This is a genomic window from Nocardia sp. SYP-A9097 (genome assembly GCF_009649815.1).
Lineage (GTDB): Bacteria > Actinomycetota > Actinomycetes > Mycobacteriales > Mycobacteriaceae > Nocardia.
The window spans coordinates 1-41,471 of the sequence record NZ_WJIC01000045.1 but is presented as its reverse complement, the minus strand read 5'-3'; the positions used below and the strand labels follow the sequence as shown (position 1 = coordinate 41,471).

Below are 41,471 nucleotides of genomic sequence, written 5' to 3'. Positions count from 1 at the left end.
TCCGAACCCGGAAGCTAAGGCCACCTGCGCCGATGGTACTGCACTCGACAGGGTGTGGGAGAGTAGGACACCGCCGGAACATCATTCGAGAAGACCCCCAGCCTCCGGCTGGGGGTCTTTTTCGTTTTCCACCACGTGAGAACCCTGACATTTTCGGCGTTTAACAGCATGTTCTCGAGGAACTCGTAGTCTGTAGTGAGCGGTGCCGTGGATCATGGAAGTAGGCACCGATGGACAGGAGAGCATTGTGGTGATCGTTGAACCGGCCGCGGCCACTCGTACGGGTTGGCGTCGCCTGTTCCTGCCGGTCACCTACGGGTATGCGGCCCTGCTGATTTCGGTGACGGTGCTGCTGTCGATTCTCAGCGAGGCCACCCAGACCAGGGTGGTGCTGCATGCCAGCACGAATCTGAGCAATCTGCTCGGTGGCCGTCTCGGCACCCTGTTCTCCAGTGCCCTTGTCATCGATGATCTGCAGAGCGCGGCGGTCATCATCCCGTTGCTGGCCTGTCTGCTCGCTCTCGCCGAGCTGAAGTTCGGTGCTTTGCGATTGCTTCGTATTTTCCTGGTCGGCCATATCGGTGCGACGGTGCTGGTGGCGCTCGGCCTGTGGGTGGCGGTCTCCGCGAATTGGTTGCCGGTGGAGGTGACCAAGGTCTCCGATGTCGGGGTCAGTTATGGCGCAATGGCTTTGATCGGTGCGTTCATCGCGCTGGTCCCGTCCCGTTGGAAGCCCACCTGGGCGATCACCTGGCTGGCCGTGGCGGTCGCCGGTGTGGCGATGGGTCGAACCTTCACCAATGTCGGTCACCTGCTCGCGTTTTCGATCGGTCTGCTGGCCGGTTATCGGGTGCTGCGTCGTGGCCGTACCGAATTGCCGAAGTTGAATACCTGGGAGGCCGGTTTGCTGGCCGCTGCCTCGGCGCTCGGCTACATCATGCTGGTCGGTTAATCCGCGAAACCGGCCGTCCCCTAGAGTGCTTGGGTGCGCCTTGTGATTGCTCGTTGCCAGGTCGATTACGTCGGTCGTCTGACTGCCCACCTCCCGATGGCCCGTCGCCTGCTCATGGTGAAGGCGGATGGTTCGGTGCTGGTGCACTCGGACGGCGGTTCCTACAAGCCGTTGAATTGGATGAGCCCGCCGTGCTGGCTGGAGGAGCGCGCGCCGGAATCCGAGACGGCGCAACAGCTTTGGGTGGTCACCAATAAGGCCGGTGAGGAATTGCGCATCACCGTCGAGGAGATCGAGCACGATTCCAAGCATGAGCTGGGCGTGGACCCGGGCCTGATCAAGGACGGCGTCGAAGCGCATCTGCAGGAGTTGCTGGCTGAGCACATCGAAACCCTCGGTGCCGGTTACTCACTCATTCGCCGCGAATATATGACCGCGATCGGCCCGGTGGACATTCTGTGCCGTGACGCCGACGGCACCACGGTGGCGGTGGAGATCAAGCGGCGCGGCGAAATCGACGGTGTGGAGCAGTTGACCCGTTACCTCGAACTCCTCAATCGCGACCCGCTGCTGGCTCCGGTCGCGGGTGTCTTCGCGGCGCAGCAGATCAAGCCGCAGGCGAAGGTTCTGGCGAACGACCGTGGAATTCGCTGCCTGACACTGGACTACAACGCCCTACGCGGCACCGACAGCGACGAATTCCGGCTGTTCTAGGGTTGAGGCATGCCCCGCCGGAAACCTCGCCCCAGGGACTCACAGGCGCGGTCCCAGCCGGACTCGCGCCCGCTCGGTGACGTCTTCGGCCGCACCGAGGACGGTCCCGGCGGCGATGAAACCTACACGGTCCGTGCCATTCCCGGCACTCGAGCCACCAAGTACTACCGCTGTCCCGGCTGCGATCACGAAATCCCGCCCGGCGTAGCACATATCGTCGCCTGGCCCGCCTATGGCGGCGAGGACGATCGCCGGCACTGGCATACCGGTTGCTGGAAGGGCCGTCATACCAGGGGGATAACGCGCCGTTGGTCATAGGAATACGCCCCGTCATCTCGGTGCGCTTTCGACCGGGATCCACTGACAGGGGTGGATCCCGGCCGAAAACATGCCGGGATGACGAGGCTGGGCAATAGGGAAGGCCGCTCCCGGATCGGGAGCGGCCTTCTGGTGTTCGGGTGTCGCCCGGGCGGGGGATGCTAGCCGGAGATGTCGGCGTTCTCGCGCTCTTCGTCGACGATGTCGTCTTCGCGGGTGTCGATGGCCTTGCGGTTGCTCTTGTTCAGCGAGCGCTGTTCGGGGGCGCCGTCCAGGAGTTCGCTTTCGCGGTTGACCGCGGCGAGCATGGCCGGGACCGAGTCGAGCTGGCCGCGGATGCCGAGCAGCTGCGCGAGGACGCGGCCGCGCAGGACGCGCATTTCCTCGGCGAGTTCCTTGGCGTGCGCGATCTTTCGATCGGCGGTGTTGGTCGCCGAGGAGATGAGGCGGTTGGCCTCGTCCGTGGCGTCCTTGATGCGCTGGGCGGCCTCGGCGCGCGAGGTGGCCTCCAGCTCCTCCATGGCGCGGGTGAGCTTGGTGCGGCGCTCGGCCATGGTGACCTCGAAGTCCTGCTGCGCGGCCTTGCGCTTGGCCTCGGACTCCTTGGTGAGGCGATCGGCTTCGGCGTTGGCGGCCTCGACGATCTTGTTGGCTTCGGAGCGGGCGTTGGCGAGGGTCTGCTCGAACTCGATTTCGAGCGCCTCGCGCTTCTCCTTGGTCTCGGAGAGAAGCGATTCGTACTTGCCACGCATCTCGGTCGCCTGCTGCTCGGCGATGGAGATCATCTCGGCGGCCTCGGCCTGGGCCTGCGCGCGCACCTCGGAAGCCTCGTCGGAGGCCAGGCGCAACATGCGGGAGATGCGGTCCGACATGCCTTCCGCGGTGGTCGGCGGCACTGAGAGGCGGTCGACCTCCTTACGGAGCTCGTCGATCTCGTCGCGGGCGTCCTCCAGCTGGGCCGCCAGGTTGCGCGCCTGGGCCGCGGCGGCATCGCGGTCGGTCGCGGTGACCCTTAGCTCGGCGTCGAAACGGTCGAAGTAGTTACGCACCTCGTCACGGTCATACCCCTTCCGCACGACGGTAAAGGGTAGTGCAACGAAGCGATTACGATCGGGCTCAGTGGACGACATGGCACACAAACTACAGCCTGTCGACCACTGATGGTGACCCGACCGCGAATGTTGTTACAGCCTCTTTAGGGTCGCTGATCTCGGTACTAGTGGGTAGTTTTCGCTGCCGGTTCGACGAGTTCGACCAGCACACCGCCAGCATCCTTCGGGTGGATGAAGTTGATGCGGGAATTGGCCGTGCCTGCGCGTGGAGCCTCGTACAGCAAACGCAAGCCCCGTGAAAGCAGATACGTGGAGACAGCCTCGAGGTCGGTGACTCGGAACGCGAGCTGCTGCAGGCCAGGACCGTTTCGGTCGATGAACTTGGCAATCGTGGAGTCCTCGTTGAGCGGTGCCAGCAACTGCAGAGCAACGGACCCGGCCGGCGCCGCCGCATACGACAGCATCGCCTCGTGCACGCCCTGCGCCGCATTGATCTCGCGATGCGTCTCCACCATGCCGAGATTGTCCCGGTACCAGGCGACGGCCGTATCGAGATCGGGCACCGCGATGCCGACATGGTCGACGGCGGTGACGTATTCGGCGGGGATGAATTCGGTGTTCTCGGTGTTGCTCACCCCTCGAACGGTAGCGCGCACCTGGGGAAGGCCGCCCGGGTCGGTCGGGTTACCCTCGGGTAGCGCTCCGATGGTTGGCGGGGCCATGACATTCGACGTAAGCGAGGCACATCGTGACCACCACCGTCATCGTTTCCGGCGCGCGCACCCCGATGGGGAAGCTGCTCGGTTCGCTGAAGGACTTCAGCGGCTCCGAGCTCGGCGGCATCGCCATCAAGGCGGCTCTGGAAAAGGGTGGAGTCGCCCCGGAACAGGTCGATTACGTGATCATGGGCCAGGTGCTCACCGCGGGTGCCGGTCAGATCCCAGCCCGGCAGGCCGCGGCGGCCGCGGGCATCCCGATGGATGTTCCGGCGCTCACCATCAACAAGGTGTGCTTGTCCGGCATCAACGCGATTGCCCTGGCGGATCAGCTGATTCGCGCCGGTGAGTACGAGATCGTGGTGGCCGGCGGCCAGGAATCCATGACCCGCGCCCCGCACATGCTCGAGAAGAGCCGCGAGGGCTTCAAGTACGGCGATGTCACCCTGCGTGACCACATGGCCTACGACGGTCTGCACGATGTCTTCACCGATCAGGCGATGGGCCTGCTCACCGAGCAGCAGAACGATGTCGAGCCGATCACCCGCGAGCAGCAGGACGCTTTCGCGGCCGCCTCGCATCAGCGCGCGGCCGCCGCGTGGAAGAACGGCCTCTTCGAGGATGAGGTTGTGCCCGTTGCCATTCCGCAGCGCAAGGGCGACCTGATCCAGTTCGCCACCGATGAGGGTATTCGCGCCGACACCACCGTGGAGTCGCTGAGCAAGCTGCGCCCCGCCTTCCGCAAGGACGGCACCATCACCGCCGGTTCCGCCTCGCCCATCTCCGACGGCGCGGCCGCCGTGGTGGTCATGAGCAAGGAGAAGGCGCAGTCGCTGGGCCTGTCCTGGATCGCCGAGATCGGCGCCGCCGGTGTCGTCGCCGGCCCGGACTCCACCCTGCAGGATCAGCCCGCCAACGCGATCGCCAAAGCCTGTGCCCGCGAAGGCATTTCGCCTGCCGATCTGGATCTGGTGGAGATCAACGAGGCCTTCGCCGCGGTGGGTATCGCCTCCACCCGCAAGCTCGGCATCGACCCGGAGAAGGTGAACGTCAACGGCGGCGCCATCGCCATCGGCCACCCGCTCGGCATGTCCGGTGCCCGCATCGTCCTGCACCTGGCCCTCGAGCTGAAGCGCCGCGGTGGCGGTGTCGGCGCGGCCGCGCTCTGCGGTGGTGGCGGCCAGGGCGACGCCCTGATCATCCGCGTCGCCTGATCACTCGAAAGATCGGGGCGTGCGGACTTCCCCCACGCCCCGTTTTTCATTCCCTGTCTCCCCTCGCGCCCTGAGGGCGCGTGTGACCAGCTCCACGACACTGTGTCGTAGACCATCCGGCAGAATGGTGGGCATGGGTGACTTCTTCGACCTGAGCACGGTCGCTAAGCGGGTTCGGTTCTTCGGTGTGCTGGAGGCCCCCAGTTGGGTGCTGTTGCTGCTGGGTTCGCTGCTCAAGCGCGCGGATGCGCTGGGTATCGCCGATCAGCCGATCAAGTGGCCGGTGATGGTGTTCGGCATGCTGCACGGCCTGATTTTCCTGGCGTACGCGTTCAGTGTGCTGCTGGCTTCGCGTGAGTTCGAGTGGCCCGCCAAGACCACGGTGCTCGGATTGTTGTCCACGGTAATCCCTTTCGCTTCGGTGTTCTTCGAGCGCTGGGCCATCCGCACCGGTCAACTCGGCGAATTGAGTGAGGCCGCGGCCCCCGCCGCCGCTCGTTCGTGACAGACTGGAAATCGTGACTCGACCCGCGCGACGCCCCTCAGCCGCCGCTGCCGCCGCAATGTCCGGCGCGGTGGACCTGTCCAGCTTGAAGCAGCAGCCGGTGACGGATGTGCCCGGCGGCCATGCCGTCTCCGAGGCCGATTTCGAGACCAAGGTGCTGCGCCGTTCCGCCGAGGTCCCGGTGGTGGTGGCGCTGTATTCGCAGCGCAGCCCGGGCAGTATCGAATTGGTGAAGCTGCTGGAGCAGTTGGCCGCCGACAATGGTGGTGACTGGGATCTGGCGACCATCGAGGCCGAGGCGAATATGCGTATCGCGCAGGCCTTCGGTGTGCAGGGTATTCCGACGGTGGTGGCGGTGGCCGCCGGTCAGCCGCTGGCGGATTTCACCGGTAATCAGCCCGAAGAGCAGGTGCGGCAGTGGTTGTCGGCGGTGGTGGATGCCGTGCGCGGCAAGCTGCCCGGTGTCGGCGCGGGTGACGTTGAGCCCGAGGCTCCGGAGGATCCGCGTTTCGTCGCGGCCGAAGAGGCTTTGGAGCGAGGCGATTTCGCCACCGCGGAGGCCGCGTACAAGGCGATTCTGAATGCCGAGCCCGCGAATGTGGAGGCGAAGGCGGCGCTGCGTCAGGTGCAGTTCATCGCCCGCGTGCAGAAGATCGATCCGTCGGCGATCGCGAAGGCCGAGGCCGATCCGTCGGATTTGGATGTCGCCCTGGCCGCCGCCGATCTGGAGATGTTCAATCAGGAGCCGCAGGCCGCCTTCGATCGCCTGATCGGGTTGATCAAGCGCACCGCCGGTGATGATCGCACCCGGGTGCGCACGCATCTGCTGGAGTTGTTCGAGCTGTTCGATCCGGCCGAGCCGATCATTATCGCCGCGCGCCGCAAGCTGGCCGCCGCCCTGTACTGATTCGCCGCACAGTAGATCAACGGACTGTGCCCCTGCCATATCGGCAGGGGCACAGTTGTTTTCACCCTAGTGCGGTATCCCCGGCCGTAGGGTCGCCGGGGAGCGGCGCGACTACTTGGCCGGGTCAGCCGGCGTGGTCTTGCCGAAGCTGCCGGTTAGGGTCTGCAGCAGCGCCGGCAGCTGCGAGGCCGAGCCGGTGCCGGTCGGGTCCGGCTCGCCGACGGCGACGACGGGGGCCGCGGTGGTGACGGGAACCTCAGCGGCGGCCATGCCCGCTCCGGTGGCGACGATGCCGGCGACGGCCGCACCGATGAACATGGCTGATCCGAGCTTCTTCATGCAGATTCATTCCTCTTCGATGAGATTCGGTTGGGTGGCGGCGCCGTCACGCCAAGTTCACTACACCGCAATATGATTCGGCAGCCCGAGAAGTTCGGGGCAGTCGAATCTGTAACAGCTCGAGTGACCCCGAATGTCGGGGGTTGATCTTTCGGATTGTCGAGATCGGGGTGGCGCGACGGCCAAAAATTAGTAAGCTCGTGCGTATGAATACGCGAACATACGACGAGCTGCTCACCGACGGACCGACGCTGATCTCCCTCGATGCGCGGGCGGTGCGCACCAGCATCGACCTGGTATCGCAACTGACTCCGGCCGACCTGGACGCCCCGACCCCCTGCGCCGGGTGGAGTCTGCGAGACCTGCTCGAGCACTTGATCATTCAGCATTACGGCTTCGCCGCGGCCTCCCGTGGCGTGGACTCGCTCGCACTCTGGAAGCAGAGTCCGCTGAGTCCCGATCCGATCGCCGAATACCGCGCCGCGGCCGAGCACGTGCTGGCGGCCTTCGCCCTGGACGGCGTATTGGAGCGGGACTTCCCGCTGCCGGAGATCCGCGACGGCATTGTCATCCCCGCGCCGTTCGCGATCAGCTTCCATTTCGTGGACTACGTGGTGCATTCCTGGGATGTGGCAAGGACTTTGGGCCTGCCGGTGCAATTCGATGACGAGGTGATCGGGGCGGCGCTACTGATCGCGCAGGCGGTGCCGGGTGGTGAGACTCGCACCCAGGCTGGGGCGGCCTTCGCCCCCGAGGTCATTCTCCCGGACGGTTCAGGGCTCGATCAGGTGCTCGCGCTGTTGGGCCGCTCGTCGAATTGGCCGCACTGATCGGGTGGGCGGTACCGCCGGGACCAGCCACAGTCCGCTGCTGGGCGGCAGTGTGACGAGTGCGGAGGCCGGTCGCCCATGCCAGGTTTCGGCGGTGGCGGTGACCGCGCCCAGATTTCCGATGCCATTGCCGCCGTAGGCGATCGCATCGGTATTGAGTACCTCTCGCCATTCGCCGGCGGCGGGTAGTCCGACGCGATAGTCGCGGTGTTCGGATCCGGAGAAGTTGTAGACGCAGGCCAGAATCGAGCCGTCCACGCCGTAGCGCAGGAAGGACAGCACATTATTGCCGCGGTCGTCGGCGTCGATCCAGGAGTAGCCGCCGGGTGAGGTGTCCTGGCTCCAGAGCGCGGGCGTGGCCCGATACTGCTGGTTCAGGTCCCGTACCAGGCGGTGAATCCCTTGGTGCAGTGGGTTTTCCAGTTCGTACCAGTCGAGTCCGCGATCGTGGTCCCATTCCCGGAACTGCCCGAACTCCTGCCCCATGAAGAGCAGTTGTTTGCCCGGATGCGCCCACATGTAGGCGAGTAGGGCGCGCACCCCGCTGGCTTTGGTGAAGTCGTCGCCGGGCATGCGGGTCCACAGTGTGCCCTTGCCGTGCACGACCTCGTCATGGCTGATGGGCAGGACGTAGTTCTCGCTCCACGCGTAGGTGAGCGAGAAGGTGATCTCATTGTGGTGCCAGCTGCGGTGCACGGGATCGTGGGCGAGATACCCGAGGGTGTCGTGCATCCAGCCCATATTCCATTTCATGGTGAAGCCGAGCCCGCCGACCTCGGTGGGCCGGGTGACTCCGGGCCAGGTGGTGGATTCCTCGGCCATGGTGACCACGCCCGGATGGTGTTTGTGCACGGTGGCGTTCATTTCCTGCAGGAACGCCACGGCTTCCAGATTCTCCCGGCCGCCATGGATATTGGGTTCCCAGTCGGGGCGGGAGTAGTCGAGGTAGAGCATGGAGGCGACGGCGTCCACGCGCAGGCCGTCGATATGGAATTCCTCGATCCAGTAGTGGGCATTGGCGACCAGGAAGTTGCGCACTTCGCGGCGGCCGAAGTCGAAAACGTAGGTGCCCCAGTCGAGTTGCTCGCCGCGGCGCGGGTCGGGATGCTCGTAGAGGGCGGTGCCGTCGAAGCGTGCCAGGGCCCATTCGTCGCGCGGGAAGTGCGCGGGTACCCAGTCCAGCAGGACGCCGATTCCCTTGCCGTGCAGGTGATCCACGAACCAGCGGAAGTCGTCGGGGCTGCCGAAGCGGGCGGTCGGGGCGTAGTAGGAGGTGACCTGATAACCCCAGGATCCGCCGAAGGGATGTTCGGCGATGGGTAGCAGTTCGATATGGGTGAAGCCTTGCGCGGCAACATATTCGGCGAGTTGTTCGGCGAGTTCGCGATAGCCGAGTCCGAGCCGCCAGGAGCCGAGGTGCACCTCGTAGATGCTCATGGGGGAGCGGGTGGGATCGTGTGCGTCGCGGGCGCGCAGCCACTCGGTGTCTTCCCAGTGGTGCGCGCTCTCGGCGACGACAGACGCTGTGGCGGGCGGGATTTCGGTCGCGAAGGCGAATGGATCGGCGTGATCCACCGTGCGCCCGTCGGCCCCGTGTACCCGGTACTTGTACTTGGCTCCCGCTTCGATGCCCGGCAGGAACACCTCCCACACCCCGGATCCGCCGAGCCGTCGCATGGGTGCGGTATTGCCGCTCCACCCGTCGAAATCTCCTATGACGGCGACCCCGCGCGCATTCGGTGCCCAGACCGCGAAGGCTGTCCCGGTCACTTCGCCGTCGAGGGTGGTGTAGCGCCGTGGATGCGCGCCCAGCACATCCCAGAGTCGTTCGTGCCGGCCCTCGCCGAGCAGGTGTAGGTCGAGTTCGCCGAGCGTGGGCAGGAACCGATATCCGTCGGCATCGACCACGGTGCGCCCGCCGGGATACGAGGTGACGATCCGGTAGTCCCACAGGTCCGGAAACGGCAGCACGCCTTCGAATATCCCGTGTTCGACGTGTTCGAGGGCGTGATCCTGCCCGCCGATGCGCGCCGATACCGTCTCCGCGTGCGGGCGCAGCACCCGCAGTACGGTCCCTTCCGGATGCGGGTGGGTACCGAGCACGGTGTGCGGATCGGGATGCGTGCCCGCCGCGAGCAGCAGCAGATCACGCCGGTGCATCAGAATGTGCTCCGATAGGAGAGTTCGGTGCGCGCGGCGGCGGGTACGGGCGGCAGGACGAGAATGTGCGCGACCGCGCGGGCGGGGTCCAGGCGCACGAAATTGTTTTGCCCCCAGTGGTATTCCTCGCCGCTGATCTCGTCGAACACCACCGGCCGGTCATGCCATTCGCGGCCGATGGCGGGTAGATCGAGGGAGATGTGCCCTTGCTCGGGGCCGTACGGATTGAGGTTCACCACCACCAGTACGGCATCCCCGGTGGTGGGGTCGATCTTCGAAAAGGCAAGCAGCGCATCACTGTCGGTGTGATGGAAGTGAATACAGCGCAGCTGCTGCAGTGCGGGGTGTGCGCGCCGGATCTCATTGAGCCGGGTGATCCACGGCTCCAGGGATTCTCCGCGTGCGGCGGCCTCGGCGTAGGGTCGCGGCCGCAACTCGTACTTCTCGGAGTTGAGGTACTCCTCGCTACCGGCTTGCACCGCTTGATGTTCGAAGAGCTCGAAGCCCGAGTACACGCCCCAGGTCGGCCCCAGGGTGGCGGCGAGTACCGCGCGAATGGCGAACATGCCCGGTCCACCGTGCTGCAGCGTCTCGTGCAGGATATCCGGGGTATTCACGAACAGATTCGGCCGCGCCTCATCGGCCTTGGCCGCCAATTCCCTGCCGAATTCCTCGAATTCGTGTTTATGCACCCTCCAGGTGAAGTACGTGTACGACTGTGTGAACCCGCGCCGCGCCAGCCCGTAGAGCCGTGCGGGCCGGGTGAACGCCTCGGACAGGAAGATGATCTCCGGATGCTCGCGCCGCACCTGCGTGATCAGCCACTCCCAGAAGTCGGCGGGTTTGGTGTGCGGATTGTCCACGCGAAATATGGTGACGCCCAATGAGATCCAGTGCCGCACCACGCGCAGCACCTCGGCGTACAGTCCGTCCGGATCATTGTCGAAATTGACCGGGTAGATGTCCTGGTACTTCTTGGGCGGGTTCTCCGCGAAAGCGATGGTGCCGTCCGGCAGGGTGGTGAACCACTCCGGATGCGCCGCCACCCACGGATGGTCGGGTGCGCACTGCAATGCCAGATCCAGGGCCACCTCCATGCCCAATCCCCGTGCGGTCTCGACGAATTCGGTGAAGTCGGCGGCGGTGCCCAGCGCCGGGTGGATGGCGTCATGTCCGCCGTCCGCCGAGCCGATGGCCCACGGTGATCCCACATCGCCGGGTTCGGCGGTCAGGGAGTTGTTGCGCCCCTTGCGATTCACCGTGCCGATCGGATGGATCGGCGGCAGGTACACGACATCGAATCCCATGGCGGCAATGCGCGGCAGATCCTTCGCGGCGGTGGTGAAGGTGCCGTGTACCGGCTTCCCGTCGGCATCCCGGCCGCCGGTGGATCGCGGAAAGAACTCGTACCACGCGCCGTACAGCGCGCGCTGCCGCTCCACCAGGACGGAGAACTGCGGCCCCTGCGTCACCATTTCGCGAAGCGGTGTGGCACGAAGGATTTCGCTCACCTCGGCGCTGAAGGCCGGACCCACTCGCGCGGGCAGTTGGGCGTCACCGCGCAATGCCGTTGCGGCCGTGCGCAATACCTCCCACTGCTGCTTCGGCACCGCCTGTGCGGCCCGGTCCAGCAGTCGCGCACCGATTTCCAGATCATTGGCCAGATCGGTCGCGCTCTGGCCGACCGAGAGCTTGGCCTCGACGGCGGACCGCCAACTGGCGAGCGGATCACTCCACCCTTCGATCCGATACGTCCATACCCCCGGCTTCCCGGGCGTGAAGGTGGCATTGAAGACATCGGGCTGATGGTCCGGCGTCATGCGAATCCGCTGGGTGCGCGCGGATCCAGGGGCCTTCACCGCGAGCGTGGCGGCGACGGTGTCATGTCCCTCCCGCCACACCACGGCGCGTACCGGGAAGACCTCTCCCACGACGGCCTTCGCAGGCCGGCCGCCGGGTATCGCGGGGGCGGTGTCATCGATGGCGATGCGGCCGGTCACCCGTCCGAACTTACCGGGTGCGCCCGCTCGCCGATGTCCCGCCGTGGCCGGAGCTCGTTCCGGTCGGGTTACTGCTGTCCCGGCTTGAGCATGAGGAACAGCCCGTGCGCCTCGCAGCAGAGGCGGTCGCCGTCGTGCAGGGTGGCGCGGACGAACACCTTGCGGCCCTCGACGCGTTCGACCCAGCCGTGCAGCTGCAATTCGGTGTTCAGTGGCGTGATGGACCGATAGTCGACGTGCAGGAACGCGGTGCGGGTGACCGCGCGCGTATTCACGGCCGCGGTCATACCGAGCAGATCGTCGAAGCCGAGCGCGATATGGCCGCCGTGTGCCGCGCCATTTCCGCCGAGATGGAAGGTGCGGAACGTGATTCGCGCGTGCACGCCCTCCGCGTCCGCCTGATCCACCTCGAAGGGCGGCAGGGTGATATTGCCGCGGGCGGGCAGGTCGTTGCGGTGCCAGCTGGGCGCGGACCACTCGTCGACGACCACCTCGTCCAGCCGGTCATTGAGCTTCTTCAGCTCGTCGATGGTTTCGAGCGCGACCTCATCGGTCGGATCGGCGAGTCGCACCCGGTCCATCAGGCTGCGCACCTGCTCGATGAACTCCCCGTAGTGCGGTCCACCCTTGGTGTTGTCCCGGCCGAGTTCGGCGATCGGTCGGAACCCGCCCTCGTGATGCTCCGGGGACGGAAGTGCCTCGACCTGCTGCTCGCTCATGCGAACACGTTATCGGTTGCCACCCGGATGCTCCCCCTTGGGTTGTGCGTGATGCATATCCGACTTATCGCGGCGCGCGAATAAGTGCCCCACCGCCGGAGGCGCGGCGCGGCGAAAACGGACCCAGTAGGGTTTTACGGGTGAAGGCATTGCGTCGTTTCACCGTCCGCGCTCATCTGCCCGAGCGGCTCTCCGCGCTGACCGAGCTGGCGACCAATCTGCGCTGGTCCTGGGACGGGCCGACGCAGGATGTGTTCGCCGAGCTCGATCCCGCCCTGTGGGTGGAGGTCGGGCGGGATCCGGTGCGCATGCTCGGGGAGGTGCCCGCCACACGGCTCGACGAGGTCGCCGCGGATGCGGCGTATACCCGGCGGGTGGATGCGGCCGCCGCGGATCTGGCCGACTATCTGGCCCGGCCGCGCTGGTTCCAACGGCAGGAGCAGGGGCCCAAGGGGATCGCGTACTTCTCGATGGAGTTCGGTGTCACCGAGGTGCTGCCGAATTACTCGGGCGGGCTGGGGATTCTGGCGGGCGATCATTTGAAGGCGGCCTCGGATCTGGGGTTGCCGCTCATCGGTGTCGGACTGCTGTACCGGTCCGGATACTTCCGGCAGTCGCTGACGGCGGACGGCTGGCAGTCCGAGCACTATCCGGCGCTGGACCCGCAGGGTCTGCCGCTGCGACTGCTCACCGATGGTGGCGCACCGGTGCTGATCCACGTGGCCATGCCCGAGGGGCGGGTGCTGCGGGCGCGGGTGTGGATCGCGCAGGTGGGCCGAATTCCCCTGCTGCTCTTGGACTCCGATATCGCCGAGAACGATCCCGAGCTGCGCGCGGTCACCGACCGGCTGTACGGCGGCGATCAGGATCACCGCATCAAACAGGAGATTCTTGCCGGTATCGGCGGGGTGCGAGCGGTGCGCGCCTACACCGGGGCGTACGGCCTGCCCGATCCCGATGTGTTCCATATGAACGAGGGCCACGCGGGCTTCCTGGGTATCGAGCGCATTCGCGAATTCATGGTCGCCGGAATGGATTTCGATGCCGCGCTGACCGCGGTGCGCGCCGGCACCGTCTTCACCACGCACACCCCCGTCCCCGCCGGTATCGATCGTTTCGCGGGCGCGCTGGTGCGCCGCTACTTCGGCGGCGCGCACGGTGAACGGGAATCGCTTGTGCTGCCGGGTGTTTCGGTGGATCGCATTCTGGCCATGGGGCGCGAGGCCGATCCGTCGGTATTCAATATGGCGCACCTGGGGCTGCGACTCGCACAGCGCGCCAATGGCGTATCGAAACTGCACGGCGAGGTCAGCCGGGATATGTTCGCCCCGCTCTGGCCGGGGTTCGATGCCTCCGAGGTGCCGATCGGTTCGGTCACCAATGGTGTGCACGCACCGACCTGGGCGGCGCGCGAATGGATCGACAAGGCCCGTGAACTCATCGGCGATGAGCTGGTCGAGGAGGCGCGCGGCTGGGAGCGGCTCTGCGATGTGGATCTGCGCGAACTGTGGTCGACCCGAAATGCCCTGCGCGGCATCCTCGTCGACGAGGTGCGCCGCCGCGTGCACGCCTCCTGGCTGGAGCGCGGGGCGGCCCCGGCCGAACTCGGCTGGATCGACGAGGTCTTCGATCCGCGGGTACTGACCGTCGGCTTCGCCCGCCGCGTACCGACCTACAAGCGCCTCACCCTCATGCTCCGCGATCCGGAACGCCTGCGCGCCTTGCTACTTGATCCCGAGCGCCCGGTGCAGCTGGTCGTGGCGGGCAAATCGCATCCGGCCGATGACGGCGGCAAGGCGCTCATCCAGCAGGTGGTGCGCTTCGCCGACGATCCGGAGGTCCGGCATCGCATCGTCTTCCTGCCCAACTACGACATGTCCATGGCCCGCTACCTGTACTGGGGTTGCGATGTGTGGCTGAACAATCCGCTGCGCCCCCTCGAAGCCTGCGGCACCTCCGGTATGAAGTCCGCGCTCAACGGCGGTTTGAATCTCTCCATCCGGGACGGCTGGTGGGATGAAATGTACGACGGTGAGAACGGCTGGGCCATCCCGACCGCCGACGGCGTGCGCGATGATCACCGGCGCGACGATCTGGAAGCCTCCGCGCTCTACGAATTGCTGGAACGTGCTGTGCTGCCGCGCTTCTACGACCGCGATCACGATGATCTGCCGGTGCGCTGGATGGAGATGGTTCGCCACACCCTGCGGACGCTGGGGCCGAAAGTATTGGCCTCCCGCATGGTTCGCGATTACGCGGTGGACTACTACGCGCCCGCCGCCGCAGCCTTCACGGCGGTATCGCAGCACGACTTCAAGGGCGCACGCGACCTCTCGGAGTACCGCCGCCGTATCGAATCCGCCTGGCCGACAGTGCGAGTCGTGCAGGTCGACAGTTCGGGCCTACCCGATACCCCGGTCATCGGCGCGAATCTGGCTCTGCGCGCCCGCATCGACCTCGGTGGTCTGAGCCCGGCCGATGTGAGTGTGCAAGCCGTACTCGGCCGCGTATCAACCGCCGACGATCTCTCGGATGTCCACACCACCCTCATGGCCCACACCGGAACCAACTCGGGCACAGAGGTTTTCACCGTCGAAACGCCCGTCCCCCTCTCGGGTGCGGTCGGCTACACCATCCGCGTCCTCCCGAGTCACCCGCTGCTCGCCTCCGAGTCCGAGTTCGGCTTGGTCGCGACCCCGAGTCCCTAACCCGCCTGTCCCAGTGTCCGTTTGAGGATCTTCCCGGTGGCATTGCGGGGCAGCGCGTCCAGGAATGTCACATCGCGGGGCACCGAGAACCGGCTCACCCGATGCCGGATGTAATTGCGCACCATCTCCGAGTCCAGCCCGGATCCGGGGCGCTTGACCACGAAAGCCGCCAGCCGCTGGCCGAATTCGTGATCCGGCACCCCCACCACGGCGACCTCGCACACCTGCGGCAGGTGGGAGAGCGCCTCCTCGACCGAGCGCGGGAAGACGTTCTCACCGCCGGAGATGATCATCTCGTCATCGCGTCCGGCCACGAACAGCTTCCCCGACGCGTCCAGGAAGCCGATATCGCCGGTGTCCAGCATGCCGTGCGCCTCCTCGGGCGGCGTGGCATCGGTATAGCCGTCGAAGAGCATGTGATTGCCGACGAAGATCCGCCCGGTCGCACCGACCGGCAGAATCCGCTGATCCGGGCCCAGCACACCGATTTTCGTACCGAGAGGCGGCCGCCCGGCGGTGGTGGGGGACATGCGCAGATCGGCGGGATCGGCAATGCTGGCCCAGGACACCTCGGTGGAGCCGTACACGTTGTAGAGGATGTCGCCGAAGGTGTCGAGAAACTGCAGTACGGTCGCGCCCGCGAGCGGAGCCCCGCAGCTGGCAACGATTTTCAGGCTGGACAGGTCGTAGCGTGCCCGCACCTCCTCGGGCAGATCGAGGATCCGGTTCACCATGATCGGCACCACGATCAGCGCGGTCACCTTGTGTTCGGCAATGCGCCGCAGGCAGTCCTCGGCATCGAAGCGGTCATTGAGCAGAATCGTGGCGCGAATGGCCGTCGAGATCTGTAGCGCCGCCAGTCCCCAGGTGTGGAACAGCGGTGACGGAATCATCATGGTCTCGTTGACACCGAACGGGATTCGCGACAGCAGTGCCGCGACCGTCCCGAAGCCCTTGGGGTGCGGTCGCCGTGCCCCCTTGGGCGTTCCGCTGGTTCCGGAGGTGAGCACGATCAAGCGCCCCGGTCGCGCCGCTTTCTTCGCGGTCGGCACGCGCATGGCGATGAGGTCCTCGATGGTGGTGCGCCCGGGCTCGGGCGGATGCTCATCGGTGGTGAAGCGTGGCAGGTCCGCGGGCAGATATCGCACCAGATGCTCGAATTCGCTGTCCACGAACAGCGCCGTGAGCGCATGCCGCTGCACGAGCTCCTCGATCTGCCGCGCGGGCAGCCCGGTATTGAGTAGTACCGCGTCCGCGCCCGTCTTGCCCGCGGCCACCATGGCCTCGACCATGCCGGCGTGATTGCGGCACAGCAGCCCGACCGCGGTACCCGTGCCGAAGCCGAGCGCGCCCATCGCTCCCGCCAAAGCGGTACTGCGCGAATGCAATTGCTCGAAGGTGCTGGCGGACCGGTCGTCCACCACCGCCAACCGGCCGGGGGAGTGGGCCGCGGCGGCGGCATACCCGCCCGCCAGGCTGAAGCCCCATTTGGCAAGGCTGCCAATCTGTTTCAGCCCCACATCGGGCCGGTAGGTGTGTACCACCCCGGAGGTGACCATCTGCCTGGCCACGCTCGCCCGCAGTTTCATCGGCGAGTCCTCGCCGTTGATGATGGTCGCGGTCGTTGCGCCGGTGATCATTTCGGCCGCGCGCTTCAGTCCGGCCAGCGTCCAGGCCGTGGCCGCCGAGTTGGGCAGTTGCGCGACCACCGGATGTACCAGTGCCGCTTTGAAGTACGTGACGCAGACACGGGTCTTGTCGCCGATCTCGCGCAGCCGCACGACGGCGAAACTGCCGGTGTCCGCGCAGTGCAGTTCCAGGCTCTCGTATTCGCGTCCGATCCGCAGTTGGAGCTCCAGCGTGCGGATTTCGATTCCGGCACCGCCGACACGCAGATTCAGCGTAGGGAATTCCTCGGCCGCGTCACGTTCTTCGCAGGCGCCGATTCCACGGAAGAGCCGCGGATAGGACTGTGGCTCGACGAGCACATCCCAGAGTGATTCGCGACTGATCGCGAACTCGGCGATCGCATCGATGACATCGGTAACCACGCGTATGCAATTCTCGTCTGCCGGTTCGAATCCTCCACCCCCGGATTACGTATTTGTAACGTCCCAGACAGCAAGGCGCAAGCCTTTTCGACTACCGGTGGGTAATAAGTTTATTTGCGCAGTAATTGCGCAACTGCTGCCGCGAACACAAGGTGTTGGCAGGTGCGATAGCTCACAATTCGCCGGGTCGGATGAACTTCCGGCGAACGCGACAAGTACGGTGCCCACGGCACCACTCTGACCTCCCCCGCCGACTGGAGACCACACTCATGAGCACCGACGTCCTGTCGCGCACCAAGGGGCGCGTCGACGCGTACTTCGGCATCAGCCAACATGGTTCGACCGTCAAGCGTGAGCTCATGGCCGGAACGATCACGTTCCTCGCCATGTCCTACGTCCTCGCGGTGAATCCGGCCATCCTCGGCGACCACGGCGTGCTCGGCGACAAGGGTATGCCGACGCAGGCGGTCTTCACCGCGACCGCCGTCGCCGCCGTAGTCGGTACGCTGGTGATGGGCATCTGGGCCAAGTACCCGGTGGCGCTCGCGCCCGGTATGGGCCTCAATGCCTTCTTCGCGTACACGGTCATCCTCAATATGGGTATCCCGTGGCAGGAGGCGCTCTCGGGCACCTTGCTCTCGGGCATCATCTTCTTCGTGCTGGCCGTCACCAAGGTCCGCGAGAAGATCATCGACGCCATCCCGCTGCAGATGAAGCTGGCGGTCGGCGCGGGCATCGGTATGTTCGTGGCCTTCCTCGGGCTCAAGAACGCGGGCATCGTGGTCGCCAGCGACGCGACCTTCGTGCATCTGGGCGACTTCCACAAGGGCACCACGCTGCTGGCGCTGTTCGGCCTGCTGGTGACGGTCATCTTCCTGGTGCTCGGCTGGCACGGCGCGGTGCTCTACGGCATCCTCGGCACCACCGTTCTCGGTATCGCCACCGGCCTGGTGAACCTGCCGAATTCGGTGGCTGCGCTACCGCACGGCCTCGACCAGACCTTCGGCCAGGCCGTCATCCATCTGCCGGACGCGTTCACCGGGCAGATGGTCATCGTGGTGCTCACCATGCTGTTCGTCGACTTCTTCGATGCCTCCGGCACTTTGATCGGGGTGGCCAATCAGGCCGGACTACTCACCAAGGAGGGCAAGCTGGAGCGCGCCGGACAGGCTCTGGCCGCCGACTCGGTCGGTACGGCGGCGGGCGCGATCATCGGCACCTCCACCACCACCGCGTATGTCGAATCCACCGCGGGTGTTTCGGCGGGCGGTCGCACCGGTCTGACCGCGGTCTCCACGGCCTGCTGGTTCCTCGCGGCCATGTTCTTCTTCCCGCTGTTCGCGGTGGTCGCGGATGTGCCCTCGGTAACGGCTCCGGCGCTCATCGTGGTCGGCGTGCTCATGTCGCGGTCGCTCGGTGATATCGATTGGAGCCGTTTGGAATACGCGGTTCCGGCGTTCATCACCGTGATCATGATGCCGCTGACGTACTCGATCGCGAACGGTATCGCCATGGGGTTGCTATTCTACCCGGTGGTCATGGTCGCGAAAAAGCGTGCGCGCGAGGTGCATCCGGTGATGTGGGTGCTGATGGCGGTCTTCCTGTCGTACTTCTGGTTCCTGGCCGAGTAACTCAGGTCACATATTCTTTCTTGGCGGGCGGCGGAATAGCCTGTCGCCCAGCCCGGTTAGCACCCACTGTCGATGCGATGCGGACCACGGTCCGTTTTCATAGGAAGAGGGACCATGACACCTGCCGCGCGAAATGCGCTGGACGCCACGGCTTCCGATATCGGCCTGCTGGTGGCCCGTGTCGGATTCGGCGGACTGCTCGCCGTGCACGGGACGCAGAAACTGTTCGGCTGGTTCAACGGCTACGGGCTGAGCGCCACGCAGGCGGGCTTCGAGGCCATGGGCTACAACCCCGGCAAGATCTTCGGCACCCTCGCGGGCCTGAGCGAACTGACCGGCGGGCTGCTGCTACTGCTCGGCCTCTTCACTCCGCTGGCCGCCGCGATTGCCTTGGGCACCATGCTGAATGCCGTCAATGCGACTTGGCACGGCGGGTTCTCGGCCTTCGAACCGGCGTTGCTGTTCGCGATCATCGCGGCGGGGCTGGCGTTCACCGGGCCGGGCCGGTTCTCCCTGGACTCCGGTCGGCCGTGGGCTCGGCAGGGTATCGCGTGGGGCGCCGCCGCGGTGGTGCTGGCGGTCGTGGCCGCACTGATTACTCTCGTATTCAAGTGGGCGCTTTAAGTTTCGGGTCCCCGCGCCGCGTGCAGGGCTTGGCGCGGGGACTATGACACATCCGATGTGGGAATTGGGGGGTCACCGGAGCATCGCAAGCCAATTTACTTCTGTTCGGAAGTAAGGACCACCCGTGTGAGTGTTCTCACACGGGTGTTTTGTTTTGCGAAACATTCTGTGTCAAACGCTCCAAAGCCTTTGTCACCACCTTCGGATCGGAAGTTTCCCAATAAGGAGGTAGTGACGCGCGCAAATATCCGCCATATCTGGCGGTTGCGAGACGTGAATCCAGAATAGCGATTACACCGCGATCATCCACACTGCGCAGCAGCCGGCCCGTACCCTGCGCCAGCAGCAGCGCCGCGTGATTCGCGGCCACCGACAGAAAACCATTGCCGCCCCGCGATTCCACCGCCCGCTGCCGTGCGATGAGCAGCGGATCGTCCGGGCGCGGGAACGGAATGCGGTCCAGAATAACCAGACTCAGCGACGGACCCGGCACATCCACGCCCTGCCACAGCGAAAGTGTCCCGAACAGTGAGGTTTCCGGATCCTCGGCGAATTTCTTGACCAGCGCGCCGGTGGCGTCATCGCCCTGGCACAGCACGGGTGTGTCCAGTCGCTCCCGCAGAATTTCGGTGGCGGCCTTGGCCGCTCGCATGGAGGAGAACAGGCCGAGGGTGCGGCCATTGGCGGCGGTGATCAGCCGTTCGATCTCATCCAGATACGCCGTCGGCAGGCCGTCGCGGCCGGGGGCGGGCAAATGCTTTGCCACATAGAGGATTCCGGATTTCGCGTGATCGAACGGGGAACCCACATCGACCGAATTCCAGCGCAGCTTGGCCTCATCCGACGGGGCTTCGATACCGCTGGCGAGCGCCGGATCGACCTTGGCGGAGGATTTCGGCGGCAGGCCCCAGGTCACCGCGAGATTGTCGAAGGAACCACCGACCTGCAGCGTCGCCGAGGTCAAAACCACTGTGGCGGTGGCGAACAGGCGACTGCGCAGCAGCCCGCCCACCGACAGCGGAGCCATGTGCAGGGTGCGGCGCGGGACGCCACGCATCTCGTCCACCGCCAGCCAGACGACATCGCGGTGCGCGGCCGGATCGGGCTCGTCGTAGGTGGTGAGCACGCGCACGGCGGCATCGTGCACCTCCTCGATGGCCGCCAGGGCCTGATTGCGCGCGGCCGCGCCCTCGGGATCGGCCTGTGCGTTGTTCGCGCCCTGCGGGGCCAATGCGGTGCGGGCATTCCACGCGGCATCGCGGATCAGCGCCAAAACCGGTGCGGCACCGTCGGGTAGACGATCCCAGCGGCCGGGGTTCAGCTCGTCGAGCAGCCCGTGCCAGGCTTCGGCGGCGCCTTCGAGGCGATCCACCTCCTGCTCGTCGATGAGTTTGGTGCAGCGTTTGGCGGCGGCGCTGATCGAGGCCGTCGACAGCTCCGCGGTGGCGACACCGGTGACCCGGTCGACCAGTTCATGCGCCTCGTCGATGACGACGACATCGTGTTCGGGCAGCACCTGGATTCCGCTGATGGCGTCGATGGCCAGCAGCGCGTGATTGGTGACCACCACATCCGCGCTCCCGGACTCCGCGCGCGCCTTCTCGGCGAAGCAGTCCTGGCCGAACGGGCAGCGCGACTTCCCCACGCACTCACGAGAACTCACGCTCACCTGTCGCCAGGCGCGATCGCTCACGCCCGGTGTCAACTCGTCCCGATCCCCGGTCTCGGTATCGGACACCCACTCGTGCAGCCGCTGCACCTCGCGCCCCAGCCGCGAGATGGCGAACGCGTCGAACAATTCCGCCTCGCCGGGCTCGTCCGGAATAGCGCTATTGATCTTGTTCAAACACAGATAGTTATTGCGCCCCTTGAGAATCGCGAACTGCGCCACCCGCCCCAGCGGCTCCGCCAGCGCCTGACTCAACCGCGGCAGATCCCGATCCACCAACTGTCGCTGCAACGCGATCGTCGCAGTGGATACCACCACGGTCCGCCCGGTCCGCACCGCATGCCGCAAACTCGGCACCAGATAAGCCAGCGACTTCCCCGTCCCGGTCCCCGCCTGCACCGCGAGATGCTCCCCGGTATCGATGGAGTGCGCGACAGCCGCGGACATGGTCTGCTGCCCCTTGCGCTCCTTACCTCCCAGCGCCTCGACGGCGGTGGCCAATAGCTTCGGGACTGGAGGGAGTTCAGGCACGGCGACCACGGTACTGCGCCCGCCCGACAACCCGCGCGCAAACCTCGGTGCGCCGACCATCCCCCGTCATCCCGGCATGTTTTCGGCCGGGATCCACGTAGCAGTCGATGACAGTGGTGCTCAGCTCTCCAAAGTGCCCGCGAGTTCGACGCCGGAGGCCCGAAGCTTGTCGAGGGCGGTTTCCAAGGTGACGGGGGAGACGGCGGCGGTGAGGCCGAGCAGGACGCGGGTGTCGAAGCCCGCCGCCCGGGCGTCCATTGCGGTGGCCCGGACGCAGTGGTCGGTGGCGATGCCACAAACGTCGACCGCGTCGATGGCATGCGCGCGCAGCCAGTCGGTGAGCGTGGTGGAACCATCCGAGGCGGTGCCTTCGAAACCGGAGTAGGCGGCGGTGTACGCGCCCTTGGAGAAGACCTCTTGGATCGGGGTGGTGTCCAGGCCGGGGTGGAAGTCCGCGCCGGGTGTCCCGACCCGGCAGTGCGGCGGCCAGGTGTCGACGTAGTCGGGGTGCTCGGAGAAGTGTGCGCCGGGGTCGATGTGGAAGTCGCGGGTGGCGACCACCGCGGTGTAGTCCGAGACGCCGAGGTATTCGGTGATCCGCTCGGCTACCGCGGCCCCGCCCGCGACAGCCAGCGATCCCCCTTCGCAGAAATCGTTCTGCACGTCGACGACGATCAGAGCTCGGCTCATGACGACCTCCCGGGGGCCAGGGCGAACCGCGACGGTTCGCGCTCGTATTGCATTGTGCCGCCCGACCTGCCCTGGTCGCCATCCAGTGGAGTCGTCCCCGTCGGCCGGTGGCTTCGGCCGCAGGTCCGGCTATTTGACGAAGGTGGTGGGGATGGCGGGGTCGCCGTCCGAGAGTTTGAGGCCCTCCCAGGGAAGGCTGATCAGCCCGCGTGCCACCAGTTCTCGGCTCTCGGTGAGGGTTGGCAGGCCGTCCAGCACCTCGCCGCCGCGGACCAGCGGGATTTGCAGGTCGCGGACGTCGTGGCCATTGGGTTCGGGGCGGGTGCCGGTCGCCGGGTAGACGATCTCCTCGACCAGGGTGCCGGTGCGCCGGGACAGGCGCACGGCCTTCTTGGTGCCGCCGCGAGACTCCTTGTGGGAGCTGCGTTTTGCCACCGGGACACCCTCGACCTCGACGAGCTTGAAGACCATGCCCGCGGTCGGCGCGCCCGATCCGATCACCAGTGCGGTGCCGACGCCGTAGACGTCCACCGGTTCGGCGCGGAGTGCGGCGATCGCGTATTCGTCCAGATCTCCCGACACCACGATCCTGGTGCGCACCGCGCCGAGCGTGTCGAGCTGTTTGCGGACCTGCCCGGCCAGCACGCCGAGATCACCGGAATCGATTCGCACACCGCCCAATTCGGGTCCGGCCACCTTGATGGCGGTGGCCACGCCGCGGGTGATGTCGAAGGTATCGACCAGCAGGGTGGTGCCCACGCCGAGCGCGGCGATCTGGCTGCGGAAAGCCTCGGCCTCGTGTTCGCCGTCGGATCCGCTGTGCAGCAAGGTGAATGCGTGCGCGCTGGTGCCGGCGCCGGGAACTCCGAAGCTGCGCACGGCTTCCAGGTTGGAAGTGGCGTCCAAACCCGCCAGGTAGGCGGCGCGCGAGGCCGACGGTGCGGCGAGCTCATGCGTTCGGCGCGAACCCATTTCGATCATGCGCCGCCCGGCGGCGGCGCTCACCATGCGCGCGGCCGCGGCGGCAATCGCGCTGTCGTGGTTGTAGATCGAGAGCGCGAGGGTCTCCAGCAGGACGCATTCGGCGAAGGTGCCGCGCACGGTGAGGATGGGCGAACCCGGGAAGTACAGCTCGCCCTCGCGGTAGCCGTCGATATCGCCGGTGAAGCGATAGTCGCGCAGCCAGCGCACGGTGTCGGCGTCCAGGAATTTCTCCACAATCGCGAGTTCCGGTTCGCCGAAACGGAATTCGCGCAGCGCCGCGACCAGCCGCCCGGTTCCGGCGACCACGCCGTACCGTCTGCCGTGCGGCAATCGCCGGGCGAATACCTCGAAGGTGCAGCGCCGCTGCCCCGATCCGTCAGCCAGCGCCGCGGCGAGCATGGTCAGCTCGTACTGGTCGGTGAGCAGTGCGGTGCTGGTGAGCCCGTCAGCGATCATCACAGTGCCTATCTTGCCCTGCGCTTCGCTCCGGGCGGGTTCGCGGCCCTGAGAGTCCCGAACCTTCCCTCCCTTCGCTCCTCCGCTTCGCTCAGTCCAGAACCGGGACGGGCCGCGAACCTTGGGGCTGGTCTCTGTCGTGCTGGGGTCTCGTGTTGGTTGGGCGTGTCGTGCTGTTGTTGTTTCTTCGGAGGTGAGTCGTACCCTGGACGTTATGGGTCTGTGCACAGAAGATGCTGTCCGGATTGCCGCCGGTCCGGTCGGCGCGAATGGGACGGTATCGGCGGCACAGGTGGTACTGGGGGCGTCCCAGGCCATGCCGGAGGCGGTCGAATACACCGAAATCCTGGAGGCGGAGGACCGCCCGTGGGTAACGGTCGTTTGGGACGATCCGGTCAACCTCATGCACTACGTGACCTACATCTTCCAAAAGCTGTTCGGCTATAGCAAAGCCAAGGCAACCGAACTCATGCTCAAGGTGCACAACGAGGGCAAAGCCGTGGTGTCCTCCGGCTCCCGCGACAAGATGGAACACGATGTGCAGCGCCTGCACGCGGCCGGACTATGGGCGACCATGCAGCGTGACCAGTAACCCGGGCGACTACGGTGAACCCGTGCGGAAGTGGAGCAGGAAGAACTCCCTGGGCGGGCTGAAACTCCGCTCGGAAATGGACGCCCACGAGGCGGAGGTGCTGCGTTCGCTGGTGGGCGCGGTGACCGGTCTACTCACCGATCGAGCCCGTTCGGCCCCCGAGGACGATCTGGCCGCGCTCACCGGGCTACAGGTCGGCAACTCCACCCCGCCCGACGATCCGCGACTCGCGCGGCTGCTGCCGGACTTCCATCGCAGCGAACCCGGTTCCCCCGACGCCGAGCGCGCGGACCTCAACAGCGCCCTGCGCGGCCTGCACGAACCGGACATCATCGAGACCAAGGTCGCCGCCGGACTGGTGATTCTGGAGACCCTCCCGCCGCAGGGCGGCAAGATCATCATCACCCCCGAGCAGGCCGACCACTGGCTCAACGCGCTCAATGACGTCCGCCTGGCATTGGGCACCGCACTCGATATCAATGCCGACACACCCGATGAGTTGGACGAGGACGACCCGCGCGCGGCCAGCCTGGACGTCTATCACTGGCTCACCTGGATGCAGGATTCGCTGCTGCAAGCGCTCATACCCTGATCTGCCCGCGATACCCTCGCCTCGGAGGTGCACACCGTGAACAGTGTTGCGGGACCGAATAATTCGATCACCGATGTGGCGGGCGTACTGGTCGGACACCGGCACGAGATCGATCCGAAGGCGACCCTGGGCTACGGCGCGGCCACCGGCTGCACCGTACTCCGCGTCCCCGGCGGCGCGACCGCCTCGGTCGATGTGCGCGGCGGCGGACCCGGCACCCGCGAAACCGATCTGCTCGATCCCGGCAATACCGTGCGGCAGGTGAATGCCGTATTGCTCACGGGCGGAAGCGCTTACGGCCTGGCCGCCGCCGACGGGGTGATGCGCTGGCTGGAGGAGCACCGGGAGGGCATCCCGATGGATCCCGCCGATCCCGCGCGCGTCGTCCCCATCGTCCCCGGCGCAGTGATCTTCGATCTTCCGGTGGGGGCGTGGAACATTCGGCCCACCGCCGACTTCGGATTCCTGGCCGCCGAGGCCGCCGCGGTCGAATTCGCCCGTGGCTCGGTGGGGGCCGGGGCGGGCGCTCGCGCGGGCTCCATCAAGGGCGGGGTGGGCACGGCCTCGGTGCGCTTCACCGACGGCCTCGCCGCCGGAATCACGGTGGGGGCCTTGATAGTTGCCAATCCGGTCGGCTCGGTCTTCGACCCGCGCACCGGATTGCCCTGGGGCGCGGGCACGGACGGCCCGGACCACTTCGGCCTGCAACCGGTAGCCGGGGACCGCCTCGCCGCCGCGAACGCGCTTCCGGTGAAGGGCACCGTCCTCAACACCACCATCGGTGTGGTCGCGACCGATGCCGCACTAGATCCGTCCGCCTGCCGCCGCCTGGCCACCACCGCCCACGACGGCCTGGCCCGCGCCATCCGCCCCGCGCACTCACCTTTGGACGGCGACACCCTCTTCGCCCTGGCCACCGGCGCGGCCGATCCGGCCCCGGCCTTCCCGCTGCCCCCGGCCTTCCCCGCCGATCTGCTCCTGCTCGACCAACTCTGTACCGCGGCCGCGGTCTGTGTGGAGCGCGCCATAGTCGACGCCATCCTGTCGGCCACCTCGGTAGCCGGAATCCCTTCCTACACAGACCTCTTCGGCGGTTAGCCCCGGCGCCGCGATCGTCCGGCCGCTCCACACCCGGGGGTGTGATCTCCTCGGCCGGGAATAGGTGAATATTCTGGCCTGTTGACGACAGCGTTTCGACGGTCCGTATTCCCCCGGCCGTTTCGAGCGGTGAGCGGAAGGATTCGAACTGTGCTGGTGATCAGGGCCGATCTGGTCGAGGCAATGGTCGCGCACGCGCGCGCCGATCATCCGGACGAGGCGTGCGGCATTATCGCCGGTCCCGAGGGCTCCGATCGCCCCGAGCGGTTCGTGGCCATGGTGAATGCCGAACGCTCACCCACCTTCTACCGCTTCGACTCCGGTGAACAGTTGCGCGTCTGGCGCGAAATGGATGACGCCGACCAGGAGCCGGTGGTGATCTATCACTCGCACACCGCGACCGAGGCGTACCCGAGCCGCACCGATATCTCGTACGCGTCCGAGCCGAACGCCCACTACGTGCTGATCTCCACCCGCGATGCCGATGAGCACGAGTTGCGCAGCTACCGCATCCTCGAGGGTGTGGTCACCGAGGAGCCGATCGAGATCGTGCCCGACCGGTCCGGCGCCGACCCCGAATCCGCCGACGCCTGAACATCTTCCGCCGAAACCGAGGAGCCCCCAATGCCGGTCACCGTCTCCATCCCCACCATCATGCGCACCCTCACCGGTGGTGCGAAGCGCGTCCAAGCCGAGGGTGCGACCCTGGCCGCGATCATCGACGACCTGGACGCCAACCACAACGGCCTCAAGGCCAAACTGCTCAATGACGGCAAGCTCAACCGCTACGTGAACATCTACGTCGACGACGAGGATGTGCGCTTCACCGGTGGACTGGCGGCCGAGGTCCCCGAAGGCGGCACCGTCACCATCCTTCCGGCGGTCGCCGGCGGCGCGCGCTAACCGTGGCCCGCTACGAGTCGCTGATCGCGACACTCGGCAACACCCCGCTGGTGGGTCTGCAGAATCTGTCCCCACAGTGGGACGGCGACAATCACATTCGCCTGTGGGCCAAGCTCGAGGACCGCAACCCGACCGGTTCCATCAAGGACCGTCCCGCGCTGCGCATGATCGAGCAGGCCGAAGCCGACGGCAAACTCACCCCGGGCTGCACCATCCTGGAGCCCACCAGCGGCAATACCGGCATCTCGCTGGCTATGGCCGCGAAACTCAAGGGCTATCAACTGGTCTGCGTCATGCCGGAGAACACCTCGGTGGAGCGCCGCCAGCTGCTCACCATGTTCGGCGCGCGCATTATCGATTCACCCGCCGCGGGTGGCTCCAATCAGGCTGTGGCGCTGGCCAAACAGATCGCCGCGGAGCACCCCGACTGGGTGATGCTCTACCAGTACGGCAATCCCGCGAACGCGCTCGCGCACTACGAGACCACCGGCCCCGAAATTCTCGCCGACCTCCCCGAGATCACCCATTTCGTCGCGGGCCTGGGCACCACCGGCACCCTCATGGGCACCGGCCGCTTCCTGCGCGAAAAGGTCTCCGGCATCGAGATAGTCGCCGCCGAACCCCGCTACGGCGAACTGGTCTACGGCCTCCGCAATATCGACGAGGGCTTCATCCCCGAGCTCTACGATGCGTCCGTTCTGACCTCCCGCTTCTCGGTCGGCCCCTACGACGCCGTCCGCCGCACCCGCGAATTGGTCATGGAGGAAGGCATTTTCGCCGGTATCTCCACCGGTGCGATCCTGCACGCCGCCCTGGGCGTGGCGAAGAAGGCCCAAACGGCAGGCAAGACCGCCGACATAGCCTTCGTAGTAGCGGACGGCGGCTGGAAATACCTCTCCACCGGCGCCTACGACGGCACCCTCGAAGAGGCCGAAGACCGCCTCGAAGGCCAACTCTGGGCCTGACACCGCAACGGCACTCGTCATTGGTGAACCGAGTGCCGTTGCCCGCCGAGTGTGCACTCATGGCGGCGTTTCCCGGTATTCACCGCCATGGCTGCACACTCACCGGGTAGTTGGGGTTGCGGCCGGTACCCTCGGGGCAGGGCTTGCCTAGGAGGTACCGGTTATGAGCGGCAGTGGCGGCGTGGGCGCGTCATTCGATCCCGATCGGATTGCCCGATTGCGCGGGCAGGTGACGAATCCGGGGGTGGCGGCCCAGGGCGGTGGTGCGCTGAAGCTGCTGTGGCAGCGGGCGATTGCGATCATTCTCGCGTTTACCGCTCTGCTCTACGGGGTGGAGGGCGTCGACACGGTCACCGATCACAGTCTCGATGCCGCGGGCGGTGTGAAACCCCGTCGGACGGACGGTTTGGACGGCATTCTCTTCGGTCCTGTGCTGCATGCCAATTGGGAGCATTTGATCGGTAATACCGTACCGGTATTGGTCCTCGGCTTGCTGACGCTGCTCACCGGCATCGGCCGGGGGCTCGCGGCGACCGCGATCATCTGGGTGATCGGTGAGTCCGGTACCTGGTTGACGGGCCAATCGCACTCAGTGCACATCGGTGCGTCGGTGCTCGTGTTCGGCTGGCTGACCTATCTGATCTCGCGTGGCGTCTTCGCGCGCAATGTGGTGCAGATCGCCATTGGCCTGGTGGTGGGGTTGCTGTATGGGTCGATTCTGTGGGGAGTTCTGCCTGGCCAACCCGGAATCTCTTGGCAAGGACATCTTTTCGGGGCGGTGGGTGGCCTGGTTGCGGGATGGGTACTCTCAGCGGATGAACGTCGTCATCGTCGCGGGGCCAGTGCCGGCCGACTCGTGTCGTAGGGGTGACGGTGAACCCGGCCGGCGATTTGGGGGATCCCTCCTTGACTGAGACAGCAGCGTGGCAGCATGGGGGAATGCGCCTCACCGTGATCGGGTGCTCGGGCAGTGTGTCCGGCCCGGATTCCCCGGCGTCGGGATATTTGCTCACCGGCCCGGATATGACTCCGACCGTCATCGATTTCGGCCCCGGCGTACTCGGCGCGTTGCAGCGCTATCTGGATCCGGGTGAGGTGGATATCTTCCTCACGCATTTGCACGCCGATCACTGCCTGGATCTGCCGGGCCTGCTGGTGTGGCGGCGCTACCATCCGAATCCGCCGACCGGTAAGGCCGTTGTCTACGGTCCGTCGGATACCTCGCTGCGGATCGGTAATGCGTCGGCGGAGATCGGTGGCGATACCGACGACTGGTCCGATGTCATCGATATGCGGCAGTGGATGGTGGGTGCGCCGATTCCGTTCGGTCCCGGCCATACCGTCGAGGCGCGGCGCATGTACCACCCGCCGGAGTCGTACGGCCTGCGCATCAAGACGGCCTCCGGCCGCACCTTCGTCTACACCGGTGATACCGCCATCTGCCCCGAGGTCTACGACCTGGCTCGTGGCGCGGATGTGCTGCTCGCCGAGGCTTCCTGGACGCACGATCCGGCCAATCGCCCGCCGGGTATCCATCTCTCGGGCACCGAGGCGGGCATGATCGCCGCCGAGGCGGGCGTCGGTGAACTGCTGCTCACCCACATTCCGCCCTGGACCGCCCGCGAGGATGTGATCGCCGAGGCGAAGGCCGTCTTCAGCGGTCCGGTGCACGCGGTTTCTCCCGGCGAGGTCTTCGAAATCTGAGTCCGGCCCGCACGTTAGGCTGTGGCCCGTGTCTAAACGAGCCGATGGCAGGGCGGATGACGAACTCCGCGAGGTAAGGATCACCCGTGGGTTCACCACGCATCCGGCGGGATCGGTGCTGGTGGAGTTCGGCGGGACCCGGGTCATGTGCACCGCGAGCGTCACCGATGGCGTGCCGCCGTGGCGCCGGGATTCCGGATTGGGCTGGCTGACGGCCGAATACGCCATGCTGCCCGCGGCCACGCACACCCGTTCCGGGCGTGAGTCGGTCAAGGGCAAGGTGGGCGGTCGCACGCAGGAGATCTCGCGGCTGATCGGGCGTTCGCTACGTGCCTGCATCGACCTGTCGACCATCGGCGAGAACACCATCGCGGTGGACTGTGATGTGTTGCAGGCCGACGGCGGTACCCGCACCGCGGCCATTACCGGTGCGTATGTGGCGCTTTCGGATGCCATCACCTACCTGGGCGCGGCGGGCAAGTTGACCGATCCGCAGCCCATCTCCTGTGCGATCGCCGCGGTGAGTGTCGGCGTGGTGGATGGCCGGGTGCGCCTGGACCTTCCGTACGAGGAGGATTCGCGCGCCGAGGTCGATATGAATGTGGTGGCCACCGATACCGGCACCCTGGTCGAGATCCAGGGCACCGGTGAGGGCGCGACCTTCCCGCGCTCCACCCTGGACAAGCTGCTCGACTCCGCGCTCGCGGGTTGTGAGCGGATCTTCCAGGTGCAGAAGGAGGCGCTCGCGCTGCCGTATCCGGGTGTGCTCCCGGAGCCGTCCGAGGGGAAGAAGAAGTCCTGATGTCGCGCCGCGTCCTGGTCGCCAGCCGAAATGCCAAGAAGCTGAACGAGTTACGCCGCATTCTCGACGAGGCCGGGATCGCGGGCGTCGAGATCGTCGGGCTGAACGATGTGCCCGAATACGATGAGGCACCCGAAACCGGCGCGACCTTCGAGGAGAATGCCCTCGCCAAGGCCCGCGACGGGTATGCCGCCACCGGATTACCCTGTGTCGCAGACGATTCCGGTATCTCGGTGGATGCCCTCAACGGTATGCCCGGCGTGCTCTCGGCCCGCTGGGCCGGTGCGCACGGCAATGACGAGGCCAACAACACCCTGCTGCTCGGCCAACTCGGCGATGTCCCCGATGAGCGGCGCGGTGCCGGCTTCGTCTCCGCCTGTGCCCTGGTCGCCGACGGCGTCGAAGAGGTCGTACGCGGTGAATGGCCGGGCGCCATCGCCCGAAAGCCGGTGGGCGACGGCGGTTTCGGCTACGACCCGCTCTTCATCCCGGAGGGCGGGACGGTCTCCGCCGCCCAACTCACCCCCGCCGAAAAGGACGCCGCCTCCCACCGTGGGCGTGCCCTGCGCCAGTTGCTCCCGGCCCTGAAGGCCCTGGCCGCCAACTGATTTCGGTACCCGAACGAGAAACGCTCCCGGCCACGAGGACGGGAGCGTTTCGATTTGTAGCGGGGGAAGGCTCAGAGCCCGAAGGCGGCCTTCACTTCCTTGGTGCGCATGTGCTCGAACACGAAGGACAGGAACGGAATCGTGCCGGCCAGGCAGGTCAGCGCCGTGGTGACGGGCTTCCACCGCGCCTTGATACCCAGGTCGATGGTCATCACCAGGTACAGCATGTAGAAGATGCCGTGCACCTGTCCCACGTAGAACAGCCAGTGCGGCGCGGTGCTGCTGTCCTCGAGCAGTAGGTATTTGTAGATCACTTCACCGGTGAGCACCAGCAGCCAGAGGCCGGTGATCCAGGCCAGAATCCGATAGCGCAGGAGCGCGCCGCGGATCTTCTCGGGTGCGGCGGCGCCGAGCGGGCGGGGCGCGAGGGTGGCCTCACCGGTCGCGACGGGGGCCTGGGGGTTGTCGCGCGCGGTCACCCGGCGCTCCTTTCGGGGTGGTTGCGCAGCCCGGCGTGCTGAATCTGCTGATCCAGATCGCTGGCGTGCAATGCGGCCAGGTACCTGTTGTATTCGGTGGTCTGCGGATCATCGGAGGCGGCCGCCTTGGGCCGCTCGGGCAGCAGTCCGGCCGGAATCTCGCGCGGCGCGACCGGCTTGGGCCGCTTGGGTCGCGCGGCGGAGCCGGCATCGGCGGGCGCCGGCGTGGCCTCCGACTGCGCGTCCTTCTCCAAGCGCACGAATCGCAGGTAAGCCCACACCACGAATCCCGCGAACAGCGGCCACTGCAGTGCGTAGCCGAGGTTCTGCCCGGTGCCCGAGCCGGATTCATAGCGCCCCCACTGCCACCAGCCGAGGCCCAAGCAGGCCACGAATGCCACGACCACGAAGACGATCAGGGCCGGACGGCGGTGGGGAGCAGCGGACACGACATCCACCGTACCTGCCTACTACGGCCCACGTAGTAGGAGGTAGGTCGCATTATCCGAACGGCTGGGCGCTCAGAACTTGTAGGTGACGCCGGTGAGCCGCTCGGACTCCTCCCAGAGTCGACGCCACAGGTCCTGGTTCCGTGAGAGCTTGCTGGACGAGGATTGTTCGACGGGGCCCCTGTTACCCATGAAACGTGCCGGTCCCCAGTAGATGGCCGGGTCGGCGTCGGGCATGGTGGCGGCGAAGAGGGAGGAGTGGGCGGCCTTGGCGGGGGAGTGGCCGATCAGCCGGATGAACGGCTTGGCAATCTTGTCCAGCGGGGTTTCGGTGTGCGCGAACAGATCGGTCGCGGAGACGCCGGGGTGTACGCCGTAGGAGCGCTTGCTGGAACCGGCCGCGGTGAGGCGGCGTTGCAGTTCCCGCGCGAACATCAGGTTGGACAGCTTGGACTGCGCGTACGCGAGATTGCGCTGGTACCTGCGGTTCTCGTAGTTCAGGTCGTCGATCCACAGCTTCGGCGTCTGCTTGTGCGCGATGGAGGACAGCGTGACGACCCGGTCGGAGATCTTGTCCAGCAGGAGCCCGGTGAGCGCGTAGTGGCCGAGATGGTTTACGCCCCACTGGGTTTCGAAGCCGTCCGCGGTGCGCGAGAACGGGATATTCATCAGCCCGGCATTATTGATGAGTACATCGAATGCGCCTGTGCTGTCCGCGAATTCACGCACCGAGGCGAGACTGGCCAGATCCAGTGCCGCGACCCGCACATCACCCTCGATGCCGTCGGCGACCTGCTGTGCCTTGGCGGCATTGCGGCAGGCCATAATGACGGTGGCACCTTTGCTCGCGAGTACTTTGGTGGTCTGCTCGCCGATCCCACCATTGGCTCCGGTGATCACGAAGGTGCGTCCGGACTGGTCCGAGATTTCGCTTGGCTTCCATGCCATGGCTGATGACCTCACAGGTTCGGCTTTCGATGTGCCTCGTCGCACACGGTGCCATGACCTTACTTCAGAGTAAGTTCCGGAGGTGGACCGACTGGCCGAGCATGCCCGCGAAGTATCTGTTAGCCGTGTCGTTGCTCGGCTCTCGATGACGGGCAAAACATACTGGGCCGATGACCGGTGCCAGGGCGGCCGTCGCCTCTTCGATACCTCAACCGCTGAGCCGGGCCAGGATCAATGTCATCTTCGGCACCGTCGTGCTCGGAATGCTCATGGCGGCCCTCGATTCGACCATTGTCTCCACCGCGCTGCCGACCATTGTCGCCGATCTGGGCGGTGCGGGTCATATGGCATGGGTGGTCACCGCCTATCTGGTGGCGGAGGCGATCGCCACCGCGCTGGCCGGAAAGTTCGGTGATCTGTTCGGCCGCAAGCTGATCTTCCAACTCAGCGGAGCCATCTTCATTCTCGGCTCGATCATCGCCGGTATGGCGCACGGCATGGAGTTGCTGATCATTGCCCGGGCCATTCAGGGTTTGGGTGCGGGCGGGCTCATGGTCACCTCCATGGCGCTCATCGCCGATGTGATTCCCCTGCGCGAACGCGGCCAGTACCAGGGCGCGCTGGGCGCGGTCTTCGGCGTGACCACGGTGGTCGGGCCGACGCTGGGCGGACTGTTCACCGATCACCTGAGCTGGCGCTGGTGCTTCTACGTGAACGTGCCCATCGCCGTCATCATGATTCTCGTTGCGGCCCGGACGATTCCGGTGGTCCGCAATGCGGTGCAGCCGCTGGTCGACTACCTCGGTATCGCGCTCATCGCGATCGGCGTCACCTGCCTGATCCTCGGATTGGAGTGGGGCGGACAGGAATACGCGTGGGGCTCGGCCATGATCATCGGCCTGTTCGCGGCCGCGGTGGTGGCGCTGGTGGCATTCGTGGCGGTGGAGTTGCGGGTCGAGGAGCCCATGCTGCCCATGCGCCTGTTCCGCAGCAATGTCTTCACCATCTGCTCGATCCTGAGCTTCATCGTCGGCTTCGCCATGCTCGGCGCGATGACCTATCTGCCCGCGTTCCTGCAGTATGTGAAGGGCGTCTCGGCGACCGCGTCGGGTGTACAGACGCTGCCGCTGGTGGTCGGATTGTTCACCACCTCAATCCTTTCCGGAACGATCGTGGGCCGCACGGGACGGTACAAGTTCTTCCCGATCGCGGGTACCGCCATCATGGCGGTGGGCCTGTTCCTCATGTCCACCATGGACGCGAGCACTGGTTTCTGGTTGCAGTCGCTGTACATGCTGATTCTGGGCCTCGGTATCGGTCTGGCCATGCAGGTGCTCACCATCGCGGTGCAGAACAGCGTGCCCTACTCGGATCTGGGCACCGCGACCTCCGGGGTGACCTTCTTCCGCACCATCGGCAGTGCCTTCGGCACCACGGTTTTCGGCACGCTGTACTCGAATCAGCTGGGGCCGCACCTGAGTTCGGCGCTGATGGCGGCCAAGGTGCCGCCGGAGATCGCGCAGAATCCGCAGACCCTGCGCGCCCTGCCACCGGAGCAGGCCGCACCGATTATCGACGCCTACGCCACCTCCATCGACTATGTCTTCCGCTGGGTGGTGCCGGTCGCGGTCCTCGGCTTCCTCATCGCCTGGCTGTTGAAAGAGGTACCGCTGCGCGACAGTTCGCGCGGTGAGGCCAAGGATATCGGCGAGGGCTGGGCGGTACCGGATTCACCCGATCCCGGGGTGCAGATGGAGCGGGCCATCGTCCGCGTGCTGCGAAAGCTGCGCGACAATGCCGTACCCGAGCCGGGAATCCTTGCGGCGGCGGGTAGTTCGCTTGGCAAGGACGAGGCGTGGGCGCTCGGCCAGGTCCGCATGTATCAGCGCCTGCGCGGCTCGGTGACGGTCTCCGATATCGCCAAAACCCATTGGGTGCCACCGGAATTGGTGGAGCCGGTCTTCGAGAAGGCGCAGCGCGACGGACTGGTCCGGCTCGACGGCGCGGACCTGGCACTCACCGAGCGGGGCCTGCGTGAGGTCGACGCGGTACAGGCGGCCTGGAAACACTGGCTCGAAAACCAGCTCGGCGACTGGGATCTCACCGATCCAGAGGAGCGCGCCCTGTTCGACCAGAGCATCGACAGTATCGCCACCAAACTCCTCGACGAGGCGGATCGCCCCGACGCCCTCCCCGCCCGCGGCTGAGCCCAACCCTTCCGAGGCCACCGGCCGACACCGGCCCCTCCGTCGGCCGCCGCCTCTCCGTCATCCCGGCATGCTTTTGGCCGGGATCCACACCCGAAACTGCCCCGCTGCGGTAATCCGCAGCGGGGCAGTATTTTTCGAGCGGACCCCGCTCAGACCACCACCGTCAGGCGAGTGCGCGCACGGGCTGAACCGGTGCATCCCAGTCGATCCGGAAGCGCTGTTCGTGTCCGAACGCCTTCTCCGGGTCCATTCGCTTGAACATCAGCGGCATGATCAACCCCATGGCGGCGCGGGCGATCGGCCCGGCGGCCTTGGTGTGGTTCATCCGCTTGACCCGGTTCGCCACACCCTCCACCCGAGGCCGGCGCAGCGCCTCATAGGTGGCGAAAGCCGTTGTCGGATCGTCGATATCGCGCAGGCAGCGGGCCAGCTCGACGGCGCTCTCGATGGCCATCGACCCGCCCTGACCGGAGGTATTGCTGGGCGCGTGCACGGCGTCACCGGTGAGCACCATGCGCCCGCGATACCAGTGCGGTACGGGCGGCATGATGTGCAGTGCGCCGACCACCATCAGATCCTCGGGCTTGGTATTGCGGGCCATTTCCGCGCCGGGTGCGTCATCGGAGTAGACCTCGCGCAGGATGCGCAGCCACTCCGCATTGGGCACGGTCCGCGCCTCGGAGAGCGACATGTACTTCTCGTGTGGCAGGTTCGCGCCCCACGCGGCCCGCCCGTCGGGCATGGTCCAGTACAGGTAGTAGCCGCGCTTACCGAAGGCGAAGGTCATATTGCCCGGCGGGATGGGATTCGAGATCTCGGTGTACGCGCCGAAGCCGAGCATGCCGAGGTACGTCGGTCCGGGGGCGTCGGGGTCGATGAGGGTGCGCACGGTGGAACGAATGCCGTCCGCACCGATCAGCACGTCACCGGTGGCACTGCTGCCGTCGGCGAAGTGCGCGGTGACGCCGTCCGCGTGCTCCTCGACATCGATCAGTTTCTTGTTGTACTCGAACCGCACACCATTGGCGACGGCCGTATCGTGCAGTGCCACATGCAGATCCGGCCGATCGACCAGCCGCAGCGGCTCCACTCCGGTAAGACCGGGCAGGGCGAAGTTCTTGCTGTTGACGGACATCGAGTTGGTGTGGATCGGTGCGGCGATGGCCCGCACGGCGTCGCCCGCGCCGATGATATCGAGCGTGGCCACCCCGTTCGGTGCGAGCGCGAGGTTGGAGCCGATACCGTAGGCGGGGCCGGGGTACGCCTCGAAGACGCGGGCCTCGATTCCGGCCTTGTGCAGTGCGGTCGCGGCGACCGGTCCGGAGATGCCGCCGCCGATGACGAGGGCAGAACGTATTTCAGACATGGGTTGTCTCCCTGAATGTTCGAAAGCTTGGAATAGCCCCGAATCAGAGCGCGTGCGGTGAACCCAGTTATCCTGTAGTTGCCAAACTCGGTACGAGTTCGCCTGCACGAGCGCGGATCGGGAAGGTGTGTTCCCGGGTCTCGGCGGTGGTGTTGCAGCACCTTCGCCGGGGCCCGGTTCTTGCCGCTAGGGGTGCAGCCCTCCCTCCACTTGCGTGGCCACATCGGCCGGGGTGACGCCGTCGCGATGCCAGGTCCGCCACATCTCGATCTGCGGGAAACTGCCGTCGGCGAGTGAATCGCGCAGTGCGCGAGCCCAATTCGCCTCGGCGGCGAGCATGGTGAGCTCATAGTCGTCTTCGACCAGGAAAAGGCGCGGCAATGAGCCTTCCAGAGCGTCCAATTGGGTCTTGGTGGCGGTGATTGTGTTCTCCAACTGGGTGATTCGATCGGTGAGCAGTCCGATCACCTCATCCGGCGGCAGCACCGAGAGCACCGACAGGCCGGCCATGAACGGCCGCTGTTCGGGTTGCGGGCTGGCGATGAGTTCCCTTGTCCAGTCGGTGAGTTCGGCCCGACCGGCTTCGGTGATCCGGTAGATGGTGCGTTCGGGGCGCGCGCCGTCGCGCTCACTGCCGGTGACCTCGAGGAAGCCGTGCTTGGTGAGGTTGTCGACAACGGTGTACAGCGAGCCCCATTTGACGCCCATGTCGTGGTCTTTGCCGTACTCCCGCAACCGCCCGGCGATCTCGTAGCGGTGCATGGGCGAAATGGCCAGGACGGACAGTACGGCCAGTGCCATCAGGTTTCCGACTTTGCGTTTGCGGGCCATCTCCGGCACCTCCTTTACTCGTCTACGAATATACGTCGACGAGTATTCGTGCACAAGTACCCGGCGGGCATGAAAAAACGCCCCTCACGGCGGTGAGAGGCGCTGGGGGCGGATCAGGAGGTGGCGAAGCGGGAGCGCAGATAATCCGAGGTCGCCTGGTCTGCGGGCAGGAATGCCTCCAGATGCAGTTCGGCCAGGGTGATATCGGTGGCCGTCGCGAACGAGGTCAGCGTGGTGATCAGGCGCAATTCACCACCCGGACTGCGCAGCCGCAGCGGAACCGCGAAGCCCAGGTGCTGCGGCCCCGGATCGACCGGCGGCAGATACCCCTCCAACTCCGCGATGAGGTCGTCCAGATCCGGATCCGGGCTGCGCGCGGCCCGATTACGCAGGCTGTCGGTAATGTGCCGCCCCCATTCGGGCAGATTGATCACCCGCCGCGCCAGACCCTCCGGATGCAGCGCCAGCCGCAGCACATTGAGCGGTGCGTCCAGCAGTTCGGGCGCGCACCCCTCGGCCAGCATTTCGAAGGCGGCATTGGCGGCCACCAGCACCCCGTACGGCCGGGTCACCACCGCCGGATACGGCAGGTGCCCTTGGAGAATGGAATCCAGCGCATGCCGCACCGGACCGAGTTCCGGTGCGTCCAAAGCGGATTCGGGAAACGCGGGCGCGTAGCCGGCCGCCAGCAGCAGCGTATTGCGTTCGCGCAGTGAGAGTCCCAGCGATTCGGCCAGCCGCACCACCATGGTCCGCCCGGGATGCGAACGCCCCTGCTCCAGGAAGCTCAGGTAGCGCTGACTGGTCTCGGCGCTGATGGCCAGGTCCAGCTGACTGACGCGGCGCCGGGTGCGCCAGTGCTTCAACTGTTGGGCGAAGGGACTCGCCGGGGCTGCCACCGCCATGATCGTCATACCTCCACTGTCCGCACCTGCCCGTTCGTGGGCGATTCCCTACAGGGAATGACAAGCGTGGCCATTTGATCATTCCCTGCGGGGAATCGCGCTCAGCAGCGCCGCCGAACAAACTCGGTGTCATGAGCGACGACCTCGGAGTCACCGCCCTGACCACCCGCACCGAGCCGTACTTCAGGAGAATCACCATGAATGCCATTGCGTACCAGATGGATCCGCTGCGCGGTCTCGAGGGACTGAGCACCCGCGTACAGGAGGTCCCGGTCCCGGGACCGCATCAGGTCGTGGTGCAGGTCCGTGCCACCTCGCTGAATCGGCGCGACATCCTGCTCTACGAGGGCAAGTACCCGGTCCCCATGACGCCGGGCATCACACCGCTGGTGGATGGCGTCGGTGAGGTTATCGCCCTGGGTGAGGGCGTAACTCGCGCCGCACTCGGCGATCGGGTCACCGGCACCTACTTCGTCGCCTGGAACGACGGGCCGCAGTCGCAAAAGAACTCTTTCGAACAGTACGGTGCGAACCATAATGGCTGGCTGGCCAATTACATTCTACTGGAAGAGGATTCGGTGATGCATGTACCCGCGCACCTCACCGATGAGGAGGCGGCCTCGCTGACCGCCGCGGGTCTGGTGGCCTGGTCGGCGTTGACCAAGCCGGTACCGGTCGGACCCGGCGACACCGTGCTCACGGTCGGCACCGGCGTGGTCGGTCTGTTCGCCGTACAGCACGCCAAAATGCTTGGCGCACGGGTTATCTCGGTCACCTCGTCACCGGACAAGGCGGATCGGCTGCGCAAGCTGGGCGCGGACGAGGTGATCGATCGCAAGCAGACCCCGGACTGGGAGAACACGGTCCTGGAGCTCACCGGAGGAGACGGCGTACAGCATGTCATCGACGCGGTCGGTATGCCGACACTGCCGAAATCGCTCGCGTCCGGGGCCTACAACGCGACCGTCACCCTGATCGGCGCGTTCCCGGCCGAGGCTGGTCAGCAGCCCGGCGACCCGACCGGCTACAAGTATCTCGGCGTCCGTCGTATCGCGGTCGGCAGCCGCACCGATTTCGAGGCGATGAACCGCACCATCACCGAGTACGGCATGCGCCCGCTCATCGACCGGGTCTTCCCTTTCGAGCAGGCCGCGCAGGCATTCCGGTACTACACCGAGGGCGACCCGTTCGGCAAGGTGGTCATCTCGATCCCGTGATCCGCGTCAGCGATCCCGGCTCAGCCAGGTTCGGCGGCAGTGGTTGCGGCACTGGCGAATTCGCGAATCCGCAGGGTGTCATTGCCGGTGCGCCACAGCAGCGCCCACTGGATCGACGGGGTATCGCGCAGCGGAATGTAGGCCACATCCGGGCGGGCGTGGTACCGCTGGGCGTGCGCGCCGATCGGCAGTACGCCCTGGCCCGCGCCGACCTGGGTGAGTAGTTCGGTGGTGGTCGCGCCGCTGGTCAGCAGGGTGGTGGGGGAGACATCGGCCAGGGTCACCGAACGTCGCTGGGCCAGGCGGTGATTCGCGGGAACGGCGAGTACCCGCGCCTCGGTGACCAGCGGCGGTCCGGCGGTGACATCCGGGTCGTGTACGGGCAGCATGCCCAGCGCCATATCGATCTCACCGTCACGCAGCCACGGAATCACCTGTGCGGGTTGGGCTTCGCGGATCCGGACGGCGCAATCCGGCAGTCGTTCCCGGAAGAGTTCCGCGGCGCGAGTAAGTAATTGGCTTGTCGCGGCGGCGGTGAACGCGATCTCCAGTGTTCCGCCGCGTCCGCGTCCGGTGTCGATGGTGTGCCGCACCGCGGTCGAGATCCGGTCCCAGGCGGGCCGCAGTTCGGCGTACAGCTCACGCCCCGCCGGGGTCGCCGCCACCCGCCTGCTGCTGCGGTCGAAGAGTGGAACCCCCAGTTGCCGTTCGAGTTTCGCGACGGTCTGGCTGACCCGCGCGGTGGACAGGTGCAGGCGGTCGGCGGTGCGCCCGAAGTGCAGCTCCTCCACCAGTGTGAGCAGGACCTCGATTTCGTGCCGTTCCAGCACCCGCCACCTCCACCTGGATCGTTAAGCCGAGCTTGACGATCGTTGCATACCCGCGCATTGATACCGCACCCGCGCGGGCCGAAAGTGAGGTGACCGCACAAGATCAGGAGTCGAAATGTTCGTCACCACCGCCCACGCCCTCACCGCCCCGGCCGCCGATACCGCGGCCGTGGTCCGCGAATTGCGGGATCGCGCCGAGATCACCGATGCGCTGCACCGTTTCGCGCTCGGTCAGGATCTGCGCGACCGGGAACTGTTCGCCTCCTCCTTCGCCGAGGACGCCGAACTCGACTTCCAGCCGACCGCCGAGAAGTGGGGTGGCCAGGCGCCGCTCATGGTCGGCCGCGATTTCATTGTCGACACCATCCTCGGCGGCTTCGAGGGGCGCGTCGACACCAGTCATCAGGTAACCAATCCGCGTATCGCCATCGACGGCGATACCGCGCGGCTCACCGCCATGGTCGAGGCGCAGCATCTGCTCACCGGCAACCACGAGGTCTTCGCGCTGTTGAAGAACCGCTATGACGTGGAGCTGGTTCGCGAGGGTGAGCGGTGGCTCATGCGGCAGGTCCGCATCGAGAACATCTGGATCTCCGGTGATCCAAAGGCGATCTTCTAGCAATCGGTGAAGATAGATACTGAGCTGGAATTATTCTGTTTCTCATTGGCTGTTCACGTCGACAGCAAACATGTGTACGGTGCCTGGAAGGCGAGCTTTTCGGATCGGCGGTGGTCGGCAATCGAAGGAGCTACCGGTGACACTCGGCACGGTGCGTGAGCAACCAGCGGTGAGCGAGGACGACGGCATACCCGGTGTGCTGGAGAACGGCGAAATGTCCGCGCGCACGCTGGCGCTCATGATCGTGCTCTCGCTCGGTGTGGTGCTGGCACTGGTCGGCGGCAGCCTCCGCAACAGCTTCACCGGCACCGGCGAAACCTCCGACAAACCGGCCACCCCCGCCACCACTTCGACCCAGCAGCCCGCGAGCGCCGGACCGCCGCCACCCGCACCCGCCCCGGAAGCCGTACCGCCCCCGCCTCCGCCCGCCCCGGAACCGGTCGCCCCCGCCCCCGCCCCTGCCCCGGTGCCCCAGACCTATTACGCCCCGGCCCCGGTCGAGCCCGCCCCCGCTCCCGAACCCCCGGCTCCGCACGCACCGCCGCCACCCCCGCCCGCCCCGGTGATTCCGGATATTCTCGTG

At 66.2% G+C, this 41,471-nt stretch carries 41 protein-coding genes; 24 read left to right on the top strand and 17 right to left on the bottom strand.

The window, feature by feature from the left end:
• Window positions 1-214 precede the first annotated feature (214 nt).
• The 3 genes from GFY24_RS38640 to GFY24_RS42690 are packed head-to-tail and all read left to right on the top strand — an operon-like array spanning window position 215 to window position 1,984.
• On the top strand, window positions 215-952 hold the full coding sequence (locus tag GFY24_RS38640; RefSeq protein ID WP_153810073.1) for a rhomboid family intramembrane serine protease: 738 nt from the start codon (window positions 215-217) through the stop codon (window positions 950-952).
• 33 nt (window positions 953-985) lie between these two features.
• Window positions 986-1,666 (top strand): endonuclease NucS, encoded by a 681-nt coding sequence (gene nucS, locus GFY24_RS38635; RefSeq protein ID WP_309231867.1) that lies wholly within the window; start codon window positions 986-988, stop codon window positions 1,664-1,666.
• Between the two features lie 9 nt (window positions 1,667-1,675).
• Window positions 1,676-1,984, top strand: a complete 309-nt coding sequence (locus tag GFY24_RS42690; protein WP_228567082.1) for an ATP/GTP-binding protein — start codon at window positions 1,676-1,678, stop codon at window positions 1,982-1,984.
• Between the two features lie 161 nt (window positions 1,985-2,145).
• On the opposite strand, the gene GFY24_RS38625 is transcribed toward GFY24_RS42690, so the two are convergent.
• Both GFY24_RS38625 and mce read right to left on the bottom strand, forming a co-directional pair.
• Window positions 2,146-3,114 (bottom strand): hypothetical protein, encoded by a 969-nt coding sequence (locus GFY24_RS38625; RefSeq protein ID WP_153810071.1) that lies wholly within the window; start codon window positions 3,112-3,114, stop codon window positions 2,146-2,148.
• Window positions 3,115-3,200: 86 nt separating this feature from the next.
• The gene (mce, locus tag GFY24_RS38620) at window positions 3,201-3,671 is read right to left on the bottom strand and encodes a methylmalonyl-CoA epimerase (RefSeq protein ID WP_309231866.1); all 471 of its coding nucleotides are present in this window, start codon (window positions 3,669-3,671) and stop codon (window positions 3,201-3,203) included.
• Window positions 3,672-3,784: 113 nt separating this feature from the next.
• On the opposite strand from mce, the gene GFY24_RS38615 reads away from it, so the two are divergent.
• The 3 genes from GFY24_RS38615 (at window position 3,785) to GFY24_RS38605 (ending at window position 6,378) form a co-directional block, all read left to right on the top strand.
• The gene (locus GFY24_RS38615; protein WP_309231865.1) at window positions 3,785-4,966 is read left to right on the top strand and encodes an acetyl-CoA C-acetyltransferase; all 1,182 of its coding nucleotides are present in this window, start codon (window positions 3,785-3,787) and stop codon (window positions 4,964-4,966) included.
• 133 nt (window positions 4,967-5,099) lie between these two features.
• A complete protein-coding gene (locus GFY24_RS38610; RefSeq protein WP_153810069.1) occupies window positions 5,100-5,471 on the top strand; it encodes a DUF3817 domain-containing protein in 372 nt (123 codons plus the stop codon).
• Window positions 5,472-5,529: 58 nt separating this feature from the next.
• Complete coding sequence (locus GFY24_RS38605; protein ID WP_153810087.1) at window positions 5,530-6,378, top strand: tetratricopeptide repeat protein; 849 nt, start codon at window positions 5,530-5,532, stop codon at window positions 6,376-6,378.
• Window positions 6,379-6,489: 111 nt separating this feature from the next.
• On the opposite strand, the gene GFY24_RS38600 is transcribed toward GFY24_RS38605, so the two are convergent.
• A complete protein-coding gene (locus tag GFY24_RS38600; protein ID WP_153810068.1) occupies window positions 6,490-6,717 on the bottom strand; it encodes a hypothetical protein in 228 nt (75 codons plus the stop codon).
• Between the two features lie 206 nt (window positions 6,718-6,923).
• Here GFY24_RS38600 and GFY24_RS38595 point away from each other — a divergent pair, with 206 nt between their 5' ends.
• Complete coding sequence (locus GFY24_RS38595) at window positions 6,924-7,547, top strand: TIGR03086 family metal-binding protein (protein WP_153810067.1); 624 nt, start codon at window positions 6,924-6,926, stop codon at window positions 7,545-7,547.
• Here the strand turns inward: GFY24_RS38595 and glgB are convergent.
• The 3 genes from glgB to GFY24_RS38580 form a co-directional block, all read right to left on the bottom strand.
• Window positions 7,491-9,707, bottom strand: coding sequence for a 1,4-alpha-glucan branching protein GlgB (gene glgB, locus GFY24_RS38590; protein WP_153810066.1), 2,217 nt, complete (start codon window positions 9,705-9,707; stop codon window positions 7,491-7,493). The two genes, GFY24_RS38595 and glgB, sit on opposite strands and share 57 nt — an antisense overlap.
• A complete protein-coding gene (locus GFY24_RS38585; protein WP_309231864.1) occupies window positions 9,707-11,707 on the bottom strand; it encodes an alpha-1,4-glucan--maltose-1-phosphate maltosyltransferase in 2,001 nt (666 codons plus the stop codon). The genes glgB and GFY24_RS38585 overlap by 1 nt, the downstream gene beginning before the upstream one ends.
• Before the next feature lie 68 nt (window positions 11,708-11,775).
• Window positions 11,776-12,426, bottom strand: a complete 651-nt coding sequence (locus GFY24_RS38580; protein ID WP_153810065.1) for a PaaI family thioesterase — start codon at window positions 12,424-12,426, stop codon at window positions 11,776-11,778.
• A 140-nt stretch (window positions 12,427-12,566) separates the two neighbouring features.
• Here GFY24_RS38580 and glgP point away from each other — a divergent pair, with 140 nt between their 5' ends.
• Window positions 12,567-15,134 (top strand): alpha-glucan family phosphorylase, encoded by a 2,568-nt coding sequence (gene glgP / locus GFY24_RS38575; RefSeq protein WP_309231863.1) that lies wholly within the window; start codon window positions 12,567-12,569, stop codon window positions 15,132-15,134.
• Here glgP and GFY24_RS38570 read toward each other — a convergent pair.
• Window positions 15,131-17,185 (bottom strand): AMP-binding protein, encoded by a 2,055-nt coding sequence (locus GFY24_RS38570; protein ID WP_309231862.1) that lies wholly within the window; start codon window positions 17,183-17,185, stop codon window positions 15,131-15,133. The genes glgP and GFY24_RS38570 overlap by 4 nt on opposite strands.
• A 269-nt stretch (window positions 17,186-17,454) precedes the next feature.
• Between GFY24_RS38570 and GFY24_RS38565 the strand changes: the two genes are divergently transcribed.
• Both GFY24_RS38565 and GFY24_RS38560 read left to right on the top strand, forming a co-directional pair.
• Window positions 17,455-18,816, top strand: coding sequence for an NCS2 family permease (locus tag GFY24_RS38565; RefSeq protein ID WP_153810064.1), 1,362 nt, complete (start codon window positions 17,455-17,457; stop codon window positions 18,814-18,816).
• Window positions 18,817-18,930: 114 nt separating this feature from the next.
• A complete protein-coding gene (locus GFY24_RS38560; RefSeq protein WP_153810063.1) occupies window positions 18,931-19,440 on the top strand; it encodes a DoxX family protein in 510 nt (169 codons plus the stop codon).
• Between the two features lie 136 nt (window positions 19,441-19,576).
• Here GFY24_RS38560 and GFY24_RS38555 read toward each other — a convergent pair whose 3' ends face one another.
• The 3 genes from GFY24_RS38555 to GFY24_RS38545 form a co-directional block, all read right to left on the bottom strand.
• Window positions 19,577-21,640, bottom strand: a complete 2,064-nt coding sequence (locus GFY24_RS38555) for an ATP-dependent DNA helicase (RefSeq protein WP_309231861.1) — start codon at window positions 21,638-21,640, stop codon at window positions 19,577-19,579.
• A 120-nt stretch (window positions 21,641-21,760) separates the two neighbouring features.
• Window positions 21,761-22,330: an isochorismatase family protein gene (locus GFY24_RS38550; RefSeq protein WP_153810061.1), complete on the bottom strand. Its 570-nt coding sequence runs from the start codon at window positions 22,328-22,330 to the stop codon at window positions 21,761-21,763.
• Between the two features lie 129 nt (window positions 22,331-22,459).
• Entirely contained in the window at window positions 22,460-23,770 is a 1,311-nt protein-coding gene (locus tag GFY24_RS38545; RefSeq protein WP_153810083.1) for a nicotinate phosphoribosyltransferase, read from the bottom strand.
• A 316-nt stretch (window positions 23,771-24,086) separates the two neighbouring features.
• On the opposite strand from GFY24_RS38545, the gene clpS reads away from it, so the two are divergent.
• The 10 genes from clpS to GFY24_RS38495 all read left to right on the top strand — a co-directional run bounded on the left by clpS (window position 24,087) and on the right by GFY24_RS38495 (window position 31,034).
• Complete coding sequence (gene clpS / locus GFY24_RS38540; RefSeq protein ID WP_228567085.1) at window positions 24,087-24,362, top strand: ATP-dependent Clp protease adapter ClpS; 276 nt, start codon at window positions 24,087-24,089, stop codon at window positions 24,360-24,362.
• 22 nt (window positions 24,363-24,384) lie between these two features.
• The gene (locus GFY24_RS38535) at window positions 24,385-24,954 is read left to right on the top strand and encodes a DUF2017 domain-containing protein (RefSeq protein ID WP_309231869.1); all 570 of its coding nucleotides are present in this window, start codon (window positions 24,385-24,387) and stop codon (window positions 24,952-24,954) included.
• A gap of 36 nt (window positions 24,955-24,990) precedes the next feature.
• Complete coding sequence (locus GFY24_RS38530) at window positions 24,991-26,052, top strand: P1 family peptidase (protein WP_309231860.1); 1,062 nt, start codon at window positions 24,991-24,993, stop codon at window positions 26,050-26,052.
• A gap of 150 nt (window positions 26,053-26,202) precedes the next feature.
• Window positions 26,203-26,646, top strand: coding sequence for a M67 family metallopeptidase (locus GFY24_RS38525; protein ID WP_309231859.1), 444 nt, complete (start codon window positions 26,203-26,205; stop codon window positions 26,644-26,646).
• Between the two features lie 30 nt (window positions 26,647-26,676).
• Window positions 26,677-26,955 carry a MoaD/ThiS family protein gene (locus GFY24_RS38520; protein ID WP_153810058.1) on the top strand — a complete coding sequence of 93 codons (279 nt, stop codon included), beginning with the start codon at window positions 26,677-26,679 and terminating at the stop codon, window positions 26,953-26,955.
• A 2-nt stretch (window positions 26,956-26,957) separates the two neighbouring features.
• Window positions 26,958-27,920 (top strand): cysteine synthase, encoded by a 963-nt coding sequence (locus tag GFY24_RS38515; protein ID WP_309231858.1) that lies wholly within the window; start codon window positions 26,958-26,960, stop codon window positions 27,918-27,920.
• Window positions 27,921-28,083: 163 nt separating this feature from the next.
• Window positions 28,084-28,785 (top strand): rhomboid family intramembrane serine protease, encoded by a 702-nt coding sequence (locus tag GFY24_RS38510; RefSeq protein WP_153810057.1) that lies wholly within the window; start codon window positions 28,084-28,086, stop codon window positions 28,783-28,785.
• A 74-nt stretch (window positions 28,786-28,859) separates the two neighbouring features.
• Window positions 28,860-29,624, top strand: coding sequence for a cyclic nucleotide-degrading phosphodiesterase (locus GFY24_RS38505; RefSeq protein WP_153810079.1), 765 nt, complete (start codon window positions 28,860-28,862; stop codon window positions 29,622-29,624).
• Window positions 29,625-29,652: 28 nt separating this feature from the next.
• Window positions 29,653-30,426, top strand: coding sequence for a ribonuclease PH (gene rph, locus GFY24_RS38500; protein WP_309231857.1), 774 nt, complete (start codon window positions 29,653-29,655; stop codon window positions 30,424-30,426).
• Window positions 30,426-31,034: a non-canonical purine NTP pyrophosphatase gene (locus tag GFY24_RS38495; protein ID WP_153810055.1), complete on the top strand. Its 609-nt coding sequence runs from the start codon at window positions 30,426-30,428 to the stop codon at window positions 31,032-31,034. The genes rph and GFY24_RS38495 overlap by 1 nt, the downstream gene beginning before the upstream one ends.
• 71 nt (window positions 31,035-31,105) lie before the next feature.
• On the opposite strand, the gene GFY24_RS38490 is transcribed toward GFY24_RS38495, so the two are convergent.
• The 3 genes from GFY24_RS38490 to GFY24_RS38480 form a co-directional block, all read right to left on the bottom strand.
• Complete coding sequence (locus tag GFY24_RS38490) at window positions 31,106-31,513, bottom strand: DUF3817 domain-containing protein (protein WP_375336162.1); 408 nt, start codon at window positions 31,511-31,513, stop codon at window positions 31,106-31,108.
• The gene (locus GFY24_RS38485) at window positions 31,510-31,962 is read right to left on the bottom strand and encodes a transcriptional regulator (protein WP_309231856.1); all 453 of its coding nucleotides are present in this window, start codon (window positions 31,960-31,962) and stop codon (window positions 31,510-31,512) included. The genes GFY24_RS38490 and GFY24_RS38485 overlap by 4 nt, the downstream gene beginning before the upstream one ends.
• Window positions 31,963-32,034: 72 nt before the next feature.
• Complete coding sequence (locus GFY24_RS38480) at window positions 32,035-32,910, bottom strand: oxidoreductase (RefSeq protein ID WP_153810054.1); 876 nt, start codon at window positions 32,908-32,910, stop codon at window positions 32,035-32,037.
• A 170-nt stretch (window positions 32,911-33,080) separates the two neighbouring features.
• Between GFY24_RS38480 and GFY24_RS38475 the strand changes: the two genes are divergently transcribed.
• Window positions 33,081-35,117 (top strand): MDR family MFS transporter, encoded by a 2,037-nt coding sequence (locus GFY24_RS38475; protein ID WP_153810053.1) that lies wholly within the window; start codon window positions 33,081-33,083, stop codon window positions 35,115-35,117.
• A 166-nt stretch (window positions 35,118-35,283) separates the two neighbouring features.
• Here GFY24_RS38475 and GFY24_RS38470 read toward each other — a convergent pair whose 3' ends face one another.
• The 3 genes from GFY24_RS38470 to GFY24_RS38460 form a co-directional block, all read right to left on the bottom strand.
• The gene (locus GFY24_RS38470; protein ID WP_153810052.1) at window positions 35,284-36,486 is read right to left on the bottom strand and encodes an FAD-dependent monooxygenase; all 1,203 of its coding nucleotides are present in this window, start codon (window positions 36,484-36,486) and stop codon (window positions 35,284-35,286) included.
• Window positions 36,487-36,672: 186 nt separating this feature from the next.
• Complete coding sequence (locus GFY24_RS38465; RefSeq protein WP_153810051.1) at window positions 36,673-37,317, bottom strand: PadR family transcriptional regulator; 645 nt, start codon at window positions 37,315-37,317, stop codon at window positions 36,673-36,675.
• A 113-nt stretch (window positions 37,318-37,430) separates the two neighbouring features.
• Window positions 37,431-38,231, bottom strand: a complete 801-nt coding sequence (locus GFY24_RS38460) for a helix-turn-helix domain-containing protein (protein WP_228567081.1) — start codon at window positions 38,229-38,231, stop codon at window positions 37,431-37,433.
• Between the two features lie 122 nt (window positions 38,232-38,353).
• On the opposite strand from GFY24_RS38460, the gene GFY24_RS38455 reads away from it, so the two are divergent.
• Entirely contained in the window at window positions 38,354-39,439 is a 1,086-nt protein-coding gene (locus GFY24_RS38455; protein WP_228567080.1) for an NAD(P)-dependent alcohol dehydrogenase, read from the top strand.
• A gap of 20 nt (window positions 39,440-39,459) precedes the next feature.
• Here the strand turns inward: GFY24_RS38455 and GFY24_RS38450 are convergent, their stop codons facing one another.
• Window positions 39,460-40,269, bottom strand: a complete 810-nt coding sequence (locus GFY24_RS38450; RefSeq protein ID WP_309231855.1) for a LysR family transcriptional regulator — start codon at window positions 40,267-40,269, stop codon at window positions 39,460-39,462.
• A gap of 115 nt (window positions 40,270-40,384) precedes the next feature.
• On the opposite strand from GFY24_RS38450, the gene GFY24_RS38445 reads away from it, so the two are divergent.
• Together GFY24_RS38445 and GFY24_RS43235 are read left to right on the top strand one after the other, a co-directional pair.
• Window positions 40,385-40,888, top strand: a complete 504-nt coding sequence (locus GFY24_RS38445) for a nuclear transport factor 2 family protein (RefSeq protein WP_153810050.1) — start codon at window positions 40,385-40,387, stop codon at window positions 40,886-40,888.
• Between the two features lie 136 nt (window positions 40,889-41,024).
• A partial coding sequence (locus GFY24_RS43235; protein ID WP_194853189.1) for a hypothetical protein occupies window positions 41,025-41,471 on the top strand: 447 nt, incomplete at its 3' end.

What these genes read in the sequence shown, in the direction of transcription:
- GFY24_RS38640 (WP_153810073.1), top strand. Translation starts at nt 215, where the DNA reads ATGGAAGTAGGCACCGATGGACAGGAGAGCATTGTGGTGATCGTTGAA.
- GFY24_RS42690 (WP_228567082.1), top strand. Translation starts at nt 1,676, where the DNA reads ATGCCCCGCCGGAAACCTCGCCCCAGGGACTCACAGGCGCGGTCCCAG.
- GFY24_RS38625 (WP_153810071.1), bottom strand. Translation starts at nt 3,114, where the DNA reads ATGTCGTCCACTGAGCCCGATCGTAATCGCTTCGTTGCACTACCCTTT.
- GFY24_RS38610 (WP_153810069.1), top strand. Translation starts at nt 5,100, where the DNA reads ATGGGTGACTTCTTCGACCTGAGCACGGTCGCTAAGCGGGTTCGGTTC.
- GFY24_RS38605 (WP_153810087.1), top strand. Translation starts at nt 5,530, where the DNA reads ATGTCCGGCGCGGTGGACCTGTCCAGCTTGAAGCAGCAGCCGGTGACG.
- GFY24_RS38600 (WP_153810068.1), bottom strand. Translation starts at nt 6,717, where the DNA reads ATGAAGAAGCTCGGATCAGCCATGTTCATCGGTGCGGCCGTCGCCGGC.
- GFY24_RS38595 (WP_153810067.1), top strand. Translation starts at nt 6,924, where the DNA reads ATGAATACGCGAACATACGACGAGCTGCTCACCGACGGACCGACGCTG.
- glgB (WP_153810066.1), bottom strand. Translation starts at nt 9,707, where the DNA reads ATGCACCGGCGTGATCTGCTGCTGCTCGCGGCGGGCACGCATCCCGAT.
- GFY24_RS38580 (WP_153810065.1), bottom strand. Translation starts at nt 12,426, where the DNA reads ATGAGCGAGCAGCAGGTCGAGGCACTTCCGTCCCCGGAGCATCACGAG.
- GFY24_RS38565 (WP_153810064.1), top strand. Translation starts at nt 17,455, where the DNA reads ATGAGCACCGACGTCCTGTCGCGCACCAAGGGGCGCGTCGACGCGTAC.
- GFY24_RS38560 (WP_153810063.1), top strand. Translation starts at nt 18,931, where the DNA reads ATGACACCTGCCGCGCGAAATGCGCTGGACGCCACGGCTTCCGATATC.
- GFY24_RS38550 (WP_153810061.1), bottom strand. Translation starts at nt 22,330, where the DNA reads ATGAGCCGAGCTCTGATCGTCGTCGACGTGCAGAACGATTTCTGCGAA.
- GFY24_RS38545 (WP_153810083.1), bottom strand. Translation starts at nt 23,770, where the DNA reads ATGATCGCTGACGGGCTCACCAGCACCGCACTGCTCACCGACCAGTAC.
- clpS (WP_228567085.1), top strand. Translation starts at nt 24,087, where the DNA reads ATGCCGGAGGCGGTCGAATACACCGAAATCCTGGAGGCGGAGGACCGC.
- GFY24_RS38520 (WP_153810058.1), top strand. Translation starts at nt 26,677, where the DNA reads ATGCCGGTCACCGTCTCCATCCCCACCATCATGCGCACCCTCACCGGT.
- GFY24_RS38510 (WP_153810057.1), top strand. Translation starts at nt 28,084, where the DNA reads ATGAGCGGCAGTGGCGGCGTGGGCGCGTCATTCGATCCCGATCGGATT.
- GFY24_RS38505 (WP_153810079.1), top strand. Translation starts at nt 28,860, where the DNA reads ATGCGCCTCACCGTGATCGGGTGCTCGGGCAGTGTGTCCGGCCCGGAT.
- GFY24_RS38495 (WP_153810055.1), top strand. Translation starts at nt 30,426, where the DNA reads ATGTCGCGCCGCGTCCTGGTCGCCAGCCGAAATGCCAAGAAGCTGAAC.
- GFY24_RS38480 (WP_153810054.1), bottom strand. Translation starts at nt 32,910, where the DNA reads ATGGCATGGAAGCCAAGCGAAATCTCGGACCAGTCCGGACGCACCTTC.
- GFY24_RS38475 (WP_153810053.1), top strand. Translation starts at nt 33,081, where the DNA reads ATGACCGGTGCCAGGGCGGCCGTCGCCTCTTCGATACCTCAACCGCTG.
- GFY24_RS38470 (WP_153810052.1), bottom strand. Translation starts at nt 36,486, where the DNA reads ATGTCTGAAATACGTTCTGCCCTCGTCATCGGCGGCGGCATCTCCGGA.
- GFY24_RS38465 (WP_153810051.1), bottom strand. Translation starts at nt 37,317, where the DNA reads ATGGCCCGCAAACGCAAAGTCGGAAACCTGATGGCACTGGCCGTACTG.
- GFY24_RS38460 (WP_228567081.1), bottom strand. Translation starts at nt 38,231, where the DNA reads ATGACGATCATGGCGGTGGCAGCCCCGGCGAGTCCCTTCGCCCAACAG.
- GFY24_RS38455 (WP_228567080.1), top strand. Translation starts at nt 38,354, where the DNA reads ATGAGCGACGACCTCGGAGTCACCGCCCTGACCACCCGCACCGAGCCG.
- GFY24_RS38445 (WP_153810050.1), top strand. Translation starts at nt 40,385, where the DNA reads ATGTTCGTCACCACCGCCCACGCCCTCACCGCCCCGGCCGCCGATACC.